Here is a 57,671-nt window from a genome sequence, read left to right on the forward strand (position 1 = left end):
ATGATTCAAAGAAACTTCGTGAATATTCAAAAGAACAATCTGATATACAAGAGACCGTACAAACGTATCGTGAATATAAAGAGGTCCGCGAACAACTTAAGGATGCAAAGGCCATGCTTGAGGAGAAGCTCGACAACGATATGCGTGATATGGTCAAGGAAGAAGTAAATGAACTGGAAAAGCAAATCGAGGAACTAGAAGCAAGAATGAAGTTCCTGATGATTCCGAAGGATCCAAACGATGACAAGAACGTTATCTTTGAAATCCGCGGTGCTGCCGGCGGCGAGGAAGCAGCTTTGTTTGCGGGTACACTTTACCGTATGTACAGCCGTTATGCTGAAGCTCAAGGCTGGAAAACGGAACTAATCGACGCGAACCCAACTGGTCTTGGCGGCTACAAAGAAATCAGCTTTATGATCAATGGGCAAGGTGCTTATTCCAAATTGAAATTTGAAAATGGTGCTCACCGTGTTCAGCGTGTGCCGGAAACTGAGTCTGGTGGACGGATTCATACTTCAACCGCTACCGTTGTTTGCTTGCCGGAAGCAGAAGATGTTGAAGTTGAGATTCATGATAAAGATATCCGTTTTGACGCATTTGCTTCGAGTGGCGCCGGTGGACAGTCGGTTAATACAACGATGTCAGCCGTTCGTTTAACACATATTCCAACTGGAATTGTGGTATCTATCCAGGACGAAAAATCGCAGCATAAAAATAAGGATAAAGCGATGAAGGTATTACGTGCGCGTGTTTATGACAAGTTCCAGCAGGAAGCACAGGCGGAGTATGATCAGGTTCGTAAATCTGCGGTTGGTACGGGTGACCGTTCTGAACGTATTCGTACTTACAACTTCCCGCAAAACCGTGTTACCGACCATCGAATCGGTTTAACCCTTCAAAAGCTAGATCAAATCATCGAAGGTAAGCTTGATGAAATCATCGATGCGTTAACGCTAGAAGACCAAACAAGCAAGCTTGAAAGTGGTTCGGATGAGTAAGAAAGTCTATGAAGCTCTGCAATGGGCTTCTTCTTTTTTAAAAAAAGCAAATCGTGATGAAAACGCCGGTGAGCTGCTACTTCGTCACTTCACTAGCATGTCAAGGGCGCAGCTATTTGCGAATGTTCGTGAAGACCTGCCTCAGGACCAATGGGACGTATTTGAAAAAGCTGTCTACGAGCATGTAAAAGGAACGCCGGTGCAATACATAATCGGATTCGAAGAGTTTTATGGCCGGAAGTTTATGGTCAATGAAGAGGTTCTGATTCCGCGGCCTGAAACCGAAGAGCTCGTTTATGAAACATTAAAACGTATCAATAAGCGGGAACTAAAGGTGGTCGACATCGGAACGGGCAGCGGGGCGATTGCGATTAGCCTAAAGCTTGAACAGCCCTCGTTAACGGTATATGCTTCTGATATTGCAGAAGAGTCATTGAAGGTGGCTCGCAAAAATGCAGGCCTGCTGGGCGCTGATGTTGAATTTGTTCAAGGAGATTTACTTCAGCCGTTTCGCGGGCAAAAGTTTGATGTGGTGATTTCCAACCCGCCGTATATTCCTGTAAGTGATATCGAAACCATGTCTGTAGTGGTAACGGAGCATGAGCCGCACCGGGCATTGTTTGCAGGTGAGGATGGACTCGATTTTTACCGCCGCTTTATGGTGGAGCTGCCGGAAGTGATAGCACCAAGTGCGCTGGTTGGCTTCGAAATTGGGGCCGGTCAGGGAGAGGTAGTAGCACACCTTTTTAAAAAAGCGTTTGTGAATGTGAAGGTAGAAGTTCTTAATGATATAAACGGCAAGGACCGGATGGTGTTTGCGGAAATAGCAGAGTGATGGCTCTGCTTTTTTTTTATGGAAAGGCTCTGTTATTATTCGTTGTTGATTTTCGTGTAGGGTTGAGAATTAATAGGCGGAGAATTTCCGGCTATTGTATATAGAGGAACCTTAAAAAGCATATATAAGCGGAGATATTCCGGTTAACTGCTTTAAATAAGACAAATTCCATGGATTTCGATACAATAAGCGGAAAAACTCCGCTTATTTTTAAGGTTAAAATAAGTATTTCCCAAAATAAACGGAAATTCTCCGCTTATATGCAAACACAGTAAAATCAACATTCCGTTTTAACAGGGCCTCTCGAAAAAAAGCGATCCTTCGTGACCGAAGCACCGCCTAATCATGTGATTACTTATTGTGTTGTCGTTCTTGGGCTTTTAAAGCGACTTTTTCAAGTCCAGTATGCGCAAATTCTACATCTGTTTTGGGCATTGCAGGATTATGCTGTACTTTCTTGTTTTTCTGTTTAGACATGTGTTTCACCACCCTCCAAAAAGATGCCAACATCTCTGTTAGTTTGCATTCTTTTTGGAAGGCTATGAATCCAAAACTTACCAGAGATATAATACGAATAATCTAAGCTATCCCCTTCCAAACTATAAGTGTAATACAATAACACAATAGGAGATGATACAAAATGGCAAGAAGCAACAACAGCAATCAGCTTTTAGTTCCAGGAGTAGAACAGGCACTTGAACAAATGAAGTTTGAAATTGCGCAAGAATTTGGAGTACAGCTTGGAGCCGATACATCTTCACGCGCCAACGGATCTGTCGGAGGCGAAATTACAAAGCGTTTAGTAAGTATGGCCGAGCAGCAATTAGGCGGAACTTTCCGTTAATACACATAAAAACCCGCTCGTTGCAGCGGGTTTTACTTTTGGATCTTTCCTGTAAAAAGAAATCTAGTTTTTTTAAATTTACTAGTTTAAGATTCTTGGCATTTGTCCACAATGAGGATAGTGAAGGGACGGTGCGAGAATATGAACAGTAAAGTATTAGTTTGGTCTTATTTAATCATTTTATCGTTAGGAACGATATTAAATTTATATATGCCTAAAACGGAAGCGGTGGCGAAGGATTCGGTTGTGATTCCGGCAGAGGCGATTCGCCTTCGAATTCTGGCAAATAGTGATAGTGCACAGGATCAAGAGATTAAACGGAAGGTCCGTGACGCAGTCAATGAACAAATCACGTTGTGGGTTCAGGATCTAACGTCTTTGGATAAAGCAAAAACAGTGCTTACGTCAAAGCTTCCAGAAGTTCAAGCCATCGCAGAAAAGGTTGTTGCGGAGCAAGGGTCGACTCAAAGTGTGAATGTCGAGTTTGGGAAAGTTCAGTTTCCGACAAAATTGTATGGTGAGTTTTTATACCCAGCAGGTGAGTATCAAGCAATCTTAATTACATTGGGTGAAGGAACAGGTGCCAATTGGTGGTGTGTGCTTTACCCGCCATTATGTTTCTTAGATTTTTCTAATGGAGTAGCGGTTCAAAGTGATGGTTTTGAAGATAAAGCTTATGCAGCTGAGAAGGAAGCAGAAGTTGCAGAAGTTGCAGAAGCTGCGGAAGAAGTAGAAAAAGTAGAAGAGAAAGTTACGAATTCCGTGAACAAGAATCTAGATAGTAAGAAAGAACAGGTTGAAGTAGAAGAGCAAGTACAAGAAGAAGTGGAAGTTGAAGAGGTAACGCAAGTTGTAGTAGAAAAGGAAGTTGAAGTTAAAGAGCCAGTTGAGGTAGAAGTAGTAAAGCAAGAGCAAACACATGTTAAAAAGACATCAAAAGAAGCTCCGGTTTATACTGCAGAGGACGAAGAACCAGTTAAAGTAAAGTTCTTTGTGGTAGAAATGTTTGAGAGTATTTTTAAATAAGAGTGGGTATCGCAGATATAATTGGATTAATGCAGATATCTCAAACTTAACGCAGATATCTAGTGAAAAGTAGTTGGCCAGTCCCGAAAATGGGGCTGGTTATTTATTTTTTCGATACTATTACTAGAAGTTCCAGTTCTAACTCTCTCAAATTTTCATAGTAATAGAGTATCAAATAAAAGAGGTGATCGGAATGCAAGCGGTTATTCGTTGTGCGACTAAAGAGGATTTGAACGGTTTAAGAGAATTTCTGACGAGGGCGAGCCTTGGATGTGATGGGCTAACTGAGGAAACGATAGAGTTCTTTTTATTGCTAGAGGATGAGGATGGGGCGATTAAGGGTACACTTGGAATGGAAGTCTTTGCAGAGTGTGGATTATTGCGTTCTTTGGTCGTATCAAAGGGACAAGCAGAAAAGGATATTGTCCTGTTGATCACGCAGATGATGCAATTAGCGAAGGAAAAGGGTTTGAGAAGTTTGTTTTTGGCGACAAATAAAGGCGTGGCATTGCCATTTTTTGAGCTACTCGGTTTTGAGAAGGTGGCGCGGGACCAATTACCTGTGGAAATGTATAGCTTAGAGCATATTCGACATGTATTTAATGTGGATAACTCGTTATTTTTGAAATTTTCACTATAATTGTGGATTAATCCACAAAGTTATCCACTTTTTCGGAATAGTTATACACAAATTGTGGACAAAGGGTTGTGTTTATCCCCACCTTCTTTTATACTTTCAAATGGAATATGAGACAAAGAGCCTAAATTCGGCAAATTTCGATATCATTTGCGCTTTTGATAAAGGTGGATAACTATGGACACAAAAGTTTGGAAAGTGGATAAATATGTGGATAACCTCGAAAATAATCCACAGGTTGTGGATGCTGCTCATTTTTTACAAGAAAATGAAGTGGTTGCACTCCCTACGGAAACGGTTTATGGCTTAGGGGGAAATGCGGAAAGTGATGTGGCTGTGGAAAAGATCTTTGCTGCGAAAGGCAGACCAAGCGATAATCCACTGATTATCCACATTGGTGATAAACAGCAACTTAACGCGTTTGTTACAGAAATCCCGGAAAAAGCTGCCGTTTTGATGGATACGTTTTGGCCGGGACCTTTAACAATTATTTTTAAAAAGAAGGATGGAGTTCTGTCAGAAAAGGCAACGGCCGGCTTGGATACGGTCGGTGTTAGAATGCCGGATCATCCTGTTGCATTGGCGCTGTTGAAAAAATGCCAGCTGCCGATTGCCGCGCCGAGTGCAAATAGCTCTGGGAAGCCAAGTCCTACAAATGCACAGCATGTTATTGAGGATTTGAATGGAAAAATTGCTGGTGTGATTGACGGCGGCTCGACGGGTGTTGGGGTAGAATCAACGGTTTTAGACTGCACGGAGGACATTCCCGTTATTTTAAGACCGGGCGGGGTGACGAAGGAGCAGCTAGAGGCTGTCGTAGGTGAAGTTCATCTCGACGCTGCGCTGATTGATGAAGCCTCAAAGCCGAAGGCACCTGGAATGAAGTATCAGCATTATGCTCCGAACGCACCACTCTATTTAGTTAATGGAAGTCGGGCTTTCCTGCAAAGTTTAATAGAAGATAAGCAGAAGGAAGGGCTTCGTGTCGGAGTCCTCGCGACTGAGGACAGTGTGGAGTCCTACCATAGTGACGTCGTAATCGCTTGTGGAAAAAGAAGTCAGCTTGAAAGTGTGGCAACTGCGCTTTATGAGACGTTACGTAAGTTTAACCAGGAAAAAGTGGATATCATCTTTAGTGAAATGTTTCCGAATACCGGTGTAGGTCATGCAATCATGAATCGATTACAAAAGGCCGCCGGGAACAAAATGATTACTGAGTAACTGCAGGTTCTCCGACAAGGAGGCCTGTTTTTTCGATTTGTCCAGCTCCAGGCGCCTTGCGCTTTTCTTAATTCTAAATCCTTTTGGACGTGCATATGTTAAATCAGGGCAAGTCCGAGGAGGTTGAGTTAGCGTGTATGGGATGATTGGGGAAGTTGTAACGCTATTACTAATGGCGTTTGCACTAGGGATGGATGCCTTTTCTGTTGGTCTGGGAATGGGCATGTTCAAGTTAAGGCTGCGGCAAATTTTTAAAATTGGGATTACGATTGGGTTATTCCACGTGTGGATGCCGCTAGTAGGTATGCTCGCCGGGCGATTCTTATCTGATAAATTTGGTGCTTTTGCGTCAGTGGTCGGTGGATTGCTGTTGATTGTACTCGGGGTGCAAATGATTTGGTCAAGCCTCAGGAAGGGTGAGCAATCGGTGATGACACCGGTCGGATTTGGCTTATTAGTCTTTGCGACGAGTGTAAGCCTCGATAGTTTTTCCCTCGGGCTTACGTTAGGAATATATGGAGCAAAAACCATCTTGGTGATTATTTGCTTTGGGATTGTAGCGACGATCTTAACATGGGCTGGCTTACTATTAGGAAAAAAGGCTCAAGGCTGGATTGGCTCCTATAGCGAAGCGCTTGGAGGAAGTATCCTGCTCGCATTTGGGATTAAATTACTTTATCCTTTTTTATAAAACCTTTCCTTCTTACGGTGAAAGGTTTTTTCATTGGTGATGTAGAAATGATAGTATAGATACATAATTGAAAAAGGAGGGCATGCCGCATGAAGCGCGTTTTATTTGTTTGTACAGGCAATACTTGCAGGAGCCCTATGGCTGAAGCAATTTTAAAAAGTAAAAAGATAGACGGTCTAGAAGTGAAGTCTGCGGGAATCTATGCCGCTACGGGGAGTGAGGCATCTGCAAATGCCAAAAAAGTCCTGGAAGAAAATCAGATCGAACATAATCATTTATCCAATATGCTAACCTTCGAATCAGTTCATTGGGCAGACTTAATCTTAACGATGACGGCTTCCCACAAGAGTGCGATTCTTCAACAATATCCCGAAACAGCAGGTAAAGTTTTTACTTTAAAAGAATTTACGGGTGAGGAATATGATGTGGATGTGGTCGATCCTTTTGGAGGAAGCGTGGCGATCTACCAAGAGACCTATCAGGAGCTCGAAAAATTAATAACAAAAGCAATTGAAAAAATGTAAAGCTCTCAGTGTTGAGGGCTTTATATTTTTTTACGGGTATGTCAATATTAAGGAAGGATTAATAGGGAGGTAATAATTTATGAAAGTAGCATTAGCGTCTGATCATGGCGGGGTTAATATCCGCAAAGAAATCGCTAGTTTAATGGATGAGCTTGGGATTGAGTATCAAGATTTTGGCTGTGAGTGTGAAGGCTCCGTCGATTATCCGGATTATGCGCTGCCAGTTGCTGAAAAGGTGGCAAGCGGTAAGTTTGATAGAGGAATTTTAATCTGTGGTACAGGCATTGGCATGAGCATTGCCGCAAATAAGGTAAAGGGAATCCGTTGTGCACTTGTGCACGATACATTTAGTGCAAAGGCAACACGTGCCCACAATGATACCAATATGCTGACAATGGGTGAGCGTGTAATCGGTCCTGGACTGGCACGTGAAATTGCTAAAATTTGGCTGACAGAAGAATTTGAGGGCGGCCGCCATGCTACTCGTCTTGGAAAAATCAGCGAATACGAGCAGAAGTAGGATGAGACGATGATTCAAGTATGGGAAAAAGAGCTTGAAACCATTCTTTTGGAATTTCAAACCCAGGCTTCTTTAAAGCCGGGGCAGCTGGTTGTTGTGGGCTGCAGTACGAGTGAGGTAGTTGGTGAGAAAATTGGAACAGCCGGTACAAGTGATGTTGCTGAGATGATTTTCCGTCAATTGAGTCTGTTTGCACAAGACACAGGTGTTGCGCTGGCGTTTCAATGCTGTGAGCACTTAAATAGAGCATTGGTCATCGAACGTGTGGAGGCTGACAAACGCGGTTTGGATGAAGTCTCCGTTGTTCCGGTTCGAAGTGCTGGCGGGGCGATGGCAACCTATGCATTTCAAAAATTTTCGGATGCCGTTGTTGTTGAATTTTTAAAAGCAGACGCAGGAATTGATATTGGCCAAACCTTTATCGGTATGCACTTGAAACATGTTGCTGTACCCATTAGGGTAACGCAGAAAAAAGTTGGACATGCCCATGTAACGTTAGCGAAAACACGGCCAAAACTAATTGGCGGGGCTAGGGCGGTGTATGAAAAGACATCGGAGAATTCTAGCTGTAGTTAATTGGGAACACGAACGATTAGTGAAAAATTTAATTTAATGTTCGTTAATAGACTGTTTTATTTACCGTTTTAATAGGGTAAAATAAAAAAAGTGAGGATTTTACGAATCACCATTTCTCTTTTAGAATGAAACGTGCTATTATATAGAGGGAATTTTCAAAAAGTTAATTCAGATTCATACATACAGGAGGTATTACCATGAAGCATTTGTCTAATCAGGACAAGCAGGTATTTGAAGCGATTCAACAGGAATTAGGCCGTCAGCGCGGGAAAATCGAATTAATTGCCTCAGAAAACTTTGTAAGTGAAGCGGTAATGGAAGCACAGGGTTCTGTGTTAACCAACAAATATGCAGAAGGCTATCCAGGCCGCCGTTATTATGGCGGTTGTGAATACGTAGACATTGTTGAAGACCTTGCTCGCAATCGTGCGAAAGAGATTTTTGGTGCAGAGTATGTAAACGTGCAGCCGCATTCTGGTGCGCAGGCAAACATGGCTGTTTACTTTACGGTCCTTGAACAAGGCGACACTGTTCTTGGTATGAACCTTTCACATGGCGGTCACTTAACACACGGAAGCCCAGTAAACTTTAGTGGTGTTCAATATAACTTTGTCGAGTATGGTGTAGATGAAACCACTCATCGCATTAATTATGATGATGTTTTAGCGAAAGCACGTGAGCACAAGCCGAAGATGATTGTTGCTGGAGCGAGTGCCTATCCACGAGAAATCGATTTTGCGAAGTTCCGTGAAATCGCCGATGAAGTGGGCGCATACTTAATGGTTGATATGGCTCATATTGCTGGTCTAGTTGCAGCTGGACTTCATCAAAATCCAGTACCATACGCTGATTTTGTCACAACTACTACACATAAAACACTTCGCGGACCTCGCGGCGGAATGATCCTTACTAAAGAGGAATGGGGTAAAAAGATTGATAAATCAATCTTCCCTGGAATTCAAGGTGGTCCATTAATGCATGTGATTTCTGCAAAAGCGGTAGCGTTTGGAGAAGTTCTTCAAGACAGCTTTAAAGAATATGCTGGCCAGATTATTGCCAATGCAAAGCGTTTAGCTGAAGGTTTGCAAAAAGAGGGTGTCAGACTTGTTTCTGGCGGTACAGATAACCACTTGCTTCTTTTAGACATGCAGACACTTGGTTTAACTGGTAAAGTCGCAGAAAAGGTACTTGATGAAGTAGGGATTACCGTTAACAAAAATACGATTCCATTTGACCCACAAAGCCCATTTGTAACGAGCGGTATCCGAATTGGTACAGCTGCTGTTACGAGCCGTGGCTTTGGTTTAGAAGAAATGGACGAAATCGCGTCTATCATTGCGTTTACTTTGAAAAATCATGAAGACGAAGCAAAGCTTAAGGAAGCTGCTGCTCGTGTTGAAGCTCTAACAGGTAAATTCACGCTTTATCCTGAATATTAAACATCTGTGAAATCGACTCGAAATGGGTCGATTTCTTTTTGGTCTTGAGTTGCTACTTACATCGTTTTTCTGTAAAATGAGACGGAGTTAAATTTAATAAAAGGGGCGATCATTGTGGCAAAGGTATACGTCTTCGACCATCCACTTATTCAGCACAAACTTACATACATTCGTGATAAAAATACAGGGACAAAAGAATTCCGTGAATTGGTAGACGAAGTCGCAACACTCATGGCATTTGAAATCACAAGAGATATGTCGCTTGAAGATATCGAAATTGAAACGCCAGTCTGCCCAGCTAAATCTAAGGTATTGTCTGGAAAGAAAATAGGAATTGTACCAATTCTGCGCGCAGGAATCGGTATGGTTGATGGAATCTTGAAGTTAATTCCTGCTGCGAAAGTAGGACATGTCGGGTTATATCGCGACCCAGAAACATTAATGCCTGTGGAATACTACATTAAACTGCCAAGTGACGTGGAAGAGCGTGAATTCATCGTCGTAGACCCAATGCTCGCAACAGGCGGTTCCGCCAATGTGGCAATCGAAAGCTTGAAAAAGCGCGGCGCTAAGCATATCAAATTTATGTGCTTGATCGCGGCACCAGAAGGCGTGGAAGCTGTTAAGGCAGCACACCCTGATGTTGATATTTATATTGCTGCGTTAGATGAGAAGTTGAACGATCATGGCTATATCGTACCGGGATTAGGTGACGCTGGGGATCGGTTGTTTGGGACGAAATAATATTTTTTTTGGCTGAGTAGACATTAGTTTGCTTAGCTTTTTTTGTGTTTTTTCCAGATAATGTCTAAATGTACAAAAGGGTCTGAAAAATGTACAAAAGCCCCCAAAAAATGTACAAAACCTCATGAAAAATGTACAAAACCTCATGAAAAATGTACAAAACTCAAAGCCCCCATAAATGTTCACCATTTCTTCTAATAATCCTCGAAGGAATTCGACAATCTTTCTAGAATCTAGACAGTAAATTCCAAAAGAGGTGACAATAAGTGATAAAATTAGATCTAATGGTTCCGGTTCAGGCGGAACAATGTATAGCCTTGTTGAAAAGGATGCCAAAAGGGCACCCAGTAAGACCAATTGTTGAAAAAGATTTACGTTTGTGGCTGAAAGGGTATTATGGAGAACTGAATGTAGGTTACCATCTATCATTTTTACCGGAAGATGAGTACTACATATTTCATGGTTTGCGATTGAAGGATAAAACGTCATTTCAAATGGATTTACTGCTGTTATCAGCAAAATTTGCTCTAATTATTGAGGTGAAGAATATATCAGGTAAATTAAAGTTTAAAAAGGGTTCAGACCTGATGATTAGAGAATTAAATAACCTGGAAGAAGGTATGGATAACCCAATTCAACAGGTCAAACGGCACCATCTCCAATTTAATAATTGGTTAAAGTATCACGAATTTAAGGGGATACCGGTGGAGCGCCTAGTCGTTATCAGTAAAACTTCTACGATTATAGAAACAACCCCGGATAACTTACATATCTTTCAAAAATTGATTTATGCTGAATCATTGATTGATAAAATAAGGGAGTTAGAAATAAAATATACGAAGCCTCGAATAACCAAAAAAGTTTTAACCCAACTAACCGATACCCTCCTGAAAGAGCACCATATCGACATTCCTGATGTCCTCCAAAAATATAATCTTTCCCAATCTGACATAAAGCCAGGCGTTCAGTGTACGAATTGCAGTACATTTAATATGAAGTACATATCAGCCAGTTGGCGGTGCGAGGTTTGTAATTTCACTTCGAAGATGGCACATCTGTTAGCTATAAAGGATTATTTTCTAATTTTAAATCAGACGATCACTAGGAAACAGCTTGCTAAATTTCTTCAAATAGATCCGGTTAAAGCAAGAAATTTGCTTCTCTCGTTAAATTTCCCCTCAATAGGCACAAAACGCGGCACCAGATACTTTCTCCCAAAAAACTGCATACTTTGCCCCTTAAATGAAAACGATATGAAAAAAGGGGAATTTTTTACATGAAAAAATGGACACTTTTATTTGTACTTATTTTTTCCCTCCAAACGACGACTTCTGCTCGTTCACTAGAGACACCACCGATGCCAAAAGAAACGGGTTGCGATTGTGGTTCTTGATCATCCGCAAACCCCTCAGGATATTCAGCAACTCATCAAACCCTATAAAGACATCCATCTTCGGCATGTTTTTCAAGAAGCGATTTATGGTTTTTCGGTAGAGGGGAATCCGGAATCGATTGAGAAATTAGCGCAACAAAATAGCAAGCAAATCATTAGTGTTTCTCCGGTGAATCAGTATAAGGCACAGGTCGAGGAAGGGGTTAAGATTATTGGAGGTGAAGATGTTCGCAGCCTTTATGATAAAAATAATCACCGCTTGACGGGTAAAGGTGTAACCGTAGCTGTTATTGATACTGGTGTGGATTATACGCATCCTGACCTCAGAAGAAATTTTGCTGGCGGACGTGATCTCGTTGATAACGATGCCGATCCGATGGAGACGAAAACAATAGGAAGAGCAACCGTTCATGGCACTCATGTTGCCGGAATTATAGCGGCAAACGGAAAATTAAAGGGGGTGGCACCGGAAGCTAAAAATTCTGGCTTACCGTGCACTTGGCCCTGGCGGCGGGGGCACAACCGAGAACGTGTTAGCTGCGATCGAGCAGGCAATCAAGGATAAAGTCGATATTATGAACCTCTCGCTTGGAAATGATATCAACGGTCCAGACCTGCCAATCAGTCTGGCGTTGAACAGAGCTGTCGATAAAGGAATTGTTGCGATTGCAGCCTCGGGGAATTCTGGACCGAATGTTTGGACAGTGGGATCGCCTGGAACAGCCTCAAAGGCAATTTCAGTTGGCGCTTCCACTCCCACGATTGATGTCCCCTATCTTTTAATAGAAGGAATGCGGAATAAATTACGGATTCAACCACTGGAGGGATCTGCTAATTGGGGGCTTGACCGTTCCTATCCAATCGTTGATGGCGGTCTTGGAACAGCAGCAGAATTAAAAGATGTTATGGGAAAAGTTGTTCTTATTAAACGAGGGAAAATAACATTTACCGAGAAGGCGAAGAATGCGCGTGAGGCCGGAGCCAAAGCAGTCATTATCTACAATAACTTAAGCGGCGGCTTTATGGGAAATCTAGAGGTGCCGATGGATCTCCCGGTCGGTTCAATCACAAAGAAGGATGGGGAACTTTTAAAAAGTAAAACGAATTCGTTAGCGAGAGTCGAGGTCACCCAAGAGAAGGATTTGCTTGCTGACTTTAGTTCGAGGGGCCCGGTAACAGACACGTGGGAAGTAAAGCCTGATATTGTCGCACCTGGTGTCGCGATTAACTCGACTATTCCTGGCGGCTATCTTTCTCTGCAGGGCACAAGTATGGCCGCGCCGCATGTGGCGGGGGCATGTGCACTGATTAAGCAGGCACATCCAGAATGGACACCGGACCAAATTAAGGCTGCCTTAATGAATACAGCTAAACCGTTAGAAAAAAACGGTAAACCATATCGGACGTATGAACAGGGGGCAGGGAGAATTCAGGTAAATGAAGCAGTCAAAGCTACATCACTAGTCAGTCCAAGTTCACTCCGATTTGGAAAGTTTGAAAGTGAAGGGGACAATCATAAAGCCTTTTTACATGTTGAGAACTTAAGTGATGTACCTGTGCGCTATACGTTTGACATACCCAAGCAGGCAGACGGTTTGAACTGGCGATTTCCGCTTGCTTTTACACTTCAGCCTGGCGGGTCACGGGATGTAAAGCTTGAATTAGAGGTGAATCCTGTCGAACTGAAAGGGAAAATACATGATGGATATCTTACCATCCATGCCGGGGCCAATCCAATTCAAATTCCCTATATTTATGTTCTTGAAGAACCAAATTATCCGAGAGTAATGGGATTTGACTTTAAGGATGGCGACCAGCAGGGGACTTATCGGTATGAGGTATACCTGCCAGGCGGTGCCGAGGAATTTGGTATAGCCCTTTTCAATCCCGATGATTTCCGATTTGTTGGCTTTCTAGACACCAATCAGAATGTTAAGAAGGGATTGGTCAGCAAGGTGATATCAGAAGATAATCTTCCTCCTGATGGAGTTTATCTTGCAAAGGTCTTTGCCAAAAAGGCTGGGAAGGAAGACTTTATTGAAACGATGCTTGTTATTGGAGAGGTAGTCCGATAAGAGTGGGACATATTTACCCACTCTTTGTCAAATTTGTTCACAAAATTGACACATTTACACCGCTAAAATACAGGGTGATTACACTACAATTATAGTGTTAACAAAAACCTCGAAATGGAAGGAATTACTCAGAATAGTTTGTGGATTAATTCACGTAAATCCATTGACATTGGAAAATGGCTGATGTATGCTAACAAAGGATGTAAAATGAGAGGGTTTTCACGTAATTCTGCAAAATTCTCGAAAATTCTACATATTTTTACACGTACATAAACCTCGTTTTTTGATGTATTCTCTTAAGGTGAGGATGCGATAAGTATGCGTAATGAAAACCGCAATCCATTAAAAGCTTATGCCCTAATGTCAGCTATTCTGGCGTCTCTGGCTGGATCGATTCTAATCGGTATTTTTGCAGGCAGATGGCTCGATAAGCAGTGGGGCACAGAACCAATTTTCTTAATAATTGGACTGTTTATAGGTTTAGCGGCCGGTATTTACTCAATGCTCATTTCCATTCGCAAGTTCTATTCAGGAGATTAAACCAACCATGCCAGAATTTCAAACAATGTTTGCCCGACAGCGAAAGTGGATGTTTTTTTTATTGTCTTTTTATGTGCTTGGTTGGGGGTTCACTGCGCAGCAATCAATCTTTCTAGGATTGATTCTTGGGACAAGTTTGAGCCTCTTTAATTTGTGGTTGATGGCTCGAAAAATCGACAAATTTGGACAAGCGGCGGCTGAAGGAAGAACTGTGCGTTCACTTGGATCTTTTTCACGATTGGCAAGCGCAGCTTTAGCGATTGTCATCACAATGAGATATCCCGAGCAATTACATCTCATTAGTGTGGTTATAGGATTAATGACATCCTACATTGTCATTATGATAGATTTTTTTATCCACAAATTTATTTTCAGATAAATAGCGGGGGAAGCGAGGTGAATACTGTTGCATCACGAAGCTCCAATAGTTACGTTTCTTGGGCTCCAATTTAACTTGGCAAACATTTTGATGATTACCATAGCAAGTGCAATTGTCTTTTTGTTAGCCGTCCTATCCACTCGTAGACTGGCCATGAAACCAACCGGAATGCAAAACTTCATGGAATGGGTTATGGATTTTGTTAAAAACATTATAAACAGTACGATGGATTGGAAAGATGGCGGACGATTTCATATTCTCGGAATCACCATCATCATGTATATCTTTATTTCGAATATGCTGGGACTTCCATTCTCAGTCGTTGTGGACGGAACACTTTGGTGGAAATCACCAACAGCAGATCCGGCTGTAACATTGACGTTAGCCACATTGATCGTGGGATTATCTCACTTCTATGGCGTCAAGATGAAAGGTGCCGGAGCATATGGCAGGGAATTCTTTAAACCATTCTGGTTCATGTTCCCAATCAAAATTATTGAAGAGTTTGCGAATACTCTGACTCTCGGTCTCCGTCTTTACGGAAACATTTATGCGGGAGAAATTTTATTAAGCTTACTCGCAGCTGGTTTAGCAACCGGTGTGGGCGGAACAATCGCCGCTGCACTCCCAATGCTGGTATGGCAAGGCTTCTCAGTCTTTGTCGGCGCCATCCAATCATTTATTTTCTGTATGTTAACAATGGTGTACTTAGCTCATAAAGTGAGCAGCGACCATTAAGATAAACCGTTCTTAAAAAATAAGAACAAAAAATAAGAATTCATTTTTTTATACATTTAAAGGAGGAAATTTTCAAATGGGTCTTTTAGCAGCAGCAATCGCAATTGGTTTAGCAGCACTAGGTGCTGGTATTGGTAACGGTCTTATCGTATCAAAAACAGTAGAAGGTATGGCTCGTCAGCCACAAGCTCGTGGTATGCTTCAAACTACAATGTTCATCGGGGTTGCGTTAGTTGAGGCGATTCCTATCATCGCGGTTGTTATCGCGTTCATGGTTCAAGGTCAATAATCGAGCACTTCCGTGTTCATATAAATGGCGAAGATCATTCGTGAGAACCTTCGCCATTCGTTTATGTTTATTTATGAACATTAACGATTGATTTCGACAATTATTTCGACTGATATATAGGTTGTTTTAAGGAAAGACCTTGAAAGGAGTGAATCGCGGGTGTTAACAAATAGTTTTGTATTAGGAGCAGCAGCAGCCCATTCCGGTGTAAACTGGGGAGATATTATTTTCCAGCTTGTTATGTTTGTCATCTTAATGGCATTGCTGAAGAAATTTGCTTGGGGTCCTTTAATGGGCATTATGAAACAGCGTGAAGAGCATGTTGCTGGAGAAATTTCAGCGGCGGAACAAAGTCGCGTTGAAGCAAAGAAACTATTAGAAGAGCAACGTTCTCTTTTAAAAGAAGCTCGTTCAGAAGCACAAGTTTTAATTGAAAATGCGAAAAAGCAAGGCGACATTCAGCGTGAAGAAATCATTGCTGTAGCGCGTACTGAAGCAGAACGCATGAAAGAATCTGCTAAGCTTGAAATTGAGCAGCAGAAAGAAAAAGCGGTTGCCGCTATTCGTGAACAAGTTGCTTCCTTGTCTGTATTAATTGCTTCTAAAGTAATTGAAAAAGAGTTAACTGCAGCAGACCAAGATAAACTGATTAACGAATATATTCAAGAGGCAGGAGAAAAGCGATGAGCAACTCCATGGTAGCAAAACGCTACGCGTTGGCTCTTTTTCAAATCGCGAAAGAACAGCAGCTTCTTGAAGTAGTAGAAGAAGAACTTCGTGTAGTAAAGGAAGTAATGGTTTACAACAACGATTTAAAAGCCGTTTTAAAGTCTTTAAAACTTACACTTGATAAGAAAAAAGAGATTGTAAGAGGTGCTTTTTCGAACGTTAATCCATATGTACTGAATACACTATTGATCTTGATCGATCGCCACCGCGAGGACGAGATCGTTGAAGTAGCAAACCAATTCTTTGAGCTGGCAAATGATGAAAAGGGAGTTGCGGAAGCTGAAGTCTTCAGCACGCGTGAGCTTACAGAAGCAGAACGTGAAGCAATCTCTACAACATTTGCAGCGAAAGTTGGCAAGAAATCATTAAGAATAGAAAATATCGTGGATTCCGAACTGCTCGGCGGCGTTAAGCTCCGAATCGGAAACCGTATATACGACGGCTCTTTGCGCGGAAAGCTAGACCGTTTAGAACGTAAATTGTTAAGCTAAGATTCGTAGATAGGGGTGAAACTCATGAGCATCAAAGCTGAAGAAATTAGTGCCCTGATAAAACAGCAAATCGAAAACTATCAGGCTGAAATTCAAGTGAGTGATGTAGGTACAGTTATCTCCGTAGGTGACGGTATCGCACGTGTTCATGGCCTCGACAATGTCATGGCTGGAGAACTTGTTGAATTTTCAAACGGCGTTATGGGTATGGCTCAAAACCTTGAGGCTAATAACGTTGGTATTATCATTCTTGGACCTTTCACTGACATTAAAGAAGGTGACGAGGTTCGTCGTACAGGACGCATCATGGAGGTTCCAGTAGGTGAGGAACTAATTGGTCGTGTTGTTAACTCTTTAGGACAACCAGTTGATGGTATGGGTCCAATCAATACAACAAAAACTCGCCCGATTGAAGCAGTAGCTTCAGGCGTTATGGCTCGTAAATCCGTTCATGAGCCATTACAAACAGGTATTAAAGCGATTGACGCACTTGTGCCAATTGGCCGCGGTCAGCGTGAGTTAATCATCGGAGACCGTCAAACAGGTAAAACATCTGTTGCAATCGATACAATCTTGAACCAAAAAGGTCAAAACATGATCTGTATCTACGTTGCAATCGGTCAAAAGGAATCAACTGTACGTGGTGCCGTTGAAACCCTTCGTAAGCATGGTGCGTTAGAGTACTCAATCGTTGTTACTGCATCTGCTTCACAACCAGCTCCATTGTTATTCTTAGCTCCTTATGCTGGGGTTGCAATGGCTGAAGAATTCATGTATGACGGCAAGCACGTCCTAATCGTATATGATGATTTATCAAAACAAGCGGCTGCATACCGTGAGCTTTCCCTATTACTTCGCCGTCCTCCAGGTCGTGAAGCATATCCAGGGGATGTATTCTACTTGCACAGCCGTCTACTTGAGCGTGCAGCGAAATTGAACGACACACTAGGTGCTGGTTCGATCACTGCATTGCCATTTATCGAAACACAAGCAGGTGACGTTTCTGCTTATATCCCAACAAACGTTATCTCCATCACAGATGGACAAATTTTCTTACAATCCGACCTTTTCTTCTCAGGTGTTCGTCCAGCGATCAACGCAGGTCTTTCCGTATCACGTGTAGGTGGATCAGCGCAAATCAAGGCGATGAAGAAGGTAGCAGGTACACTGCGTCTTGACCTTGCTTCATACCGTGAGCTAGAAGCATTTGCACAGTTCGGTTCTGACTTAGATAAAGCTACACAAGCGAAGCTTAACCGCGGTGCCCGCACCGTTGAGGTTCTTAAACAAGACCTTCACAAGCCGCTTTCTGTTGAAAAGCAAGTAGCAATCCTTTATGCATTAACACGCGGATTCCTTGATGATATTCCATTAGAAGATATCCGTCGTTTTGAATCAGAATTCCTTAATTGGTTAGACCACAATCGCAAAGACTTGTTAGACCATATTACAAAAACGAAGGATCTTCCTTCTGATGACGATATGGCGGCTGCACTTAACGCCTTCAAAAAGACGTTCGCAGTTTCCGAATAAGTAGGGTCTGACAATAATTGATGGCGGAGGTGGTTGGTAAAAGGGAAACAGGCACTACAAAAGCGTGCCTGTCACCCTTTTACCACCACCGCAGCCTAACTAACACAATCTTTGTAAGAGGGTGGTGAGAACCTATGGCATCATTACGCGATATAAAAAATAGTATTAATTCGACAAAAAAGATGAGTCAGATTACGAAGGCAATGGAGATGACTTCTGCTGCGAAATGGAACCGTGGAGTTATGAATGCAAAAGCATTTGTTCCTTATATGGAGAAAATCCAGGAAGTTACGGTTGCTGTCGCAATGGGCAGTAACGATGTTAATCATCCAATGCTTGAATCTAGACCTGTCAAGAAAACTGGTTATATTGTTATGACATCCGACCGTGGTCTAGCTGGTGCGTTTAACAGTAACGTGATCCGTCGTGTGTTCCAAACAATCCAAAGTCGCCACAAATCGAAGGACGAATACTCGATTATTGCGATCGGTCGTGTGGCCCGTGACTTTTTTGCGAAACGTGGCATCAATGTCGACCTCGAAATTATTGGGCTTTCCGATCAACCGAGCTTCGAAAGCGTGAAAGACATTACCAGTAGTACGGTAGGTATGTTCTCCGATGGAACCTTCGATGAACTTTACTTATATTACACTCATTATAAAAGTGCCATTACTCAAGAAGTTACTGAGAAGAAGCTGCTCCCACTAACGGATCTTTCGACTTCTTCAGAACTAACGTCTTATGAATTTGAGCCATCTGCAGAAGAAATTTTAGACGTTCTCCTGCCTCAATATGCTGAGAGCTTAATTTACGGTGCTCTTTTAGACAGTAAAGCGAGTGAGCATGCAGCCCGAATGACGGCGATGAGAAATGCTACTGATAATGCGAAAGAAATGATCAAAAACTACTCACTTATCTACAACCGTGCTCGTCAAGCAGCGATTACACAAGAAATTGCCGAAATCGTCGGTGGAGCAGCGGCATTAGAGTAGAACGAAAAGCGGAAGCGCCTTGCTCAGGGGCGCTGAAGCTGGACAATCTATATTTTTTAAAATGAACCCCATTTAGGGGCCTTGATAAGTCCTGGCTGAGGGAATGAATTCGTCGTTCCCGCGCTCATTTGAGGACTATAACTAGTATGTGTGATTTCACTAGGTTCCTTTTTAAAAGAAAGGGCTTTTGTGAAGAAGTAAGATAGGAGGGAAAATGATGAATAAAGGACGCGTTCTTCAGATTTTGGGTCCGGTTATCGACGTTAAGTTTGAAAACGGCCAACTTCCTGAGATTTATAATGCTTTAAAAATCGATTATAAAGCGCAAAGTCAGTCTGAAGTTGACATCCACTTAACTCTTGAAGTAGCCCTTCATTTAGGTGATGATACGGTTCGTACAATTGCAATGGCTTCCACTGATGGTGTAATGCGTGGAATGGAAGTTATTGATTCAGGAGCTCCAATTTCTGTACCGGTTGGGAACGTAACACTTGGCCGTGTATTTAACGTATTAGGTGAAGCAATTGACCTTAAAGAGGATATTCCAGCGAGTGAGCGCCATGATTCGATTCACCGCGAAGCTCCAACGTTTGAAAATCTTTCTACTGAAGTAGAAATTCTTGAAACGGGTATTAAAGTAGTAGACTTACTTGCTCCTTATATTAAGGGTGGTAAGATTGGTCTATTCGGTGGTGCCGGGGTAGGTAAAACGGTATTAATCCAGGAATTGATCAATAACATCGCGCAAGAGCACAGCGGTATTTCGGTATTCGCTGGTGTTGGTGAGCGTACACGTGAAGGTAATGACCTTTATCATGAAATGACGGATTCAGGCGTTATCAAGCAAACAGCGATGGTATTCGGACAGATGAACGAGCCGCCAGGAGCACGTATGCGTGTTGCACTGACTGGTTTGACAATGGCTGAATATTTCCGTGATGAGCAAGGACAGGACGTTCTTTTCTTCATGGATAACATCTTCCGTTTCACGCAAGCAGGTTCTGAGGTTTCTGCGCTATTAGGCCGTATGCCTTCTGCCGTAGGTTACCAGCCAACGCTTGCTACTGAGATGGGTAAATTACAAGAGCGTATTACTTCTACAAATAAAGGTTCTGTTACATCGATCCAAGCGATTTATGTACCTGCCGATGACTATACGGATCCGGCTCCTGCTACAACTTTCGCTCACTTAGATGCAACAACAAACCTTGAGCGTAAGCTTTCTGAGATGGGTATCTACCCTGCGGTGGATCCACTTGCATCAACTTCTCGTGCATTGTCACCTGAAATCGTTGGTGAAGAGCACTATAATGTTGCTCGTCAAGTACAGTCAACATTACAACGTTACCGTGAATTACAGGATATCATTGCGATCCTAGGTATGGATGAGCTTTCTGATGATGATAAGTTAGTAGTACTTCGTGCGCGTCGTATCCAAAACTTCTTATCACAGAACTTCCACGTTGCTGAACAGTTTACTGGACAGCCAGGATCTTATGTACCTGTAAAAGAAACGGTTCGTGGTTTCAAAGAAGTCCTTGAAGGTAAGTATGACCACCTTCCAGAAGATGCATTCCGCTTAGTCGGCCGTATTGAGGACGTAGTGGAAAATGCAAAACGTATGGGTGTAGAGGCCTAATACCGACCAGGAGGGTAAAAAATGGAGACGATTAAAGTCAGTGTTGTTACTCCCGATGGCCCGGTGTATGAGTCAGAGGTGGAAATGGTTATTGCCAAGGCTCAAAGTGGTGAATTAGGTATTTTAGCTGGACATATTCCAATGGTTGCTCCTCTTGAAATTGGCGTTGTACGCCTCTTAAAGGCTGACAGCAAAGAAGAGGATCTTGTTGCAGTGAGCGGCGGCTTTTTAGAAGTCCGCCCTGACCAAGTAACAATCCTAGCTCAAGCCGCTGAAAAGGCAGAGGATATCGACGTGGAACGTGCACTAAAAGCAAAAGAACGTGCCGAGCAGCGTATGCAAGATCAGAAAGCGGAAGACATTGACTTCCGTCGTGCTGAACTAGCCCTGCAGCGTGCCATCAACCGTCTACAGGTTACCGGAAAACAATAATAGTTTAGAATTAAACCCTTGCTGGTCGACGGACTGGCGGGGGTTTTTTTGTGTCCTATGCATAACTTTTCACTTAATGGAAAATAGTAAGTGTTGGAAGGTTTTTACCAAATTATAGGTCAGCCTGCTTGAGGGTGAATACGGATGAATACGGAAAAAATAAGTGGACTCCAACTTTTTTATTTAATGGCCGGTTATGTCTTAGGGACGGCAATTATATTAGGGTTAGGCTTAGATACAAAGCAGGATGCATGGATTTTTATATTAGTTGGTATGTCAGGCAGTTTAGTCATAATGGCTGTTTTTACGCAATTAGCTGTCTATTATCCAGGGGATTCATTGGTTGAGATACTTCCTAAGATTCTCGGGAAGTATCTTTCTTATCCGGTCATTTTGCTTTATATTTCCCATTTTACCTATTCTGCGGCCAGAGCTAGCAGGGAATTAGGCCATCTTATTGTGACAACAATTCTATCTGAAACTCCTATTTTTGTTGTCATTGCCAGTTTTATGGTGCTGATGATTTATTGCTTGCGGGGTGGTCTAGAAACATTTGCCCGAATGGCGGAAATCGTGTTTCCTATTTATATATTTTCTCTCATTCTTATTTGGATTCTACTCTTTAGCGTAGATCAATTTGATATGAGAAATCTTACTCCTATACTAGGAAACGGATTAAAGCCAGTATTGAAAGAAGCTATTCCTGTTGCAATCAATTTCCCGTTTGGAGAAACGATTGTCATCATGATGTTATTCCCTTATTTGGGCGATAAAAAGGCTGCAAGAAGGATAGGAATGTCAATCATTCTGGTTGGTGGTCTGCTATTAACGGTTAACTCGATTATGATGATTTCCGTTTTAGGACCAGAAATTTACAGCAGGGATATTTTTTCTCTTCTAGCCGCCACACAAATGGTTTCGGTTGCGGATTTTCTCGAGCGTTTTGATGCACTTGTCATTTTAATGATGGTGGCGGGGGTGTTTTTTAAGGTAGGGGCGTTTACTTTTGCCGCGGCGGTTGGAATTTCTCAGTTACTCAGGTTAAAACAGATTCGGTCGGCCCTCCTTGGACTCGGGTCCATCATTCCCCCGCTATCGCTAGTAACAGCATCTAGTTTTGTGGAACATATTGAATTAGGCTTTAACTTTTATGTTCCATATGTACATACTTTTTTGCAAATCATTCTGCCGCTTCTATTTTTGTGCATTGCTTTTATTCGCAAAAAATCGGGTCAACGATAGGATCAATTTATGATTAGGTGGTGCTGCCATTGAAAATTTTTCGGCAGATGAAAAGATTGAGTGCTAAAAATAAACCTCATATGCAAGAGCAGAGCGTTCAAGAGCAAGGTAACAACGAGGGTTTAACGGGCAATCTTGAGGAAGATTTTCAACGGATCAAACAGCTTTTTGAAGGGGCAGCCGATTTTGCTTATCGGGAAATTAAAATCAACGCTGCTTACTCGGCAAACATTTTATACCTAGATGGGTTAGTCAATGTAGAAAGAATGGAATTGCATGTCATTCATCCGTTATTAAAGGCTAACGAGAAATTACCGAGGCATGCTGAAATAACCATAGATAATATAAAAGGGGTTCTTAGTTCAGCCCAAGTAAGGCAAGGGGTAACCTTTCAAGAAGTGATTGATCAAATTTTAGCAGGTGGAACGATTTTACTCATGAATGGCTGGAAAAGCGCTCTTTTTATTAGCGAGCAGTCATGGGAGCAGCGCTCGGTTGATGAACCAGTGTCGGAAGCAGTCGTCTTAGGCCCAAGGGAAGGTTTTACCGAAAATATCCGAACAAACGGAAGTATGATTCGAAGACGGTTAAAAACAACGAAACTAAAATTTGAATATATGAAGCTCGGAAGCCTTTCTCAAACGGAAGTGATGATTACCTATCTTGAGGATATTGCCCAGCATTCGATTGTAGAGGAAGTTCGGAGCCGATTAAATCGAATTGAGATTGACGCCATTGAGGATAGCGGCTACATTGTCGAATTTATTGAGGATGAGCCCTTTTCTCTGTTCCCCCAGGTGCTGCAGACGGAACGGCCGGATCGAGTGGTTGGTAATCTTCTCGAAGGAAAAGTCGGAATTTTGGTAGACAACAGCCCATTTGCCCTTATTGTTCCGGTCACTTTTTTTGAAATGATGAATTCTCCTGAGGACTATTATGGAAGGTTTATCATGACTTCGTTTATTCGGTTTATCCGCTATTTATTTTTAGCTGTTGCTTTATTGTTTCCTTCTATTTATATTGCGGTGACCACCTTTCACCATGAATTACTTCCAACCAATCTGATATTTAGTGTCGCGGCCTCAAGGGAAAAGGTGCCGTTTCCAGCGGTGGTTGAAGCATTGTTAATGGAAATAACCTTTGAGGCATTGCGTGAAGCAGGGCTGAGGTTGCCGAGACCGATTGGATCGACTGTCAGTATTGTTGGTGCATTGGTGGTGGGGCAGGCAGCGGTTGAGGCTGGAATTGTCTCTGCTCCATTGGTTATTGTTGTCGCAACGACAGGGATAGCGTCGTTTATGTTTCCGAGTTACCCCTTAACAGGAGCGATTCGCCTCCTTCGCTTTTTTATGATTTTTTTAGCAGCGACGCTGGGGTTTTATGGGATTCTTCTTGGGATTTTCTTTATATCAGTTCATATGGTCCAACTTCGGTCGTTCGGTGTTCCCTATATGGCACCAATCGCTCCCTTTCATTTTAATAATCTTAAAGATATATTTATTCGGGCTCCATGGTGGAAAATAAATGAACGTCCACATGAAACAGGAAAAAGGAATTTGAAACGGTTAAGCTCCCGGAAGCCTAAATATTAGCTCGTTTTTTAAGGCTCTTTTCTAAAACTTTGTTGCTTTTTGGAACAAAAATTTATTAAGAAAAGAGCCAGCAAACTAAATTCTAAAGCGCAAAATAGATATTTCCACGTTAAAATCGGCTTTAAGATTTTAACAACAATATATGCGAGAAAAGCCCTTTTATACAGGACAGGATGGTCTTAATGAAAGTGATGAGAATGCTTTTAATATCGGGAATGATACTGGTTTTACTGACAGGTTGTTGGAACCGGGTTGAAATTAATGATATTGCTATTGTGACTGCGATTGGCTTAGATCTTGTCGATGACGATCAACTCCGATTAACACTTCAGGTGGCTATTCCTGCAAAGTTAGTAACGGGAGGCACAGGCGAAAGCGGCGGGAAAAGCACCATTGTCATTTCAGAAACGGGTGCAACAGTATCGGAAGCATACCGTAATATTCAAGGAAAGCTGTCTAGACGGATCTTTTTTTCCCAAAGCCGTGTCCTTTTGATTGGCGAGGATTTAGCTAAAAAGGGAGTTTTTCATATTGTTGATTTCCATACAAGGTACGCTGAGCCCCGAATCAATAGTTTTATTATGTTTACGAAGGGCAAAGCCTCTAAAATCCTCAATAGTATGCCGAAATTTGAAAGTGTCTCGGCGGAAGAAACGAGAGAGCTAGCTAAAATGAGTGTGGGGTTAAAAATTTATGTCAGGGATTTTTTGAATATGCTTCTGTCAGAGGGGATAGAGCCATTTGCTTCACAGTTTACCTTAAAGCCATTAGAAGTGAATACAAAAAATAAATCAGATGAGACTCAGGCTGTAGATGGAATCGCTGTGTTTAAAGGGGATAAGCTAGTTGGCTGGATGGATGAGGTTGAAACGCGAGGACTATTGTGGCTTCGTAATGAAATCAAAACTGGTGTGATCACCATCAAAATTCCTGAGGAAAAAGGCGGAGGAAACATTAGTATGGAAATCGTAAGAGGAGAAACGAATATTGTTCCCATACTCAAACAAGGGAAATTAAAACTGGATGTGGAGGTGGTTACCGAATTGAGTGTAATCGAAAATGACTCGAATTTAAAACTCCATGAAACAAAGGTGATCAATGAGATTCAAACATATGCTGAGGAGGAAATTAGCAAGAGAGTTGAAATGGTCGTAGAAAAGGCACAAAAGGAGTATGGGTCAGACATTTTTGGCTTTGGTCAATCAGTCTACAAGAAATATCCGAAGGAATGGAATACACATTATAAAGAGAACTGGGAGAACGAATTTGCCCAAACAAAGGTTGCCATCCATTCTAAAGCCTTTGTAAGAAGAATCGGTTTAATTAAATGACAAGAGGAATGAAGAATGCTTAAGATTTTATTGATGATCCTCATTTTCGGGGTGATTTTTGCAGGTGAAATTCCACAGCTAGTACGAAAAGGGGAAATGAAAGAATTAGTGGTGTTTTCACTTCTAGCCCTAATCGGATTGGCATTAAGTATTTTGATGGTGGTACGGTCGTTTATTTAGGTAATATTTTATCAATCACCCCCCTGCTGGTCGACGGACTGGCGGGGGTTTTTTATTTTTTAAAAGAAAAATTATTATAAAGATAATATTTCATCTGTTACTTTGTCTGAATTTATGGTAACTTAGGCTAATAATGAACTATTGTAGAATACCTATAATGAAAAGAAGGTCGGGCATTCTAGTTTATGCCGTACTGTATTATAAATTGTTTGAAAGTTCCCCCAATTTTGATATTGACGTTAAAGGTTATATAATGTAATATCATATTATAATACAACATTACATCTAAGAGGACATCCTGAAAAATAGTCTGGAGGTTGATCGGGACAAAATTAACATGTAAGCGCTTTATAGTATTCTATCAAAAACAGAAGAAATATTGGGGGGTATGTTTATGAAACGATGGTTTACTCTAGCAATCAGTATTTTAGTAGTGATGTCATTATTAATAGGATGTTCATCTAAGAGCTCTAATTCAAAATCAGAGGATGGAAAAACAACGATCACTTTCTTCCATCGTTGGCCGAATGAGCCGTATAAGTCTTATTACAAACAAGTTATTGCAGAGTTTGAAAAACAGAATCCTGATATTCATGTTGAAGAAGTAACAGCGTTAAATGATGATTACAAACAAAAGGCGAATGTTATTCTTGGCAGTAAGAATCCCCCAGATATTTTCTTCAGCTGGGTAGGAGAATATGGCGAGAAGTTTATCCGTGATGGTGTGGCGCTAGATCTATCAGAATATTATGCAGCTGATACTGAGTGGTCTGGCCAGTTAATTGAGTCACAAGTGGAACATTTCAAAAAGGATGGAAAAGTGTACGGCGTGCCACTTTTTACCGACAGTAAGTTATTTTTCTACAACAAAGAGGTTTTTGACAAGTTAAATCTTAAGGCTCCAACGACTTGGGATGAGTTCATCACAGTACTTGAAACACTAAAGAAAAGTGGTACAACTCCATTAATTCTAGGTAACAAATCTCCTTGGGCTGCTGCACACTATGTAACTGCACTAAACCAAAGAACAGTGCCTGGTGAAGTATTAGATAAAGATTTTAGTTATCAAGGTGCAGAGTTTACTGACCCTGGTTATGTGGAAGCGTTAGAGAAGTTGAACGAATTAAAACCATACTTAAATGAAAATCCAAACGCGTCGGCGCATGATGAAACTAGAAACTTATTCATTGGCGGTAAAGCAGGAGTAATCCTCTTAGAAACGCTTGAAATTTCTTTCTTAGATGATGCTCCGTTTGAATGGAGTTCCTTCAAAGTTCCGACCATTGAGGGAGCAAAGGGTGACCAAGAAGGTATCATCGGTGCACCTGAAGGATTTATGGTAACGAAGAAATCCGCGCATCCTGAAGAAGCAATGAAATTCTTGAAGTTCTTAACTTCAAAAGCAAATGGTGAGAAGTTAATCAAGGATACCGGTTTTGCAAGTACGGTTCAAGGTGCTGTAAATGAAAATACTGCAAGTGAACAAGAAGTAAAGGCAATGGATATGATTATCGAAGCAGGAGATATGTTAATTTGGGCGGATAGTGCTTTAGACAGCCGAGTGTTCAAACCATATGGCGACGGTGTTCAAGCGATGTTAGGTGGTACGATGACACCAGAAGAAGTAATGAAGAGTGTTCAAGAAGCAGCTAAACAAGTGAAAAAATAGGAGAAAGATGAAGTCTATTAAATGGTCGGTTTATGAGATATATAGTTTCCTATAAACCGACTTTTAATAGATGTTTGATGGGAGGGGTATAAATGCCGAGAACACGAATCATCCCGATACTGTATATTGCACCAGCTTTAATTATGCTGTCCTTATTTGTGTACTATCCATTAGTTCGAAATTTAGTAAATGGTTTTTATGAATGGAATCCATTTACTTTAGATAGAAGCTTTGTATCAATCGAAAATTACACACGCCTCTTTAAAGATCCCGTCTTTTACACGGTGTTGAAAAACAATCTATTTTATGCCGTGATCTCCGTTATTCTTCAAGTAGGGCTTGGTTTGGTGATTGCTGCTATCTTAGAAGACAAGGTATTTAGGAGATTTTCTACCTTCTTTCGGACAACCTTTTTTATCCCGGTTTTGATTTCGATGACGGTTATTGGGATTCTGTTTAGTTTTATCTATAACCCTGAAGTAGGGTTACTTAATAGTTTTCTAAGAGCCATCGGGTTAGGAGAATGGGCAGAAGGCTGGCTCGGGAATCCAAAAACTGCGATCTTCGCAGTCATATTTGTTTCGCAGTGGCAGAGTATCGGGTATGCGGTCATGCTGTTTGTATTGGCAGTCCAAAAGGTTCCTGGGGAGTTATACGAAGCAGCTACGATTGACGGAGCTGGGAAACTTCGAACCTTTTTCAGCATAACGGTGCCGCAAGTAAAAGAAATGACCTTTGTGTTATTAATCTATACAGTTACAGGATCGTTCTTGGTGTTTAGTGAGGTTTATGTATTAACGAGTGGTGGTCCTGCTAACTCATCACAAGTCTTTAGTACATATCTCTATCAGAAGGCGTTTATTGATAGTGAACCAGGGTTCGCCTCAGCGATAGCCAATGTGATTTTGGGGATTACCTTAATCTTTTATTTTGTTCAGAATAAGGTCTTAAAAACGGGGGAGGAGTAAAAATGAAGCCGGTAGAGTCAGAGGTTGCAAGCAGCCCGGAAGTAAAGCTATCACAGATAAAGCTGAAGTCGAAATTACGTAATCCAGGGACGCCAGTCGTTGTCGGACTAATCTTTGTTTTTCTCCTCCTCTATTTTATAGCGATTGCCTATCCGTTATTTTGGATGGTCATCAATTCGTTTAAAAATACGGCAGACATTTTTAATGACAGCTGGGGATTGCCGAAGGAATGGTTGTTTTCCAATTATGCGACAGCATGGCAACAGGGTGTTTCGAGTTATTTTGTTAATAGTGTAATTATTACAGTGGGCACCTGTCTGTTAACGGTGTTAATCAGTGCCTTGTGTGCGTTTGGTTTGACGCGCTTTCAAATCAAAGGCGGAAAATTTCTGCTGCTATTTGTTTCAGCAGGCTTGATGTTTTCACCGCAGAGCAGTTTAATTCCGCTTTATGAGTTAATTCAGCAAATGGGGATATTTGATACGCATTGGGCGTTAATACTAACCTTTACTGCTTATCGAATACCTTTAACTGTTTTGTTAATCCGCTCCTTTTTCCTATCGATTCCTAAGGAGCTGGAAGAGTCTGCTTATCTAGACGGTGCAACGAGTTTGGATGTATTCGGAAGAATATTTATGCCGATGAGTAAACCAATATTGTTTACCGGCGTGATTTTAACCGCTTATTATGCTTGGAATGAGTTTTTATTCTCCTTGATCTTTATTCAGACAGAAGAGGTCAAGCCAATTACATCAGGTTTATTAGTGTTTAAAGATGCACTTAATACGAATTGGGGAGTATTAATGGCTGGCTTGGTGATCTCAGCGCTGCCATTGATTGTCGTCTTTATGTTAATGCAGAAATACTTTGTCCGCGGTTTAGCCGACGGCAGTGTAAAAGGATAATGATGGGGGATTTCCCCCCTTGTTAAAATTTGTTTGCTGATATTGACTAAATTGGATAATAATTCTATTATTGTTATAACGTTATATAACGTATTATAAAAAGGGAGTGGAATCGATGTTGAATTTTAGCAGGGAAAAGTATTTGAAAGTAACCGGTGGAGCTATTGGATTAAGAGAAGAAATTGAAAAGGTAGCAGACAAGGTTTTTGAAAAGGGATTTAAAAATATTTTTCTAATTGGATCTGGCGGGGCAGTAGCTACATTTTATCCGTTCGAATACATGATTAACTCAACATCAACGATTCCAGCTTACGCTGAAATTGCTGCAGAGCTTGTATTGCAAAATAACAAGCAATTAACTGAAGAATCGCTTGTCATCTTATCTTCGTTGTCAGGTACAACAGAAGAGACAGTAGCAGCAGCAAAATATTGTAAACAGCTTGGGGCAACGACGATTGGATTAACGGGTGAATACAACCAGCCGCTTGCAGATACAGTTGATTACCCTTTAGTTAATTTTGCAGAAAATGACTTTGCCAGCGATTCCAACCAATTAGTGCTTTATCAATTAATTTTTAAACTTATGAATAAAAATGGTGATTTCCCTCGCTATGAGGAGTTTGCAGCTCAATTAGAAATTCTACCTGAGAAGTTAATAGAGGCAAAAGAAAAGTTCGAACCTAAAGCAGAAAACTTTGCGGTTACGTACAAAGATGAGCCTTATCATATGGTAGTCGGTTCCGGCACAACCTGGGGCCGCGCTTACTCCTATGCCATGTGTGTATTAGAGGAAATGCAATGGATTAAAACAAAATCCATCCATGCAGCGGAATTTTTCCACGGGACATTGGAGATTGTCGAAGAAGATACGAGCATGTTATTGCTAAAAGGCCAAGATGATACTCGTCCGTTGATGGAGCGTGTCGAACGCTTTGCTGAAAAGTATACAAAGAAATTAACAGTGATTGATACTGCAGAGTATGAGTTAGCAGGAATCAGCGAAGAGTTTAGAAAATACCTATCGCCGATTGTCACGTCTACGTTACTGCAAAGATTAAGTGTTCATTTAGAGGATAAACGAAATCATAATTTAGAGATTAGAAGATACTATCGAACAGTGGCTTATTAATTCGTAAGGAAGGCAAAGCGCCTGGAGCATAAATCAATAGCTTATTAAAAGGAACAGGAAAGATACAATAAACTTATTGTATCTTTCTCTTATTCAATTTATTGGGAGGGTTTTGAAGATGAGGCTAATTGCGGTTGGAGATAATGTAGTGGATTATTACGATGATCGCCAGGAGATGTTCCCAGGCGGAAACGCATTAAATGTAGCGGTCTTTTGGAAACGCTACGGTGTCGAGGAGGTTTCTTACATAGGGATCATCGGGAATGATGAAGAAGGCGAGCATATTATCAACTCGTTACAGGTTGAAGATATCGATGTTTCGCAGGTACGCCGTGCGTTTGGACCATCAGGTGAGGCCGTTGTCACTTTGGATGAGCATGGTGATCGGATATTTGTCGGCTCAAATAAAGGCGGCATTCAAAAGCACCTGAAATTGAATTTTACAAAAGAAGACCTAGAGAGTATTGGCACCTATTCACTGCTACATACGAGCGTATTTAGCCATATCGAAAAAGAACTGCCCATATTAAAAAAGTATGTTAATATCTCGTTTGACTTTTCAACTATCCATGATGACGACTATTTACAGCTAGTCTGTCCGCATGTGAAGTTTGCAATTTTCTCTGGTGGAGATTTATCAGCTTCTGAATGCGAAGCCTTGATTAAAAAGGTCCATGCTGAGGGAACACCAAATGTGATCGTTACAAGAGGCTCTGAAGGGTCGCTATTCTCTGATGGAAAACAGGTGTTTACACAAGGAATTGTTGAAACAGAGGTAGTTGATACACTCGGAGCAGGAGATACCTTTGTAGCTGTGTTCCTAAAGGAATACATTGTAAATGGAAATGCACAGGAAGCGATGGAAAAAGGTGCAGCAGCAGCTGCTGAAACCTGCCAGCGGTTTGGCGCATTTGGCCATGGGAAGAAGAGAGCGCGGAAAATTGTGCTTTGTTAGCATTTAGATGGAGGGGACCTGTTGGCTGGTAGAGTATTGGGTTCCTTTTTGAAATGATTTTCCTAAATTACGTCGTATTAACACCGTTATTAGTAAACTCGTCATAATTGGCGAGTTTCTTTATTTGGAATACAAAAACCTTATTTAATGTAAGATCTCATCGTAATGAGGTACTATTGGATTTTTTTAGATACTTTTTAAATAAGGTGTCTTGTCCTTTTTAGAGTAACCAGTAAAGTAGAATAAGCGGAGATTTTCCGGTTATATGAACAATGGAGCCCGTTTCGGTGAATATAAGCGGAGATTTTCCGGTTAATCAAAGAAAAGTCTCCCATTTTCGAATTTTTTGAGCCAATAGGCGGAATCTCTCCGTCTATTTAAGCCCTTTTTAACAATAATTCAAAATTAAGCGGAATTTGTCCGTCTATTTATCCTCTCGAGTGCTTAATCTAGCCTGCCCCTCAATCTCAGTTTTGGATTCTAAAAAGAAAAAAGCTCCTGAGTCGAAACTCGAGGAGCTCTTACTTTTAGTATTCTACTTTCCACATATAACGTCTTTTTGAGAGTGGGTGGTTGCGGGCTTCTGCTAATTGTTCTGCGTATCGGCGCAGTACGTTGTTTAATACCAGCGGTGCGATGTAGCCTTTTAAGTCTTCGTCAACACCAGTTAAATCGAGATCCTTGGCGTCTAATACAACCAATTTCTCGCCGTACTTTTTCGAGAAGTCTAATGCTCTTTCATCTAATGGGCGTGTTTCATCTAAGCCAAGAAGGATAATGAAAGGTACATCTTTATCAATGATTTCGAATGGCCCATGGAAGTATTCACCAGCGTGAATCGCATTGGAGTGGATCCACTGCATTTCCATTAGGATACAAATGGCGTAAGAATAAGCGATTCCATAGTTTGCTCCGCTTGCCATTGTGTAAATAACTTTTTCGTCCTTGTAGTCCTGGCCGAATTGGAACGCTTGGTCTTTATATTGTACATCTGATTTTTCAAATACAGCTTGAAGGTTTGTTAAGCTGTTGATGACCTTATCAAACTTGTCATTACCTTCTAAAACGTTTAGGACACCGAATGTTAATTGGTAAAGCAGTCCTAAGTTGGTATTAAAGGCAACAGATTCTGTACCCCATTCGTATTTAACCACAAATTCACTTTCAATAGCTAAAGGTGAGGTTGGTTGATTTGTATATCCAACGGTTAAAGCGCCTTTTTGGCGGGCAAATGTTGCTGCAGCGACTGTTTCAGGTGTTGTACCAGACATGGAGCATAGGACAACAAGTGAGTTTTCGCCAAGTTTTTTAGGATTACGATGAATGAATTCATTGGCACTATAAACATCTGATGTAAGATTTTTTGCCTCGCGGTCTAGTATGTACTTGTTTGGGTACATAATCGCAGAAGAACCACCGCAAGCTACAAAATATACGTGGTTAATGGTACGTCCTTTCAATGCCTCTAATACATTTTTAACCTGCGGATCGACAACTACTTGTGAATTTACCATTCATGTTTCCCCCTTAAATTCATTTTGAAAGGTTTAAAATATAATATAACATTATATAACATTATATTAATTCACCCCTTTTTAATTGTCAATCTTTTTAGAACATTTAATTTATTAAAATATATTAAATTGACATATAACGTAATATAATGTTATATTAATTCTAATATTTTGCTATTTTTTAGAAGGGGTTGGGATGATGGCTAAGATTACGATGGATCAGGTAGCTGGGATGAATTTTCATTATAAGCACTACCCTTTGGAGTACTTTCTAAACGCTATGGTTCGTTATGAATGTAAAAATATCGAACTATGGGGTGCATCTCCTCATTTTTATGTCGATGATTTGAGTCTCCACGAAATTCGAAATATAAAAAAAGAGATTAATAGAAGAGATTTATCCGTAGTCTGTTTCACACCCGAGCAGTGTGTTTACCCAATCAATCTAGCTGCGAAAGAAGAACGGCTGCGTAAGAAAAGCATTCAATACTTTATTAAATCAGCCGAGGCAGCTAAGGAGTTAGGTGCACCGATGCTTTTAGTTACTCCGGGCTGGGGCTATGAAAATGAAGAACCACATGAAGCGTGGAAAAGAACAAGAGATTCATTGGAGAAGTTATCGACAGTGGCAGCTGATTTAGACCTAACCCTTGCATTTGAACCTTTAACAAGAGTGGAATCCAATTTGGTGTTCGATTCTAAGTCTTTAAAAAGAATGTTAGATGAAGTGAATAGTCCAAATCTAAAAGGAATGATTGATACGATTCCGATGGCCTTGGCAAATGAAGATTTTAAGAACTATTCCAATTTATTAGGTGAGGATTTAGTTCATATCCATTTCATTGATGGTAAGCCAGAAGGTCATTTGGTCTGGGGAGACGGCGTTTTACCTTTGGAGAAATACATCTGTCAATTAAATGAAATTGGGTATAAAGGTTTTCTAACTTTAGAATATACTTCCTATCAATATGTACAAAATCCGGATGAAGCGATGGAACGGTCATTGAAGATCCTTACAGATGTGATAGATGGTTGAAACAAATTGATAGTGTGATTTAAAAGCTATATACTTAGTAGTACGAAGGATAAAGTAGAGAGGTTATTTGTAAGCCTTTACTTTATCGAAAATTAGGCAGGTGGATAGATATGTTAAAACAGGATGACCAAGTTCCATTATACATCCAATTGAAAGAATCGATTCGCAGCTCGATTGTGAATGGTGAATTAAAATATGGAGACAAGATTCCAACAGAATTAGAATTGAGCGAGGAGCACAAAATTAGTAGAATTACGGTCAGAAAAGCAATTCTTGAGCTCGTGGAAGAAGGCTATCTGGTTAAAAAACAAGGCAAGGGTACGTTTGTAAACAAGCGGAAAATTGAGAGGAAAATCGTTCATTTTTTAAGCTTTAGTGACGCCTGTAAGGCAAACGGATTGATACCAAGCAGCAAAGTAATTAAAAAGGAAATTATCCAGCCTACCCCAAGGGATCAAAAGCTGCTTCAACTTGATGATGGAGACGCCCTTCTGTTTATTCAACGGGTAAGATATGCCAGTGATTCACCGATTATGCTCGAGAATAACTATTTTTCATATAAAGAGTTTCATCCCTTATTAAATGAAGATTTGGATGCGTCGGTCTATAAAGTTTTGGAAGAAAAGCTAAATGTAAAACCAACAGGTGCCAGTGAAACTTCCTTGGAGATTGTCAGGGCTGGTGAAGAAGAAGTTCAATTGCTAAACGTTGCGAGCGGTGAACCACTGTTTTATATGGAGACTTTGGTACATGACGAAAACGGCAAGCCGGTTCACATCGGCAAGCAGTATATCGTTGGCGAGAGTTATAAATTTATTTTAAAGCAATAGGACGGTAAACAATTTGACACACATGGGATACCTGAAATTTTTTTCATGAGGAAGTAGATTACAATGTGGAAAACGATCAAAGAATGTCTATACATTTTATTTGGTGGAGTCATTTTTTCAGTAGGTATCAACTACTTTACGATCCCAAACCTGTTGTCAGAAGGCGGTATTATCGGCCTTACGGTTATTGCACATTATCTTTTTGACTTGTCCCCAGGGATGGTGAATTTTGTCCTCAATACAGTACTAGTGTTGGTCGGATACAAATTTCTAGAAAAAAGGGCGATTATTTATACGTTATTTTCTATCTTTTCTTGTTCTCTTTTTATGTATATCACGGAGGAGACGGGTAAAAGGATAACCGATGACCCACTATTAGCAGCTATCTTTGCTGGACTTTTAGTTGGCGGAGGCTTAGGGATTATTTTTCGTGCTGGAGGTACTTCGGGTGGAACAACAATCCTAGCGAAATTGGCGAATCAGTTTTTAGGCTGGAGCATGGGTAAAGGCATTCTACTGATTGATATCATCGTAGTAGCTGGTTCTGTCTTTATCATTGGGTTAGTAAAAGCGATGTATACCCTTATTGCCGTTTATATCGGCGCTAAGGTCATTGACTTTATTGTTGATGGACTCGAGGAAAAAGTGGCGGTTTTCATCATTTCGAATTCTCCACAATTGGTGCTGCGTAGTGTTACGAATAAAATGTCGAGGGGTATTACCGTATTAGAGGGGCGCGGCGGTTATACGGGTGATAATAAGGAAGTCCTATACATTGTGATTAGCCGGCAAGAAGTCGTTCGGTTAAAAAATATGATTAATGAAATTGACGAGCACGCTTATGTTACTGTCCATCATGTGCAGGAAGTGATTGGAAAAGGGTATAAGGCAAGCTAAAATAGAATAAAAAGTAATGGCAGAGCAGATGAGTTCTCTGCCATATTTTTTTGCTGAAGGAGGGGAGTATGTTGAAACGAGAGGCGCATGAATTGTTAAAGCGCCTAAAACATTTTTTTGTAAATTAAAAAATAAAAATGATATTTCACTAGAGGTTCCAATCAACCTCCTAATATTTCTTTTTATCCCGAATTTTTTTTATGATTACTGGTGTCAAGGATAGCGCAACAGGGATAAACGCTCCCATGATGATATTTAGTGGAACATAGGACTGGAACAGAAATTCGTTTAGTTCACTGTAATTTTTGGCAAATAAGAAAGATCCAACACCAATGAGCCAAGCCATGGGAATGACCAGAGGCTGGTAGGTACGTAACTTAAATACTTGTGCCAAGCCAAGCGTTAAACCGTAGAAAAATACCGAGATTCGTATCATTAAGCCGACTGTCCAAAACAGGACGGCAATCGCGTCAAAGCGGTTTATGACCTCACCAGCACTGATATAACGAACCTCTGAAAAGGTTGGAAATGACATTTTTGCTGCTTCTACGGGTCCGAACAGTGCGACAGGCCCAGTAATCGGGCCGAGGAAAAAAATTAACGTAATCAGTGCTGTCCAAATCCCCGTTTTAACTAGTTTTTTTGGCTGTTGTACATAGGGCAGAATCATCCCTAACACAACAAATTCCCCAAACCAGCCCATCACGGAAAGAGCACCTAGTCCAACAGGTTGGAGCCCATTCCCGAGAATTGGCAATAAGTTCGAATAGTCCTTCTTTTCTCCCATCGTTAAGAAGACGACCGCTATGGCAATGATGACTAACACAGGAAGCATGATTTGGTTAAGCCGGCCAAGTGATTCTAAACCAGAATAGACAATAAACGCTGTTAAAAGAAGAATGATGGTCACAAATGCCCACATCGGTGTTTCGGTCATTATAAGTTTATAAGATTCCACAAATAATCTTACACCGAGCACAACCATGATATAGAAATAAATAAGGTACAGAATACCTATTATTTTCCCAACCCATGAAAAATGGATGAACAAAATTTCAATCAGAGTAAGACCAGGAAATCTCTGTGCTAGTTTGACCACTGCGATAATTCCGATTAAACCTAGGGCAGTACCGATAATGGCAGCAATCCAGCCGTCTTGGCGGCTTTGCCTTAGTACAACAGTTAGTAATATTAAGTGCCCGATGATCGTTAACGAAGTTATCGCCAGCATCGCTGCTTGGATATTACTGATTCGACCTCTCTCAATCATGTATAGTACCTCCGTTTCATGTTCCAAAGGGGCTCAGTGTATTCAAAAGCTTAGAAAATGAAGGAGGGTCAAGTTCGTAGATGGTGATAATTCCTAAAATGACTGCGCCTCCAATGATTCCCAACTGGACAAATAATGTCTTAAACTCTTTCCTTTTCCAGACAAAGTAAAGGTGAGTCCCTGTTGTCACTAAGATTAAGAGAATAAATAATATACTCAGTAGAATTTTCATATGCTACCTCGATTCATTTGCTTTGCTTTGTTCCTTTAATAGTCCATAGCGGGAGATATTTCCGGAAACGTTTAACTCGACATCCAAACTTTTCAATCCACCCTTCCTCCATCCAGGTGCCAAATGGTCCCACTGTGCTGGGTACTTTCGGTATATGGCTCTACCAAACCCGAATATATCTGTTTCCCACTGCTGTTGGGCTATTGATAAGGTTTTTAATGACTCTGCTCTGATTTTTGCCTCAAATTGTTTGTTTAGCTTTTCGATTTGAGCAGTATCGCCAGAGAAGTCTTTGCAAGTAACCTCTACAATATCAGCCTCAGCTTGAATGTTAACCTCCATTTTTAGCTGATCATCCGAGAGTGTTGGTATCATTGTCGATGTCGATTTTCTGAGATTTAGGCCTACTTTACCTTCGGGATCGCTGCTTCCACAAGCTAGGATTAAATGTCCTTTTTCTAGTTCACCTCTTATCCATAGAAGCCCTCTTGTTTCCTCTTGGGTAAGGAAACCCTGAAGTTTTGAACCTTTAAAGGCAGCCGTCTCGTAGAGGCTCAGTTTGTTAGGTGCGTTTGGTTCTCTTTTTGAAGGAGTCTTCTCAACCTTGATTTGCTGCTTCTCTGTAGGAGTATTGATTACCGCGGTAATCGGGTCAATCGTATCGCTGGTAAGGGCGTCGGTAAATTTGCTAATGTCTTTTAGCATCTTAGTTGAAGAAAACCGGCTGTTTAAGGCTAAATCGTATAATTCTGAAGCAAGTGTTGGATTTAAGCTTGGTGTTTTTTTGACGATATCCTCTGCTAATCCCTTAGTCACAAACAGCTGTATACTAGGGCGAAAATCATTTTGCCTTTTGAAAAAATCCAATGAGGTCGTCATTCGGTTACGCGCAGCTTTTTCCCCAAAAACCACTGCATTGACATGTCCCAGATAGATTTTTTCCGGAATGACGCTGGATAACTTACCCATTGCCTCGAAAAGGTTTTTACCTGTTGCTGTATTGATAAGAAAACTTTCTTCGGGATTCCCTGGAGTACCAGCTCCTTGGGAAAAAAGCATATTGGGTTTTACAACAGAAACCGTCAAGGTCACATCACCTGCGCTGTCCTCATCAACACCAACCATATGGATGATGGCAAGATTATTAATTTCTTGGGCGCTCCAGCAGCCAGTGATTGAGAGAATCGCAAGAATCGTTAATAAAAATGCTAGGAACCGTTTCCGTTTATTCATCTTTCTTTTCCTTTTGGTTTCTTGATGGATTGGCATAGTTGTCATCACCTGCACGATATTGATTACCACTGTCTAGTCCTGGGGCACGTGTATCCATTGCCCACCATGGAGCTCTTATAAACACATCTTTCCAGCCTTCTTTCCGCGCTGGAGAAACAGGCGAAAAATAAGGTACTCCAAAGGAACGTAAACTAACTAAGTGGGTTAAACCAAACATTAAAGCGACGAGTATCCCCATAAACCCAAAAAGTCCGGCTAATATCAGGATAGGGAGTCCTGAGAATCGAATAATTTGGTGAAACTGATAATTCGGAAGAATAAAGGAAGTGAGCGCGGAAACAGATATCACGATGGCCATCACCGGCCCAATGATCCCTGCTTGAACAGCTGACTGGCCGATTAAAACGAGTCCTAGAACGGTAACGATACCGCTGCCAAGAGTTCTTGGCATTCTTATTCCTGCCTCCCGCAGTAATTCGTATGTGATGACTAAAAAAATCGCCTCAACCACTGCAGGGTATGGTAACGCTTCACGACTGGCAGCAATTCGAATTAACAATGGTGTTTGCAGCAAATCGTGATGAAAGGTTGTCAATGCGACATAAAAAGCGGGCAGAATTAACGTAACAAACAGCCCGAGAAAGCGTATCCAGCGAACTGCGGTGGCAACGATTGGACTAGTATAATAGTCATCCCCCGAATGGAGAAACTCTACAAACATGACGGGGACTGTTATGACAAAAGGAGCACCGTCAATGAAAATGGCAACTTTCCCATCTAATAAACTGCCGCAAACCCGATCGGGACGCTCTGTAGTATATACTGTTGGGAACGGAGATTTAGGAGCATCGCTAATCATCGATTCAATATATTGACTTTCAAGAACCCCGTCGATCTTGATTCGGGATAATCGTTCATGTACTTCCTTTACAATCTGGTCGTCCGCAATTCCTTTTAGATATACGACGCATATTTTCGTATGTGTTTGCTCTCCAAGTGTAAGGTGCTCAACTTTTAAAGAGGACGTACGAATCCGTTTACGAATTAACAGTAAATTTGTTTCAATATCTTCTACAAAACCTTCTTTAGGGCCTTTGATTGTGGGTTCTGTCGTTGGCTCTGTTATTTCTCTTCTGGCAGATTTTTTTGTTTGAAAGATGAAGAGCTGATCCAGTCCATCAACGATTAAAACGGTATTACCAGCTAGGATATTTTCCGCTGCGTTATTAGAGCCCGCTGATACTGTTAGTATGGAGAATGGAAATTGCTGATGAATAAATGTCTGGAACGTATCAACTGAACTGATTTTATGATTTTCTATATAACTTGAAAAACCTTGTTCAACCTTAAGGAGTGTTTGGTTATCGACCATCTCTTTTAGATAAAACAAACATCCTTTTTTACTAGCTATTTGTATATTTTGAAAGACGAAATCGTCACATTCTTTAAACATCCCTTTTAGAACCGAGATATTTCCTTCAAAACTACCCATCCCATACACCTCCGTAGAGATAGGATTTGTAAAAAATGTAACACTTATTCTACTATCCCAAGAATTGCTCTCATTATATTTTTCGTCGGTCCAGGCTCAAAGAAAACGTATAAAATCAGATATACTAATATACCTGTCGTGGCGGAGAAAAACCATATAATGGCTGCTGCTGGACCGATTTTTTTGTGTATCGGCCATCTTGTATTTAGTGCCGAATGAATCGTTATAGCTCCAAATAAGACCCCTGTAATAGCCAGTAAAATATGAAAGAGGAGGAATGTTGTGTAGTAGGGTTTTAAACTAGCTGGACCTCCAAACGATGTGTTTCCGATGAGGAGCGTTCTTGTTATGTAGATTATGAAAAATAATAAGGCAAAGGCAGCTGCAGAAACCATCATCCTCTTATGTAATGATTTGTTTCCTTTCACAATAAAATACCAGCCAAATGCAACAAGAACCGCACTAATTACGATACAGAAGGTACTGATTAAAGGGAGAATCTTCACTATTTAATTACCTCTTTTTACTTCAATTTTATGGTCAGACGGTTAGTACTTACATAGCCAATTTGGTAAATGTATATACATTGGAGCAATTTCTGACGGGGGAAACGTATTGGCACGTAAAGATTGATTTGGAACATAAAAAGTAAATTTGGCACATGAATTATAAAATCGTACGATTATTTTGATGTTTTCTTTAAAATAGGTCATTTGATTAGGATTTTGGTTAGTGAACAAAACCAGGGAACTCTCTCAAACTGGGACAAAATCACAGATAAATACCTGGACGAGTCTTATGACTGCTTTAGATTACGGGAAGGAATAGAATGCATATCAATCATGAATCGAAAATGCCTGAGCCAGTCTTACGACTGTCTTTTTCAGCGTTTAGAAGAGGGCAGAATTAATTAGGCAGGTAAACAAATGGTTTATGCAGGTGAGGAAAGAAAAATGCAGGTAAGAGTGAGAAATTGGCGGGTAGAGGAGGAGAATTGGCAGATAGGAGATGGGGAGCTAGGTATTATGCGTATCCCGAATTGGTGAAGTGGATATTTGAGGCGTATTTTGAGGGAGAAAATGATGATGGCCAGTCTTGCGACTGGCATTTATAGGAAATTAGTAGGATGTTGATTATATTTATTCCTTTTTAATAGAAAGTTTTGAATGATTTGGTTTATTGTGAATATGATGGTGTTGTGGGTTGTACGATTTGTTATTTAAATATTGAGTTTTGACTAGTTTAAATCGATGTTTTTTGTATTAAAGGGTACGATTTGGTGTATTTTTTATGACAATTCTCACTGACAATTATATATTTTTGTTATTTAATGTCGATATAGGGAACTTTTGGCTCTTTTGAGCCAAGTGCTAGGCACGTCATCTTTCGCTCCGCTTCAGATCACGTGCATGAGGTTCAAGGTTTTGCAGTTCGCTCTTGCGTCATCTCTGAAGTGATTTCTGGGAGCCTTTTCTGCGAGATCACGCAAACGCTCAGGGGGTGGGGGCTTTGTATCGACAAACCAGCCTGCGGACAAAATTGGAAATTCTATCGCCATGTGCTAACGCACATTGCGCTTCCGCTGTCGCGTAAGCTTGCAAAACTTCTCAATTCAAGGCGTTTTTGAGAGCGAGGTCTCAAACGCTTGAATTGAGAAGTTTTGCGGCGATAGAATTTCCAATTTTAATGGGGTGGTGTTGTCGACACAAAGTTGTAACAGTGCTATAATGTTATCGGTTACAAATTTCATTGTTATGAAAATTTACAACATTGGAGGGGATGGGCATGGAACTTTTGAATTTATATCAGAATAATTATCTGATAGTTTTTGTGTTCCTCTGTCTTGGGGTGCTGTTGCCGTTGGTGGCGTTATATTTAGGTAAGCTTTTGCGTCCTCATAAGCCGAGTGTCGAGAAGTATACCACATATGAAAGCGGTATTGATCCATTTCACGATTCCCGTGTACAGTTCAATGTCCGCTATTATATTTTTGCCCTTATGTTTGTTATTTTTGATGTAGAGACTGTGTTTTTATATCCATGGGCGGTTGCCTATGATAAGCTGGGAGTTTTTGCGTTAATTGAGATGTTGATTTTCGTAATTATGCTGTTGATTGGCTTAATCTACGCTTGGAAGAAGAAGGTGCTACGATGGACTTAAAACTAGATGACCTTTCACCACAGGAAATGAAAGAACTAGAAAGAAATGTGTTTTTTGCAACGCTAGAGCAAATTAAAGCATGGGCACGCAGTAATTCATTGTGGCCGATGACATTTGGTCTGGCTTGTTGTGCGATTGAAATGATGGGTACTGGCGGAGCAAACTATGACCTTGACCGATTTGGGACTATTTTCCGGACGTCGCCACGTCAGTCGGATTGCATGATTGTGTCTGGTACGGTTACGAAGAAGATGGCGCCGATTGTCCGCCGTTTGTATGATCAAATGCCAGAGCCGAAATGGGTGATTGCGATGGGTTCATGCGCAACTGCAGGTGGTCCGTATGTGAAATCTTATTCTGTTGTTAAGGGTGTCGATCAAATTGTCCCTGTTGATGTTTATATCCCTGGATGCCCACCAAACCCGGCCGCATTAATTTATGGAATTAATAAATTAAAGGAAAAGATTCGCTATGAGGCGAAGACTGGGAAGAAGGTGATCTAACCGATGAGCGGGGAGAAGGATCTCGATCAATTAAAAAGAGAAGCAGCTGAGAAAGCGAAGGCGGCAGCATTAGCGAAGCGTCAGGCGAAGGCAGCAGGAGAATCTCAAGGTGCTCCGAAACAGGAGGACAAACCTTCTGAACAAGGTTTTAGTCAGAATGAGTTGCCAGCCCAAGCAGAGCAGCCGGCGGGTAAGCCTGCTGAAGATGGTGCAGATTTAGCGAAGAAAAAGGCAGCTGCGGCGGCGAAGGCAAAAGCGGCAGCGCTCGCAAAGAAAAAGCGTGAAGGGATTGTTGAGGAAGAGACTCCTGTTCCAGTCGAGGCTGCAAAAGAAACGCCAGCGGCTGAAGCACCAGAGGATGGAGACGACCTTGCGAAAAAGAAGGCAGCAGCGGTTGCAAAGGCAAAAGCGGCAGCAGCGGCAAAGCGGAAAGCAATGGAGTTAGCTGCAGGCAATGCGCCGGCAGAAGAAACACCAGCCGCAGAAGCTGAAACCAGCGATGACGGTGATGATCTTGCGAAGAAAAAAGCGGCGGCGGTAGCAAAGGCAAAAGCAGCGGCTGCGGCGAAACGTAAAGCGATGGAGCTAGCAGGCGGCGAAGCACCATCTGAAGAACCAGCAGGAGATGACGCTAAGGCGAAGGCAGCCGCGGCAGCCAAAGCGAAAGCAGCGGCGGCAGCGAAGGCAAAGGCGGCAGCAGCAGCCAAAGCGAAAGCAACTGGAGCCGGTGAGGCGGACACTGCGGCGACTGGCGATGATGAAAAAGCGAAGGCGAAAGCAGCAGCAGTGGCAAAAGCCAAAGCGGCGGCAGCAGCCAAGGCAAAAGCAGCTGGAAATGCGGGCGACGCAGCACCGGCAGAGACCGTAGCGGCGGCACCATCACCAAATCAGCCTTTCTTAGATAAGTACAGGAAGGTTATTGAGGAAAACTTAGGCCCTGATGTTTTAGAAGATTCTTATATTAATAAATTATCGAAAGATGTTCCTACACTTGTTGCGAAGAAAGATACATATTTCAAAGTAGCTCAATTTTTAAAATACAATGAGCTCCTTGGGTTTGATTATCTCTCTGAGCTGCATGGAACTGATTTTGTCACACATATGGAAATTTATGTTCACTTATTCTCATACAAAAATCGCCAATCAGTGGCGTTAAAAGTAAAGATTGACCGCGATGAACCAACAATCGAGTCCTTGCAGCCTATTTGGGCAGGTGCTAACTGGCCTGAGTGCGAAGCTTATGATTTATTAGGAATTAAGTTTACTGGACATCCGAATTTACATCGGATTTTGCTAGGAGAAGATTGGGTTGGCTATCCACTGCGTAAAGATTATGAACAGTATGATGTGGAGGTGTAACCAATGATCAGAACTGAAGAAATGCTGCTAAACGTCGGTCCTCAGCATCCAAGTACGCACGGAGTATTCCGGCTAGTAGTAAAGATTGATGGGGAAATCATTACAGAAGCAACCCCAGTCATCGGTTATTTACACCGCGGAACGGAAAAATTGGCCGAGAACCTGCAATATACACAAATTATCCCATATACTGACCGGATGGACTATTTGTCGGCGATGACAAACAACTATGTTATCTGTCATGCTGTTGAAACGATGATGGGAATTCAAGTTCCGGAACGTGCTGACTTCCTTCGTGTTATGGCGATGGAATTAGGGCGTATTGCCAGCCACCTGGTTGCATGGGGAACGTACATCCTTGACCTTGGTGCGACAAGTCCATTCATTTATGCGTTCCGTGATCGTGAAATGATTATCAATATGCTTAACGAATTATCAGGTGCTCGTTTGACCTTCAACTATATGCGTGTTGGCGGGGTTAAGTGGGACGCTCCAGAAGGCTGGGTTGACGGAGTAAGGGAATTTGTACCTTATTTGCGCGAACAGCTGAAGGGGTATCACAACCTCGTATCCGGAAATGAAATCTTTTTAGACCGTGTAAAAGGGGTTGGCGTTTATTCAAAAGAGGATGCCATCAACTATTCACTCAGCGGTCCAAATCTTCGCAGTACCGGGGTGAAGTGGGATCTTCGTAAAGATGAGCCATATTCCATTTATGACCGCTTTGACTTCAATGTCGTCACAAGGGACGAAGGCGATTGTTTAGCCCGCTACCATGTGCGTCTTGAAGAAATCGAAGAATCATTGAAAATCCTGGAGCAGGCATGTGAACAATTCCCTGCTGAAGGCGAAATTATGGCGAAAGTACCAAAAATTATCAAAGCACCAAAAGGAGAAGCTTTTGTAAGAATTGAATCTCCGCGTGGAGAAATTGGCTGCTATATTTCGAGTGACGGAAAAAAAGAACCGTACCGCTTAAAGTTTAGAAGACCATCATTCTATAATCTGCAAATTCTCCCGAAATTATTAGTAGGCGAAAACATTGCAAACTTGATTGCGATTTTAGGGGCAGTTGACATTGTCCTTGGGGAGGTGGACGGCTAATGGTAGAGGATTTACTCCAATCCAGTCCAGGCTTGATGAACTTTGGAATCTTCTTTTTACTCGCGGTTGTCTTACTATTAGTAGTCTTAGGTTTCGTAACCTATGCGATATTAGCTGAACGAAAGGTTTTAGGATACATGCAGGCCCGTCACGGCCCTAACCAGCTCGGCGGTAAGTGGGGATTGTTGCAGACGGCAGCCGACGTTCTTAAACTCTTATTAAAAGAAGATATTATTCCAAAGGCAGCCGACAAGCCGTTATTTATCATAGCGCCAATCATTGCCTTTACGCCGGCCTTTATGGTAATGGCGACCATCCCGTTTACCGACAAATTTCAATTTGCTGATATCGGGGTTGGCCTGCTCTATTATATTGCCGTTTCTGGTATGACGATTTTTGGAATGGTTCTCGGCGGCTGGGCATCTAACAATAAATATGCGCTTCTAGGGGGCATGCGTGCAGGCGCGCAGATGATCTCCTATGAAATACCGCTCGTTATGTCTGTACTAGGAGTTATCCTATTAACCGGAAGCTTAAACTTAAATGATATCGTCGCACAACAGGGAGAAACAGCTTGGTTTATTCTTTTGCAGCCAGTTGCGTTTGTCGTATTTTTCATTGCATCGATTGCAGAATTAAACCGGACGCCATTTGACCTTCCTGAATCTGAGAACGAGCTGGTTGCCGGATACTTTGTTGAGTACTCAGGATTCCGTTGGGCATTTTTTATGCTCACAGAATATGTTTACATGTTTGCGATGTCATCCTTGATCACCGTCATTTTCTTAGGTGGATGGCTGCCGCCGCTGGATATATTAGGATTTATCCCAGGCGCAGTATGGTTTGCACTCAAATTCTGTATCGTCGTCTTTGTTTACTTCTGGTTACGGGCTACACTTCCGCGTTTCCGAATCGACCGATTAATGGAATTCGCGTGGAAAGTACTATTCCCAGTCGCATTAGCAAACATCTTCTTAACAGCGTTAATCAAAACATTATTTTTCTAGGGTGATAGGCACCACATTAGAGTAATTCTAAATAAACAAAGGGGTGAAAAACGTGCTTGGATTTACAAAAGGCTTGAAATATACCCTAAAACAGCTGACGAAAGAAAAGGTAACCTATAATTATCCTGATGAGCCGCTTCCGCTTCCGGACCGCTTTCGCGGTATTCAAAAGTTCTATCCGGAAAAGTGTATCGTGTGTAATCAGTGCATGAATATTTGCCCGACAGAGTGTATTAATTTAACGGGTAAAAAACATCCGGATCCAACGAAAAAAGGGAAAATCATTGATACGTATGATATCAATTTCGAGATTTGTATCCTATGTGACCTCTGTACGGAGGTTTGCCCGACTGAAGCGATTGTCATGACCAATAACTTTGAGTTAGCGTCATACAGCCGTGATATGTTATTTAAAAACCTTGAATGGTTAGATGAGAACGACGAAAATGTACGGCAGGTGAATAAACCATGACAATCACAGGCGAGTTTATCGCATTTATGGGCCTCGCCCTTGTCGCCATCATTGGCGGTGTCCTGTTATTGAACCTTACCAAAGTCGTGCACATGGTCGTGGCCCTCATTTTTACGTTTGTCAGCATTGCAGGTATTTACGTGCTGCTGTCAGCTGAATTTGTCGCAGCGGTTCAAATCTTGATTTATTCTGGTGCGATCACGATTATCATGTTATTTGGAATCATGTTAACGAAGCATGATGATGAAGGGGAAACCACCACAGGCAGAGGAAGAAAGGTTCTATTATTTCTAGGTATACTCGGATTTGCAGCTGCGGTCTACATTGGAATCTATGATTTCAACGTGGTACAGGTACCAACGGACTTACATGTGGACAATACAATGAAAATAGGGGAAGCCCTTTACTCTAAATGGGTCATTCCATTTGAATTAACATCTGTTTTACTATTAGTGGCACTTGTTGGAGCGATTGTTCTGGCGAAGAAAGACGAGAAGGAGAGTGACAAGGAATGAGTTCAGTTCCTGCTTCAGCCTTCCTGGCACTCGCACTGATACTATTCTGTATCGGCTTATACGGGGCATTGACAAAACGAAACACCGTCATCGTCCTCATCTCGATCGAATTAATGCTGAATGCCGTTAATATTAACCTGGTAACCTTCAGCAAATACGGTGTAGCACCATCCATCACCGGTCAAATCTTCGCTCTGTTTACGATTTGCGTAGCCGCTGCAGAAGCAGCAGTGGGTCTAGCCATCCTAATGGCCTTATACCGCAACCGCAAAACCGTCAACATCGATGATATGGACACAATGAAAAACTAATTTTAGTAGCTAATAAATTTTCAACACTGCGGTGCCTGTCACCGCAGAAAGACACTGTCCGTCTCAGGTGGACAAATTGGTAATTATTGGTGTACTTCCTCAGTGGACAGTGTCCACCCGGTGAATTTTATAGAAAAAATTCACCTAGTGAATTTTATTAAAAATTCACCACAGGTGACAGGCACCATTTCTAAAAAAGGGGATTGTGATGATGATGGAAAATGCATGGATCATACCGCTTTTCCCGCTATTATCGTTTTTGATTCTTCTTCTATTTGGTAAGCGGCTGAAGGATGCGAGTGCGTACGTGGGTATTCTGCTTACGTTGGCCTCGCTAGTATATTCGTTGTTGGTGTTGTTCGAAAGGTTCACGGAACCAACGTTTAAGACTTCAACGGAGTGGCTCAGGATAGGAGATATTTCTTTAACAGCGGGCTTTGAAGTGAATCAATTGAATGCATTAATGCTAGTAATTGTCTCGCTCGTCAGCTTCCTGGTACATACATATTCAAAAGGATATATGCACGGGGATGAGCGGTTTCCAGTATTCTATGCCTATTTAGGACTATTTACGTTTGCAATGCTTGGGCTAGTCATCTCGCCAAACTTGCTGCAAACTTATATTTTCTGGGAGCTTGTCGGAGTCGGTTCCTTCCTCTTAATTGGATTCTATTTCTACAAAGAAGAAGCGAAGGCTGCGGCAAAAAAAGCGTTCATTATGACCCGTATCGGGGACCGTTGGTCTCTTAATCGGGATGATTTTATTATTCTGGGAAACAAGAAGCTTTGAATACAGTGAAATTTTCCGTGCCGTGGAGTCTGGCGCTGTTTCAAGCACGATGATTACGTTAACAGCCATTTTAATCTTCATCGGAGCTGTTGGTAAATCAGGTCAATTCCCACTTCACACATGGCTGCCGGACGCGATGGAAGGTCCGACACCAGTTTCTGCCTTAATCCACGCGGCGACAATGGTTGCGGCCGGTGTTTACTTAGTTGCTTCTCTTTTCCCGTTGTTCGCAGCGAGTGAAACAGCACTTTTAACTGTTGCCATCATTGGTGCATTTACGGCCATTTTTGCAGCTAGCATCGGTCTTGTACAAACCGATATTAAACGTGTTTTAGCCTATTCAACGGTCAGCCAGCTCGGTTATATGATGCTAGCATTAGGCTCTGCAGGCTATGTTGCGGGTGTATTCCATTTGATGACACATGCTTTCTTTAAAGCATTGCTATTCTTAGCTGCCGGGAGCGTTATTCATGCGGTACACACTCAGAACATCGAAGAAATGGGCGGTCTTTGGAAAAAGCTAAAGCTTACCGCACCATTATTCTTAATTGGAACACTGGCCATTAGCGGTGTGCCATTATTTTCAGGGTTCTTCAGTAAAGATGAAATTTTAATCGCAGCCTGGGAAGGCGGACATCCAGTCTTGTTCTTACTCGCGCTTGCTGCGGCATTTATGACCGCATTTTATATGTTCCGTTTGTTCTTCATGGTTTTTACAGGAGAACCGAGAACACCAATGAAAAATGTACACGAATCACCATCGATGATGACGTTCCCAATGATCGTTCTTGGTGTGTTAGCGGTTATCGCTGGGTACGTTCAAACACCATTCAACCACAATCTTGGCGAATGGCTTGTTAATGGCAACGAAGCATTAGGACATGGACATGTCGAAGGACCAATCTGGATTATGATTGCGGCAACCGTTGTTTCTTTAGCAGGTATCTACCTTGCTTACCTGATTTACTATAAGCGTTCCATCGCACGCAACTGGCTGTCAGGCAGCGGCGATACGCTTCACAGTATTTTGCTGAACAAATACTACATTGACGAATTTTATCAAATGACAGTAGTTGCCGTCACAAAAGGTATTAGCTACTTCTTACGCTTCATAGATGTCTTCCTAGTTGAAGGAATCATGAAGGGTGTTGCAGGCATTGTTCAAGGTCTTGGAGCAGCCGGATCGAAGCTGCAAACCGGTCAAACGCAAACCTATGCAGCTGTAGCATTTATCGGCTTGGCACTGCTTGCGGTCATCTTTGTGTTAACAGGGGGGTACTTATAAAATGGATCTTTCTTTCGTTCTATCACTATTAGTATTCTCCCCGTTACTCGGAATTATCGTTTTAGCGTTCATGCCTAAAACAGAAGAAAAGAGTATAAAAATTGTAGGCTTCCTAGCTACACTTCCAGCATTAGGAGTTGCCGTTGGACTTTATCTCCATTATTTATGGGGCAAGAGTTTGAGTGACTTTGATGTTGCTAAAGAATGGATTACCTTCGGCGGACTTCAGGGTGCGGAGGCTGGATTCTGGGCAGTAAACTATGAACTTGGTGTTGATGGCTTTACGATGCTTTTAGTTGTACTAACAGCAGTAGTGGCAACACTTGCTGCGATTGCCTCCATTTATGTGAAACACGAATGGAAAGGCTACTTCATGCTGTTCCTGCTGCTTGAAATCGGAATGCTTGGAGTATTTACAGCTGAAAACTTAATTCTATTTTTCTTATTCTTTGAAATTACTTTAATCCCAACCTTTTTCTTAATCGGAAAATGGGGTTATTTTGAAAAAGAAAAAGCCGCTTACAGTTTCTTAATCTATAACGGTTTAGGCTCAGCCGTACTGTTAATTGTGATTATGATTCTATTTGCAAAAACAGGAACCACCAACATTGAAATGCTCACGCAGATTATGAGCGATCCAAATGTTCCGATTACGAGTGATTTAAAACTAGGCTTATTGATTGCGCTTTTAGTTGCTTTTGGCGTCAAGCTGCCAATCTTTCCGTTACACAGCTGGATGCTTCGGGTCCACGTGCAGGCACCGCCATCGATTGTTATGATTCACTCTGGTATTCTATTGAAAATCGGTGCGTACGGGTTAATTCGCTTTGGAATGGGAATTTTTCCGGAGCAGTTTGAAAGCCTTGCGGTACTCTTAGCCATCCTTGGAGTGGTAAACCTTCTTTACGGAGCATTCCTAGCGTTCATTCAAACAGACTTTAAAATGGTGTTGGCTTACTCTTCGATTTCTCACATGGGAATCGTGTTAATCGGGTTAGCGGCGCTGAATGAAGCAGGCGTACAAGGTGCAATTTTCCAAGTGGTGTCACACGGTTTAATCTCAGCGCTATTGTTCTTCTTAGTCGGTGCCTTTTATGAGCGCACAGACACGTCTCTTATGGAGAATCTTGGCGGAATGGCAAAGGGAATGCCGATTGCTTCTGGCTTCTTGCTTGCAGGTGCATTGGCTTCACTCGGATTGCCAGGAATGTCCGGATTCGTCAGCGAATTCATGGCGTTCTTAGGTTTATTTGAAGAAATGCCTTGGATTGCGGCTGTCGGAACGATCGGGATTATCATGACCGCTGTTTATTTATTACGTGCTGTGCTCGGTATTACGTACGGACACGCACACCGTGACTTTACCGGAGTCGTCGATATCAAAGGTGTCGAATGGGTGCCGGTTGTCGTGCTAATCGCTTTAATCGTCTTAATTGGGGTAGTACCAAGCGTTCTAAGCTCACCGCTTCAAGCCACACTTGAAACGATTATGCTAGGGTTAGGAGGGTGATGAAGGATGAGTCTTGAGGAATTAACATCATTTAACTGGAGCATCATGACACCAGAGTTCATCATCGTTGGTGTAGCAGCGCTTCTCACAGTAATCGATTTATTTATGCCGAAAAAGCAAGATCGCCGAATCCTCGGTTGGATAGCTATTGCCGCGATTTTCGCCGCAATAGTTTCCCTAGTCGGACTGCTTGGTGCAGCGCCTGATTCTATTTTAGAGGACACCTTCCGTCTTGATTCTTTTGGAAAAGCATTCAAACTCCTTCTGCTTGCAGGGGCAGCACTTGTACTATTTTTAGCAGTCTCCTACAAGGGTGATGAGGGGATGGATGAATACCGCGGTGAATTTTATTATTTATTCCTAACCGGATTACTCGGCGGAATGATTATGACTTCCAGCGGTGACTTAATCACGTTATTTATCGGGTTAGAGTTGTTATCAATTTCTTCTTATATTTTAGCAGGTATTCGCAAACGTAATTTGCAATCAAACGAGTCGGCAATGAAATATGTTATCAACGGTTCGATTGCAACTGCGATTACATTGTTCGGTATGAGCTATGTATACGGTTTAACAGGCACAACAAATTTATTAGCTATCGCTGGAGCGCTTCAGGCCTTGGCTGACGCCCAGCATGCGTATTTGCTAGGACTGGCATTCTTAATGATTTTCGTTGGTTTAGGCTTTAAATTGGCGGCAGCTCCGTTCCATATGTGGGCGCCAGACGTGTATCAGGGAGCACCAACACCAGTTACCGCATTTTTGAGTGTTGTTTCAAAAACAGCAGGTTTCGTAATTGTTGCTCGTATTTTAATATCGGTCTTTGGTGTAGCAGCTACAGAAGGCCCTGGCTCAATACCAATTCTTTATAACATGCAGGACTATATCGCGGTTGTTGCCGGAGCTACAATGATTATCGGAAACGTTGTTGCTCTGAAACAAAGCAATATTAAAAGGATGTTTGCGTACTCAAGTATTGCGCACGCCGGTTACATCCTCGTTGCTTTTACAACACTGAGTTCGAACTTCTTTTACAGTGTTTGGTTCTACCTATTAGCCTACCTGTTCATGAACCTAGGGGCTTTTGCTATCATCCAATTAGTGGAGGAAAAAACTGGTTCAACAAAGATTGCTGATTTTGCAGGATTGTACCGACGTTCACCTGTGTTAGCAGTCACAATGGGAATCTTGTTAATCGCTTTAGCTGGCTTCCCAGGTACGGCAGGTTTCATTGGTAAGTTAAACATCTTTATCGGTGCCTTCATGGTGCAGGAACCGCATTATGTACTGGCATCCGTTATGATTGCCACAACTGTAGTGTCTTACTTCTACTACTTCGGTATCATGACACAAATGTTCTTCCGCCCAGCAGCGGACGATAGCAAATTTACCAAAATTCCAGTCGGAATACTGGTTGTCTTAATCGTTACGGTCGTAGCGTCGATACTGTTTGGTGTGTTCCCAGATATCGCGATTGACTTCGTGAACGAAAACTTTAACCAATTCTCAGACTTTCTACAATAGACCGGTAACTTTGGGGGAAGAACCCGGTCTAGGTCAATAAGAGGGGTAACAATATATAGTAAAAGAAGAGGCATGGGGGCCTCTCCTTAACAAGAAAAACGGTCCTTTAAAGGGACCGTTTTTTTGTGGTTATTACTGAATGGGATCTGGGACTTGTCTCTTTTCATGCAGGTCATCCTTAGAATCACTATTTTTCATTTCATTGCCAAGCCTCTTCAGTTCATCCCAATCTTGTGCCATTGAGCTATTGTTTGCTGCCGCTAATGTATTCCTGTCATCCTGATTAGGAGTGATTCTATTTTTCGTTAAAACCAGTATTTTACCTTCTTTAACGGAGTTCCCATAGTATTCAGCTTCATCGTCTGGAATTCCGATTGCAATCAGTGCTCCCGTTAATCCACCTAAGCCGGCACCCGCTACAGCTCCAATTAAACTAGACGCAATTGGACCCGCCGCGATAATTGGTCCCACTCCGGGAATTGCCAGCGCACCTACTCCTACTAGCAGCCCTGTTAACCCTCCGAGGGTTCCACCTGCTAACGCACCTGTAGCAGCAGTTTCTTCAGCAACAGTACCTGTCTCATCCGCAATATAATTCACATTTTTGAGGTCTTTACCAATGACATAGATATCTTGTTTGTCGTATCCTTGTTTAACAAGATCCTCAATCGCAATGATTGCTTCCTGTTCGGAGTCATAAACACCTACAACATTCCTTTCAACCCTGTCCATTTTTAATTCCTCCTCTTTGTTTATTTAAAAAGATTGATAGTTTGGCAGTATTACACAATAACTATCTTGATAATCTATCCTTTACTTTCCCAGCTTCTTCTTGTACTTTACCTTTAACTTGATCGACTTTGCCTTCAGTTTCTGTCGAACGATCATCGGTTAATTTACCCCATTGTTCTTTGGCCTTTCCTTTAACTGTATCTACATATCCATTCATTTTATCTTTATTCATATTGTTCAGCCTCCTAGTTTTTTATTTTTACTGCCCACCAGGGCTATTGGTTAACACCATCACCAACCCCGTTATCCTCAACTTTCTTTTCTAACTCTTTTTGTGCTTGTTTTAATTCCTTTTCAACTGTATTGACGGTTTCATCCACTTTTTGCTTTGTGTTCTTATCTACTTCATCATTCTGTTTTCCATCACTGACTCCATTATCTTGGTCGACTCCATCACCACAGCCCGTTAATCCGGCAAAGGTAAGGGAAACGGCCAATCCACCGACTAGTAAACTTTTCTTCATGGTTAACACCTCCAAGAAACTTTTGTACGATGCATAAGGGTTTTATTGTTAAGAATCCTGATACCAAAGCGAGTTATTGCAGGAATGTAGTGATAATTTAGCTTTTGTAGCCTCTATTAAACTCATGCCTCTTTAGCTCCCTTCGTCGTGTTTTGTTCTGCCCTTTTTATATTCCCATTCATAAAGTTCTGAAACTTTTTTTAGGACAAAAATGCTTGAAATCCGTTTTCTTTCTATTAAATAGTTTTTTTAAAAAAACATTTGCTTGATAGAAAATGAACATTTTTTTGTTTAGGTCACTAACTAAAAGGGTAAAAGCATACTAGACAAATTAAAGGAGGAAATAACAATGGAAAAAACATGGAAAAAGAAATTAATCATGACAGGTATGGTATTTGCTTTAACATTTGGTGCACTGACAGGCTGTGGAGATGGAGTGGACCAGGACAATGGAGTAACAGACGGAGAACAAAAGGATGATCAAGATAACAAAAATCCAGAAACAAACTAGTGTCTAATCAAGTAAAAAGTAGAAAAGGAGATTGGTAGAATGAATGTAAACGAAATGATGGCGGGGTGGACCTCGTACTTTTATCAGCTTCCGAACCTATTATTTGCCCTTCTAGTCTTATTGGTTGGCTGGTTGATTGCCAAAAGCATTGGTAAAAGTGTGGAAGCCCTTCTCAGGAGAACAAAATTTGATGATAAGTTGTTTGCAAACGTTGGAACAAAGAAATATTCTTCTGAAATCATAATAGGAAAAATAGTTTATTATATCTTACTCGTAGTGGTGTGGATTATCTTTTTTAATATGCTTAACTTAAGCTTAATTGCAACACCACTCGTACAAATGCTGACGATGATTACAGCAGCGATTCCAAACTTGCTAAAAGCTGCCCTTATTTTATTATTTGCTTGGGGTGTTGCTTCGCTGCTCCGTATCCTTTTTAAAAAGGGAGCAGCTGTGGTTCATTTGGAACGCCGTTTCGTTCAATGGAAAATCGCGATTAGTCAAAGTGAAGCGGTAGACAAGGTAAACGGTATTGCAAAGGCAATCTTCTATTTCGTCCTGTTACTGTTTTTACCTGGAGTACTAGGAGCCCTGCAGATTGAAGGAGTGTCAGAACCATTTGCCGATACGCTTTCAACCTTACTGGCCTTTATACCTAAACTATTTGCAGCCGCCCTTATTCTGTTTGTCGGCTGGCTGATTGCAAAAATAGTTCGAGATATTCTAACAAACTTCTTAAGCAGTATTGGAACAGAAAAGCTTGGCCAACGTTTAGGAATTGTAAAAACGAAGGATAGTATTAGTCTTTCTAGTATTATCGGAAACATCGTGTTTATTTTAATCTTAATCCCAACCATTATTACGGCTTTAGAAAAGCTAGAGTTAAAGGGTATTTCTGATCCAGCAATTGCTATGCTTCAAGATGTGGTAGCGATTATACCGAACATAGCGGTAGCGGTAATTCTAATTTTAGTCGGGATTTGGCTTGGAAAATGGGTGGAGAAAGTCGTTTCACAAATGCTTTGGCGCTTAAAGGTTGATAATGTCTTTAACCATATGGGTCTCGGCTCACTGAAACCGGAGCAATCCACCTACACACTTTCTCAAATTATTGGGATGCTAGCAAAAATTGTTGTTATTTTATTATTTACGGTCGAAGCCTTACAAATTGTTCAATTGGAGTTCCTTGTCGTTCTTGGAACAGGGGTAATTTCGTATTTACCAATGTTGTTTGCCGCCCTTATTATCTTAGGCATCGGTTTATATCTTGGTAACTTAGTACAGCGTATCTTACAAAATATCCTAAAGAACAGCTATTCTAATACCCTGGCTGCTGTTGCGAAGTATGCCATCTTTACGATTACCATCTTTATGGCATTAGATCAACTGGGTGTAGCGCACTCCATTGTTAATGCTGCATTTATTCTCCTATTAGGCGGATTAGCATTAGCGTTTGGACTGGCATTTGGACTTGGAGGAAAAGACTTTGCTTCCAAATATCTGCGTAAACTGGACAATAAAATCGATAATAAAATAATAGAATAAGAGATTCAATCAGGTAACAATCCGGATCTACGTGATTTCGGATTGTTATTTTTATAAGAAGGGAGGAAGGCTAATCAATGACAATTATAAATCTATTATTGATAGCCCTTTTAATTGCACTAACGGGCTTTTTTGTGGCGATAGAATTTGCGATTGTAAAGGTTCGTCCATCTAGAATTGATCAATTGATTGCGGAAGGGAAAAAGGGTGCTGTTTCTGCTAAAAAGGTAGTAAACCACCTAGATGAATACCTTTCAGCATGTCAACTAGGGATAACCGTTACGGCACTCGGACTCGGTTGGCTGGGAGAACCCACTGTGGAAAAACTAATCCATCCCTTGTTTTCTGTATTAAATATCAATGAGTCGCTTTCACATATTATTTCTTTTATTCTTGCCTTTGCATCCGTGACGTTTTTGCATGTCGTAGTGGGGGAATTAGCCCCGAAAACCGTGGCCATTCATAAAGCCGAAGAGGTGTCACTCCTGTTAGCTGCTCCAATCATAGGGTTTACCAAGGTAATGCGGCCCTTTATTTGGGCACTAAATGGCTCTGCCAGGGTGCTGGTCGGTCTCTTTGGCTTAAAGCCGGAATCCGAACAAGAATTAGCTCATTCTGAAGAAGAGCTTCGTTTGCTGTTGTCGGAAAGCTATAAGCGGGGTGAAATCAATCAAAATGAATTAAACTATGTAAACAATATTTTTGAATTTGATGAGAGAGTGGCAAAAGAAATAATGGTGCCCCGGACGGAGATCAGTTCGTTATCGATTAACGATTCCATTGATGTGGCTTTAAAAAAGATAAGAAGGGAGCATTATTCCCGGTATCCTGTCATGGAGGGTGACAAAGACAACATTATAGGCATTCTTAACGTTAAAGTGATGGTAACGGCCCAAGAAATGAATAAAAATCATAAGGAAGAAGGGAGTCTAAGACCCTTCATTAAACCTGTGATTAAAGCGATTGAAACCATCCCGATCCATGACTTATTGGTGAGAATGCAGAAAGAACGAACGCAAATGGCGATCCTTGTCGATGAATACGGCGGTACATCTGGGTTAGTGACAGTTGAGGATATTATTGAGGAAATTGTTGGTGAGGTAAGAGATGAATTTGATAACGATGAAGTAGCAAAGATTCAAAAGGTAAAGGAAAACCATTATTTACTGGATGGAAAAGTGTTAATTGAGGATGTTAACAATTTACTCGGTACAAACATATCAGGCGAAAGAATCGATACGATCGGCGGCTGGTTTCTTACACAAAACTTTGACGTTGGTATTGGGACAGAGGCTAAATTCGATGGATACCTGTTCAAAGTCCGTGAGGCTGTTGGTCACCATATTTTGTATTTAGATGTAAAAAAAATTGTCAGCTAAGCAAATGGAAGGCACACGTCATTTTAGATAACGTGTGCCTTTTATCTCCGTATTGGGATTGGGTCGAACCGCCTTTATGATGGTTATTGGTGCTCATTAACCGGCGTATGTTGGGTATTTTTAAGCTTTTCCTCCATGATTTTAATGTCATTTTTAAATAACTTGAAAAGTACGTCTTCTTCACCAAATAACAGAATTTGGTCGCCTTCGTGTATTTTTGTCTGATAGATATTTCTTCTAAGTTTTAATTCGCCTCTTTTAATAAACAATACAACAAACTCTAACTCGTCATGATCATGGATCACTTGATTGATCTGTTTATGAAAGAGAGAAGATTCTTTATAGATATGTAGATTTAGCAGCTTGTCTTGTTTTTCGGACATAAAGATATCTCTCATTGGCAGATCACCAAGTTCAATATTCTGTTTCATTTCTTGCTTAAAAAACTTGGACAGCTTAGTTTGCACAGTTTTCAGCTTTAAAATAGCAAAGACAAGCAGAACACCGCCTGCACCATAGAAAATCTCTTTTGTTCGAAGACCCTCTGATAAAATCGCACTAATCGATGAAATGATAACAGCAAGTGAGAAGGCCCCGAATAGGATTAGAAATGTGGCTAGTTTCCTGCGAACCGGGTGACCTAAAATCAGCTCAGACTCTCCAGTCGTAAAACCAGTACC

60 protein-coding genes and 1 pseudogene (2 of these 61 only partly in view) are annotated in these 57,671 nt (G+C 41.4%); 51 read left to right on the forward strand and 10 right to left on the reverse strand.

Annotation, left to right across the window (positions count from 1 at the left end):
• Both prfA and prmC read left to right on the forward strand, forming a co-directional pair.
• Positions 1-998, forward strand: the 3' portion of a protein-coding gene (gene prfA / locus QFZ28_RS03100) for a peptide chain release factor 1 (protein WP_307193292.1). Its footprint begins 76 nt before the window's first position; the window shows 998 of its 1,074 coding nt (coding positions 77-1,074); the start codon falls outside the window, past its left edge; the stop codon is at positions 996-998.
• Entirely contained in the window at positions 991-1,833 is an 843-nt protein-coding gene (gene prmC / locus QFZ28_RS03105) for a peptide chain release factor N(5)-glutamine methyltransferase (protein WP_307193293.1), read from the forward strand. The genes prfA and prmC overlap by 8 nt, the downstream gene beginning before the upstream one ends.
• Before the next feature lie 351 nt (positions 1,834-2,184).
• Here the strand turns inward: prmC and QFZ28_RS03110 are convergent, their stop codons facing one another.
• Positions 2,185-2,310 (reverse strand): hypothetical protein, encoded by a 126-nt coding sequence (locus QFZ28_RS03110; RefSeq protein WP_257029233.1) that lies wholly within the window; start codon positions 2,308-2,310, stop codon positions 2,185-2,187.
• A gap of 163 nt (positions 2,311-2,473) precedes the next feature.
• On the opposite strand from QFZ28_RS03110, the gene QFZ28_RS03115 reads away from it, so the two are divergent.
• The 32 genes from QFZ28_RS03115 (at position 2,474) to QFZ28_RS03270 (ending at position 31,256) form a co-directional block, all read left to right on the forward strand.
• Positions 2,474-2,677 carry an alpha/beta-type small acid-soluble spore protein gene (locus QFZ28_RS03115; protein ID WP_307193294.1) on the forward strand — a complete coding sequence of 68 codons (204 nt, stop codon included), beginning with the start codon at positions 2,474-2,476 and terminating at the stop codon, positions 2,675-2,677.
• A 141-nt stretch (positions 2,678-2,818) separates the two neighbouring features.
• Positions 2,819-3,703, forward strand: a complete 885-nt coding sequence (gene spoIIR, locus QFZ28_RS03120; RefSeq protein WP_307193295.1) for a stage II sporulation protein R — start codon at positions 2,819-2,821, stop codon at positions 3,701-3,703.
• A gap of 193 nt (positions 3,704-3,896) precedes the next feature.
• Positions 3,897-4,343 (forward strand): GNAT family N-acetyltransferase, encoded by a 447-nt coding sequence (locus QFZ28_RS03125; RefSeq protein WP_307193296.1) that lies wholly within the window; start codon positions 3,897-3,899, stop codon positions 4,341-4,343.
• 174 nt (positions 4,344-4,517) lie between these two features.
• Entirely contained in the window at positions 4,518-5,561 is a 1,044-nt protein-coding gene (locus QFZ28_RS03130; RefSeq protein WP_307193297.1) for an L-threonylcarbamoyladenylate synthase, read from the forward strand.
• A gap of 133 nt (positions 5,562-5,694) precedes the next feature.
• On the forward strand, positions 5,695-6,252 hold the full coding sequence (locus tag QFZ28_RS03135) for a manganese efflux pump MntP (RefSeq protein WP_373428035.1): 558 nt from the start codon (positions 5,695-5,697) through the stop codon (positions 6,250-6,252).
• A gap of 89 nt (positions 6,253-6,341) precedes the next feature.
• Positions 6,342-6,776 carry a low molecular weight protein arginine phosphatase gene (locus QFZ28_RS03140; RefSeq protein WP_307193298.1) on the forward strand — a complete coding sequence of 145 codons (435 nt, stop codon included), beginning with the start codon at positions 6,342-6,344 and terminating at the stop codon, positions 6,774-6,776.
• 79 nt (positions 6,777-6,855) lie between these two features.
• Entirely contained in the window at positions 6,856-7,296 is a 441-nt protein-coding gene (gene rpiB / locus QFZ28_RS03145; RefSeq protein ID WP_307193299.1) for a ribose 5-phosphate isomerase B, read from the forward strand.
• A 9-nt stretch (positions 7,297-7,305) separates the two neighbouring features.
• The gene (locus QFZ28_RS03150) at positions 7,306-7,872 is read left to right on the forward strand and encodes a TIGR01440 family protein (RefSeq protein ID WP_307193300.1); all 567 of its coding nucleotides are present in this window, start codon (positions 7,306-7,308) and stop codon (positions 7,870-7,872) included.
• 197 nt (positions 7,873-8,069) lie between these two features.
• A complete protein-coding gene (gene glyA / locus QFZ28_RS03155) occupies positions 8,070-9,311 on the forward strand; it encodes a serine hydroxymethyltransferase (protein ID WP_307193301.1) in 1,242 nt (413 codons plus the stop codon).
• 114 nt (positions 9,312-9,425) lie between these two features.
• Positions 9,426-10,055, forward strand: coding sequence for a uracil phosphoribosyltransferase (gene upp, locus QFZ28_RS03160; RefSeq protein WP_306074485.1), 630 nt, complete (start codon positions 9,426-9,428; stop codon positions 10,053-10,055).
• Between the two features lie 266 nt (positions 10,056-10,321).
• Positions 10,322-11,335, forward strand: coding sequence for a nuclease-related domain-containing protein (locus tag QFZ28_RS03165; RefSeq protein WP_307193302.1), 1,014 nt, complete (start codon positions 10,322-10,324; stop codon positions 11,333-11,335).
• A 102-nt stretch (positions 11,336-11,437) separates the two neighbouring features.
• Positions 11,438-12,013 (forward strand): S8 family serine peptidase, encoded by a 576-nt coding sequence (locus QFZ28_RS03170; RefSeq protein ID WP_307193303.1) that lies wholly within the window; start codon positions 11,438-11,440, stop codon positions 12,011-12,013.
• On the forward strand, positions 11,979-13,523 hold the full coding sequence (locus tag QFZ28_RS03175; RefSeq protein ID WP_307193304.1) for a S8 family serine peptidase: 1,545 nt from the start codon (positions 11,979-11,981) through the stop codon (positions 13,521-13,523). Before QFZ28_RS03170 ends, QFZ28_RS03175 begins: the two co-directional genes overlap by 35 nt.
• Before the next feature lie 318 nt (positions 13,524-13,841).
• Complete coding sequence (locus QFZ28_RS03180) at positions 13,842-14,063, forward strand: AtpZ/AtpI family protein (protein ID WP_307193305.1); 222 nt, start codon at positions 13,842-13,844, stop codon at positions 14,061-14,063.
• A 7-nt stretch (positions 14,064-14,070) separates the two neighbouring features.
• Positions 14,071-14,442: an ATP synthase subunit I gene (locus tag QFZ28_RS03185; RefSeq protein ID WP_307193306.1), complete on the forward strand. Its 372-nt coding sequence runs from the start codon at positions 14,071-14,073 to the stop codon at positions 14,440-14,442.
• Positions 14,443-14,469: 27 nt separating this feature from the next.
• Positions 14,470-15,180: a F0F1 ATP synthase subunit A gene (gene atpB / locus QFZ28_RS03190; protein WP_307193307.1), complete on the forward strand. Its 711-nt coding sequence runs from the start codon at positions 14,470-14,472 to the stop codon at positions 15,178-15,180.
• 76 nt (positions 15,181-15,256) lie between these two features.
• Positions 15,257-15,469, forward strand: coding sequence for a F0F1 ATP synthase subunit C (gene atpE, locus QFZ28_RS03195; RefSeq protein WP_283862747.1), 213 nt, complete (start codon positions 15,257-15,259; stop codon positions 15,467-15,469).
• A 159-nt stretch (positions 15,470-15,628) separates the two neighbouring features.
• A complete protein-coding gene (locus tag QFZ28_RS03200; protein WP_307193308.1) occupies positions 15,629-16,156 on the forward strand; it encodes a F0F1 ATP synthase subunit B in 528 nt (175 codons plus the stop codon).
• Entirely contained in the window at positions 16,153-16,689 is a 537-nt protein-coding gene (locus tag QFZ28_RS03205; RefSeq protein WP_307193309.1) for a F0F1 ATP synthase subunit delta, read from the forward strand. Before QFZ28_RS03200 ends, QFZ28_RS03205 begins: the two co-directional genes overlap by 4 nt.
• 24 nt (positions 16,690-16,713) lie before the next feature.
• The gene (atpA, locus tag QFZ28_RS03210; RefSeq protein WP_307193310.1) at positions 16,714-18,222 is read left to right on the forward strand and encodes a F0F1 ATP synthase subunit alpha; all 1,509 of its coding nucleotides are present in this window, start codon (positions 16,714-16,716) and stop codon (positions 18,220-18,222) included.
• Positions 18,223-18,356: 134 nt separating this feature from the next.
• Positions 18,357-19,214 (forward strand): ATP synthase F1 subunit gamma, encoded by an 858-nt coding sequence (gene atpG / locus QFZ28_RS03215; RefSeq protein ID WP_307193311.1) that lies wholly within the window; start codon positions 18,357-18,359, stop codon positions 19,212-19,214.
• 217 nt (positions 19,215-19,431) lie between these two features.
• Entirely contained in the window at positions 19,432-20,853 is a 1,422-nt protein-coding gene (gene atpD / locus QFZ28_RS03220; protein WP_307193312.1) for a F0F1 ATP synthase subunit beta, read from the forward strand.
• A 21-nt stretch (positions 20,854-20,874) separates the two neighbouring features.
• Positions 20,875-21,285, forward strand: coding sequence for a F0F1 ATP synthase subunit epsilon (locus QFZ28_RS03225; RefSeq protein WP_307193313.1), 411 nt, complete (start codon positions 20,875-20,877; stop codon positions 21,283-21,285).
• Between the two features lie 144 nt (positions 21,286-21,429).
• On the forward strand, positions 21,430-22,527 hold the full coding sequence (locus tag QFZ28_RS03230; protein WP_307193314.1) for a GerAB/ArcD/ProY family transporter: 1,098 nt from the start codon (positions 21,430-21,432) through the stop codon (positions 22,525-22,527).
• A gap of 29 nt (positions 22,528-22,556) precedes the next feature.
• The gene (locus QFZ28_RS03235) at positions 22,557-24,119 is read left to right on the forward strand and encodes a spore germination protein (protein ID WP_307193315.1); all 1,563 of its coding nucleotides are present in this window, start codon (positions 22,557-22,559) and stop codon (positions 24,117-24,119) included.
• Positions 24,120-24,301: 182 nt separating this feature from the next.
• A complete protein-coding gene (locus QFZ28_RS03240) occupies positions 24,302-25,450 on the forward strand; it encodes a Ger(x)C family spore germination protein (protein WP_307193316.1) in 1,149 nt (382 codons plus the stop codon).
• Positions 25,451-25,465: 15 nt separating this feature from the next.
• Complete coding sequence (locus QFZ28_RS03245) at positions 25,466-25,630, forward strand: hypothetical protein (RefSeq protein ID WP_307193317.1); 165 nt, start codon at positions 25,466-25,468, stop codon at positions 25,628-25,630.
• A gap of 394 nt (positions 25,631-26,024) precedes the next feature.
• Positions 26,025-27,299 (forward strand): ABC transporter substrate-binding protein, encoded by a 1,275-nt coding sequence (locus QFZ28_RS03250; RefSeq protein WP_307193318.1) that lies wholly within the window; start codon positions 26,025-26,027, stop codon positions 27,297-27,299.
• 92 nt (positions 27,300-27,391) lie between these two features.
• Positions 27,392-28,267: a carbohydrate ABC transporter permease gene (locus QFZ28_RS03255; protein ID WP_307193319.1), complete on the forward strand. Its 876-nt coding sequence runs from the start codon at positions 27,392-27,394 to the stop codon at positions 28,265-28,267.
• Positions 28,268-28,269: 2 nt separating this feature from the next.
• Entirely contained in the window at positions 28,270-29,172 is a 903-nt protein-coding gene (locus QFZ28_RS03260; RefSeq protein ID WP_307193320.1) for a carbohydrate ABC transporter permease, read from the forward strand.
• A 115-nt stretch (positions 29,173-29,287) separates the two neighbouring features.
• Complete coding sequence (locus tag QFZ28_RS03265) at positions 29,288-30,301, forward strand: SIS domain-containing protein (protein ID WP_307193321.1); 1,014 nt, start codon at positions 29,288-29,290, stop codon at positions 30,299-30,301.
• Between the two features lie 100 nt (positions 30,302-30,401).
• Positions 30,402-31,256, forward strand: a complete 855-nt coding sequence (locus tag QFZ28_RS03270) for a PfkB family carbohydrate kinase (RefSeq protein ID WP_307196937.1) — start codon at positions 30,402-30,404, stop codon at positions 31,254-31,256.
• A gap of 527 nt (positions 31,257-31,783) precedes the next feature.
• Here the strand turns inward: QFZ28_RS03270 and QFZ28_RS03275 are convergent.
• Entirely contained in the window at positions 31,784-32,770 is a 987-nt protein-coding gene (locus tag QFZ28_RS03275) for an SIS domain-containing protein (RefSeq protein ID WP_307193322.1), read from the reverse strand.
• Positions 32,771-32,969: 199 nt separating this feature from the next.
• Between QFZ28_RS03275 and QFZ28_RS03280 the strand changes: the two genes are divergently transcribed.
• The 3 genes from QFZ28_RS03280 (at position 32,970) to QFZ28_RS03290 (ending at position 35,533) form a co-directional block, all read left to right on the forward strand.
• A complete protein-coding gene (locus QFZ28_RS03280) occupies positions 32,970-33,806 on the forward strand; it encodes a sugar phosphate isomerase/epimerase family protein (RefSeq protein WP_307193323.1) in 837 nt (278 codons plus the stop codon).
• Positions 33,807-33,916: 110 nt separating this feature from the next.
• The gene (locus QFZ28_RS03285; protein ID WP_307193324.1) at positions 33,917-34,636 is read left to right on the forward strand and encodes a GntR family transcriptional regulator; all 720 of its coding nucleotides are present in this window, start codon (positions 33,917-33,919) and stop codon (positions 34,634-34,636) included.
• 63 nt (positions 34,637-34,699) lie between these two features.
• Entirely contained in the window at positions 34,700-35,533 is an 834-nt protein-coding gene (locus QFZ28_RS03290) for a YitT family protein (RefSeq protein ID WP_307193325.1), read from the forward strand.
• A gap of 169 nt (positions 35,534-35,702) precedes the next feature.
• Here QFZ28_RS03290 and QFZ28_RS03295 read toward each other — a convergent pair whose 3' ends face one another.
• The 4 genes from QFZ28_RS03295 to QFZ28_RS03310 all read right to left on the reverse strand — a co-directional run bounded on the left by QFZ28_RS03295 (position 35,703) and on the right by QFZ28_RS03310 (position 40,269).
• A complete protein-coding gene (locus QFZ28_RS03295) occupies positions 35,703-36,803 on the reverse strand; it encodes a GerAB/ArcD/ProY family transporter (protein ID WP_307193326.1) in 1,101 nt (366 codons plus the stop codon).
• 235 nt (positions 36,804-37,038) lie between these two features.
• Positions 37,039-38,304: a Ger(x)C family spore germination protein gene (locus tag QFZ28_RS03300; RefSeq protein WP_307193327.1), complete on the reverse strand. Its 1,266-nt coding sequence runs from the start codon at positions 38,302-38,304 to the stop codon at positions 37,039-37,041.
• Positions 38,261-39,760 (reverse strand): spore germination protein, encoded by a 1,500-nt coding sequence (locus tag QFZ28_RS03305; protein ID WP_307193328.1) that lies wholly within the window; start codon positions 39,758-39,760, stop codon positions 38,261-38,263. The genes QFZ28_RS03300 and QFZ28_RS03305 overlap by 44 nt, the downstream gene beginning before the upstream one ends.
• 44 nt (positions 39,761-39,804) lie before the next feature.
• Complete coding sequence (locus QFZ28_RS03310; RefSeq protein WP_307196938.1) at positions 39,805-40,269, reverse strand: DUF420 domain-containing protein; 465 nt, start codon at positions 40,267-40,269, stop codon at positions 39,805-39,807.
• A gap of 1,276 nt (positions 40,270-41,545) precedes the next feature.
• On the opposite strand from QFZ28_RS03310, the gene QFZ28_RS03315 reads away from it, so the two are divergent.
• The 11 genes and pseudogenes from QFZ28_RS03315 to nuoN all read left to right on the forward strand — a co-directional run bounded on the left by QFZ28_RS03315 (position 41,546) and on the right by nuoN (position 52,300).
• Positions 41,546-41,920: an NADH-quinone oxidoreductase subunit A gene (locus QFZ28_RS03315; RefSeq protein WP_179599056.1), complete on the forward strand. Its 375-nt coding sequence runs from the start codon at positions 41,546-41,548 to the stop codon at positions 41,918-41,920.
• Positions 41,911-42,423: a NuoB/complex I 20 kDa subunit family protein gene (locus QFZ28_RS03320; protein ID WP_063254614.1), complete on the forward strand. Its 513-nt coding sequence runs from the start codon at positions 41,911-41,913 to the stop codon at positions 42,421-42,423. Before QFZ28_RS03315 ends, QFZ28_RS03320 begins: the two co-directional genes overlap by 10 nt.
• Before the next feature lie 3 nt (positions 42,424-42,426).
• Positions 42,427-43,782 (forward strand): NADH-quinone oxidoreductase subunit C, encoded by a 1,356-nt coding sequence (locus QFZ28_RS03325; RefSeq protein WP_307193330.1) that lies wholly within the window; start codon positions 42,427-42,429, stop codon positions 43,780-43,782.
• A gap of 3 nt (positions 43,783-43,785) precedes the next feature.
• Positions 43,786-44,886 carry an NADH-quinone oxidoreductase subunit D gene (locus tag QFZ28_RS03330; RefSeq protein WP_179598638.1) on the forward strand — a complete coding sequence of 367 codons (1,101 nt, stop codon included), beginning with the start codon at positions 43,786-43,788 and terminating at the stop codon, positions 44,884-44,886.
• Positions 44,886-45,893, forward strand: a complete 1,008-nt coding sequence (gene nuoH, locus QFZ28_RS03335; RefSeq protein WP_307193331.1) for an NADH-quinone oxidoreductase subunit NuoH — start codon at positions 44,886-44,888, stop codon at positions 45,891-45,893. Before QFZ28_RS03330 ends, nuoH begins: the two co-directional genes overlap by 1 nt.
• A 52-nt stretch (positions 45,894-45,945) precedes the next feature.
• Positions 45,946-46,365 carry an NADH-quinone oxidoreductase subunit NuoI gene (gene nuoI, locus QFZ28_RS03340; RefSeq protein ID WP_063255622.1) on the forward strand — a complete coding sequence of 140 codons (420 nt, stop codon included), beginning with the start codon at positions 45,946-45,948 and terminating at the stop codon, positions 46,363-46,365.
• Positions 46,362-46,880, forward strand: a complete 519-nt coding sequence (locus tag QFZ28_RS03345; RefSeq protein WP_307193332.1) for an NADH-quinone oxidoreductase subunit J — start codon at positions 46,362-46,364, stop codon at positions 46,878-46,880. Before nuoI ends, QFZ28_RS03345 begins: the two co-directional genes overlap by 4 nt.
• A complete protein-coding gene (gene nuoK / locus QFZ28_RS03350; protein ID WP_063255620.1) occupies positions 46,877-47,191 on the forward strand; it encodes an NADH-quinone oxidoreductase subunit NuoK in 315 nt (104 codons plus the stop codon). Before QFZ28_RS03345 ends, nuoK begins: the two co-directional genes overlap by 4 nt.
• A gap of 211 nt (positions 47,192-47,402) precedes the next feature.
• Positions 47,403-49,266 (forward strand): annotated as a pseudogene (nuoL, locus tag QFZ28_RS03355) (NADH-quinone oxidoreductase subunit L).
• 1 nt (position 49,267) lies between these two features.
• On the forward strand, positions 49,268-50,776 hold the full coding sequence (locus QFZ28_RS03360) for a complex I subunit 4 family protein (RefSeq protein ID WP_307193333.1): 1,509 nt from the start codon (positions 49,268-49,270) through the stop codon (positions 50,774-50,776).
• A gap of 6 nt (positions 50,777-50,782) precedes the next feature.
• A complete protein-coding gene (gene nuoN, locus QFZ28_RS03365) occupies positions 50,783-52,300 on the forward strand; it encodes an NADH-quinone oxidoreductase subunit NuoN (protein ID WP_307193334.1) in 1,518 nt (505 codons plus the stop codon).
• Positions 52,301-52,432: 132 nt separating this feature from the next.
• Here the strand turns inward: nuoN and QFZ28_RS03370 are convergent, their stop codons facing one another.
• From QFZ28_RS03370 to QFZ28_RS03380, 3 genes are all read right to left on the reverse strand, one after another.
• Entirely contained in the window at positions 52,433-53,032 is a 600-nt protein-coding gene (locus tag QFZ28_RS03370; RefSeq protein WP_307193335.1) for a general stress protein, read from the reverse strand.
• Positions 53,033-53,093: 61 nt separating this feature from the next.
• The gene (locus tag QFZ28_RS03375) at positions 53,094-53,264 is read right to left on the reverse strand and encodes a CsbD family protein (RefSeq protein WP_307193336.1); all 171 of its coding nucleotides are present in this window, start codon (positions 53,262-53,264) and stop codon (positions 53,094-53,096) included.
• 43 nt (positions 53,265-53,307) lie between these two features.
• On the reverse strand, positions 53,308-53,556 hold the full coding sequence (locus QFZ28_RS03380) for a hypothetical protein (RefSeq protein ID WP_307193337.1): 249 nt from the start codon (positions 53,554-53,556) through the stop codon (positions 53,308-53,310).
• 349 nt (positions 53,557-53,905) lie between these two features.
• Here QFZ28_RS03380 and QFZ28_RS03385 point away from each other — a divergent pair, with 349 nt between their 5' ends.
• The 3 genes from QFZ28_RS03385 (at position 53,906) to QFZ28_RS03395 (ending at position 56,991) form a co-directional block, all read left to right on the forward strand.
• The gene (locus QFZ28_RS03385; protein WP_307193338.1) at positions 53,906-54,067 is read left to right on the forward strand and encodes a hypothetical protein; all 162 of its coding nucleotides are present in this window, start codon (positions 53,906-53,908) and stop codon (positions 54,065-54,067) included.
• A 39-nt stretch (positions 54,068-54,106) separates the two neighbouring features.
• Entirely contained in the window at positions 54,107-55,612 is a 1,506-nt protein-coding gene (locus QFZ28_RS03390) for a mechanosensitive ion channel (protein ID WP_307193339.1), read from the forward strand.
• A 77-nt stretch (positions 55,613-55,689) separates the two neighbouring features.
• A complete protein-coding gene (locus QFZ28_RS03395) occupies positions 55,690-56,991 on the forward strand; it encodes a hemolysin family protein (RefSeq protein WP_307193340.1) in 1,302 nt (433 codons plus the stop codon).
• 83 nt (positions 56,992-57,074) lie between these two features.
• Here the strand turns inward: QFZ28_RS03395 and QFZ28_RS03400 are convergent, their stop codons facing one another.
• Positions 57,075-57,671, reverse strand: the 3' portion of a protein-coding gene (locus QFZ28_RS03400) for a hypothetical protein (protein ID WP_307193341.1). The gene runs 129 nt beyond the window's last position; 597 of the gene's 726 nt are visible here — the last part of the coding sequence; its start codon lies off the right edge, out of view; its stop codon occupies positions 57,075-57,077.

The organism is Neobacillus niacini (assembly GCF_030817695.1).
In the GTDB taxonomy this organism is placed as follows: domain Bacteria; phylum Bacillota; class Bacilli; order Bacillales; family Cytobacillaceae; genus Neobacillus; species Neobacillus niacini_F.

Coding starts and splice junctions, on each gene's coding strand:
- prmC (WP_307193293.1), top strand. CDS start 991: ATGAGTAAGAAAGTCTATGAAGCTCTGCAATGGGCTTCTTCTTTTTTA.
- QFZ28_RS03110 (WP_257029233.1), bottom strand. CDS start 2,310: ATGTCTAAACAGAAAAACAAGAAAGTACAGCATAATCCTGCAATGCCC.
- QFZ28_RS03115 (WP_307193294.1), top strand. CDS start 2,474: ATGGCAAGAAGCAACAACAGCAATCAGCTTTTAGTTCCAGGAGTAGAA.
- spoIIR (WP_307193295.1), top strand. CDS start 2,819: ATGAACAGTAAAGTATTAGTTTGGTCTTATTTAATCATTTTATCGTTA.
- QFZ28_RS03125 (WP_307193296.1), top strand. CDS start 3,897: ATGCAAGCGGTTATTCGTTGTGCGACTAAAGAGGATTTGAACGGTTTA.
- QFZ28_RS03130 (WP_307193297.1), top strand. CDS start 4,518: ATGGACACAAAAGTTTGGAAAGTGGATAAATATGTGGATAACCTCGAA.
- QFZ28_RS03140 (WP_307193298.1), top strand. CDS start 6,342: ATGAAGCGCGTTTTATTTGTTTGTACAGGCAATACTTGCAGGAGCCCT.
- rpiB (WP_307193299.1), top strand. CDS start 6,856: ATGAAAGTAGCATTAGCGTCTGATCATGGCGGGGTTAATATCCGCAAA.
- QFZ28_RS03150 (WP_307193300.1), top strand. CDS start 7,306: ATGATTCAAGTATGGGAAAAAGAGCTTGAAACCATTCTTTTGGAATTT.
- glyA (WP_307193301.1), top strand. CDS start 8,070: ATGAAGCATTTGTCTAATCAGGACAAGCAGGTATTTGAAGCGATTCAA.
- QFZ28_RS03180 (WP_307193305.1), top strand. CDS start 13,842: ATGCGTAATGAAAACCGCAATCCATTAAAAGCTTATGCCCTAATGTCA.
- QFZ28_RS03185 (WP_307193306.1), top strand. CDS start 14,071: ATGCCAGAATTTCAAACAATGTTTGCCCGACAGCGAAAGTGGATGTTT.
- atpE (WP_283862747.1), top strand. CDS start 15,257: ATGGGTCTTTTAGCAGCAGCAATCGCAATTGGTTTAGCAGCACTAGGT.
- QFZ28_RS03205 (WP_307193309.1), top strand. CDS start 16,153: ATGAGCAACTCCATGGTAGCAAAACGCTACGCGTTGGCTCTTTTTCAA.
- atpA (WP_307193310.1), top strand. CDS start 16,714: ATGAGCATCAAAGCTGAAGAAATTAGTGCCCTGATAAAACAGCAAATC.
- atpG (WP_307193311.1), top strand. CDS start 18,357: ATGGCATCATTACGCGATATAAAAAATAGTATTAATTCGACAAAAAAG.
- atpD (WP_307193312.1), top strand. CDS start 19,432: ATGAATAAAGGACGCGTTCTTCAGATTTTGGGTCCGGTTATCGACGTT.
- QFZ28_RS03225 (WP_307193313.1), top strand. CDS start 20,875: ATGGAGACGATTAAAGTCAGTGTTGTTACTCCCGATGGCCCGGTGTAT.
- QFZ28_RS03230 (WP_307193314.1), top strand. CDS start 21,430: ATGAATACGGAAAAAATAAGTGGACTCCAACTTTTTTATTTAATGGCC.
- QFZ28_RS03240 (WP_307193316.1), top strand. CDS start 24,302: ATGAAAGTGATGAGAATGCTTTTAATATCGGGAATGATACTGGTTTTA.
- QFZ28_RS03245 (WP_307193317.1), top strand. CDS start 25,466: ATGCTTAAGATTTTATTGATGATCCTCATTTTCGGGGTGATTTTTGCA.
- QFZ28_RS03250 (WP_307193318.1), top strand. CDS start 26,025: ATGAAACGATGGTTTACTCTAGCAATCAGTATTTTAGTAGTGATGTCA.
- QFZ28_RS03255 (WP_307193319.1), top strand. CDS start 27,392: ATGCCGAGAACACGAATCATCCCGATACTGTATATTGCACCAGCTTTA.
- QFZ28_RS03260 (WP_307193320.1), top strand. CDS start 28,270: ATGAAGCCGGTAGAGTCAGAGGTTGCAAGCAGCCCGGAAGTAAAGCTA.
- QFZ28_RS03265 (WP_307193321.1), top strand. CDS start 29,288: ATGTTGAATTTTAGCAGGGAAAAGTATTTGAAAGTAACCGGTGGAGCT.
- QFZ28_RS03275 (WP_307193322.1), bottom strand. CDS start 32,770: ATGGTAAATTCACAAGTAGTTGTCGATCCGCAGGTTAAAAATGTATTA.
- QFZ28_RS03280 (WP_307193323.1), top strand. CDS start 32,970: ATGGCTAAGATTACGATGGATCAGGTAGCTGGGATGAATTTTCATTAT.
- QFZ28_RS03285 (WP_307193324.1), top strand. CDS start 33,917: ATGTTAAAACAGGATGACCAAGTTCCATTATACATCCAATTGAAAGAA.
- QFZ28_RS03290 (WP_307193325.1), top strand. CDS start 34,700: ATGTGGAAAACGATCAAAGAATGTCTATACATTTTATTTGGTGGAGTC.
- QFZ28_RS03295 (WP_307193326.1), bottom strand. CDS start 36,803: ATGATTGAGAGAGGTCGAATCAGTAATATCCAAGCAGCGATGCTGGCG.
- QFZ28_RS03300 (WP_307193327.1), bottom strand. CDS start 38,304: ATGCCAATCCATCAAGAAACCAAAAGGAAAAGAAAGATGAATAAACGG.
- QFZ28_RS03305 (WP_307193328.1), bottom strand. CDS start 39,760: ATGGGTAGTTTTGAAGGAAATATCTCGGTTCTAAAAGGGATGTTTAAA.
- QFZ28_RS03315 (WP_179599056.1), top strand. CDS start 41,546: ATGGAACTTTTGAATTTATATCAGAATAATTATCTGATAGTTTTTGTG.
- QFZ28_RS03320 (WP_063254614.1), top strand. CDS start 41,911: ATGGACTTAAAACTAGATGACCTTTCACCACAGGAAATGAAAGAACTA.
- QFZ28_RS03325 (WP_307193330.1), top strand. CDS start 42,427: ATGAGCGGGGAGAAGGATCTCGATCAATTAAAAAGAGAAGCAGCTGAG.
- QFZ28_RS03330 (WP_179598638.1), top strand. CDS start 43,786: ATGATCAGAACTGAAGAAATGCTGCTAAACGTCGGTCCTCAGCATCCA.
- nuoH (WP_307193331.1), top strand. CDS start 44,886: ATGGTAGAGGATTTACTCCAATCCAGTCCAGGCTTGATGAACTTTGGA.
- QFZ28_RS03345 (WP_307193332.1), top strand. CDS start 46,362: ATGACAATCACAGGCGAGTTTATCGCATTTATGGGCCTCGCCCTTGTC.
- nuoK (WP_063255620.1), top strand. CDS start 46,877: ATGAGTTCAGTTCCTGCTTCAGCCTTCCTGGCACTCGCACTGATACTA.
- QFZ28_RS03360 (WP_307193333.1), top strand. CDS start 49,268: ATGGATCTTTCTTTCGTTCTATCACTATTAGTATTCTCCCCGTTACTC.
- nuoN (WP_307193334.1), top strand. CDS start 50,783: ATGAGTCTTGAGGAATTAACATCATTTAACTGGAGCATCATGACACCA.
- QFZ28_RS03370 (WP_307193335.1), bottom strand. CDS start 53,032: ATGGACAGGGTTGAAAGGAATGTTGTAGGTGTTTATGACTCCGAACAG.
- QFZ28_RS03375 (WP_307193336.1), bottom strand. CDS start 53,264: ATGAATAAAGATAAAATGAATGGATATGTAGATACAGTTAAAGGAAAG.
- QFZ28_RS03380 (WP_307193337.1), bottom strand. CDS start 53,556: ATGAAGAAAAGTTTACTAGTCGGTGGATTGGCCGTTTCCCTTACCTTT.
- QFZ28_RS03385 (WP_307193338.1), top strand. CDS start 53,906: ATGGAAAAAACATGGAAAAAGAAATTAATCATGACAGGTATGGTATTT.
- QFZ28_RS03390 (WP_307193339.1), top strand. CDS start 54,107: ATGAATGTAAACGAAATGATGGCGGGGTGGACCTCGTACTTTTATCAG.
- QFZ28_RS03395 (WP_307193340.1), top strand. CDS start 55,690: ATGACAATTATAAATCTATTATTGATAGCCCTTTTAATTGCACTAACG.